General features: G+C 52.8%; 50 protein-coding genes, 1 tRNA gene, 3 other RNA genes and 2 pseudogenes (1 of these 56 cut by a window edge). 22 read left to right on the top strand and 34 right to left on the bottom strand.

The window, feature by feature from the left end:
- On the top strand, positions 1-61 hold the 3' portion of the coding sequence (locus NA389_RS01705; protein WP_001083582.1) for a GnsA/GnsB family addiction module toxin. Its footprint begins 113 nt before the window's first position; only the last 61 of its 174 coding nucleotides appear in the window; its start codon lies beyond the left edge, outside the window; it ends in the stop codon at positions 59-61.
- A gap of 71 nt (positions 62-132) precedes the next feature.
- On the opposite strand, the gene NA389_RS01700 is transcribed toward NA389_RS01705, so the two are convergent.
- The 3 genes from NA389_RS01700 to nhaB form a co-directional block, all read right to left on the bottom strand.
- On the bottom strand, positions 133-474 hold the full coding sequence (locus NA389_RS01700; RefSeq protein ID WP_000018967.1) for a DUF1971 domain-containing protein: 342 nt from the start codon (positions 472-474) through the stop codon (positions 133-135).
- Positions 475-583: 109 nt separating this feature from the next.
- The gene (dsbB, locus tag NA389_RS01695) at positions 584-1,114 is read right to left on the bottom strand and encodes a disulfide bond formation protein DsbB (protein WP_000943470.1); all 531 of its coding nucleotides are present in this window, start codon (positions 1,112-1,114) and stop codon (positions 584-586) included.
- Between the two features lie 141 nt (positions 1,115-1,255).
- Entirely contained in the window at positions 1,256-2,800 is a 1,545-nt protein-coding gene (nhaB, locus tag NA389_RS01690; RefSeq protein ID WP_000406443.1) for a Na(+)/H(+) antiporter NhaB, read from the bottom strand.
- Between the two features lie 219 nt (positions 2,801-3,019).
- Between nhaB and fadR the strand changes: the two genes are divergently transcribed.
- The gene (gene fadR / locus NA389_RS01685) at positions 3,020-3,739 is read left to right on the top strand and encodes a fatty acid metabolism transcriptional regulator FadR (protein ID WP_000234826.1); all 720 of its coding nucleotides are present in this window, start codon (positions 3,020-3,022) and stop codon (positions 3,737-3,739) included.
- Between the two features lie 46 nt (positions 3,740-3,785).
- Here the strand turns inward: fadR and NA389_RS01680 are convergent, their stop codons facing one another.
- Positions 3,786-5,318, bottom strand: coding sequence for a SpoVR family protein (locus NA389_RS01680; protein ID WP_000190831.1), 1,533 nt, complete (start codon positions 5,316-5,318; stop codon positions 3,786-3,788).
- Positions 5,319-5,640: 322 nt separating this feature from the next.
- Between NA389_RS01680 and NA389_RS01675 the strand changes: the two genes are divergently transcribed.
- The 3 genes and pseudogenes from NA389_RS01675 to NA389_RS01665 form a co-directional block, all read left to right on the top strand.
- A complete protein-coding gene (locus tag NA389_RS01675; RefSeq protein WP_001266935.1) occupies positions 5,641-6,939 on the top strand; it encodes a D-amino acid dehydrogenase in 1,299 nt (432 codons plus the stop codon).
- Positions 6,940-6,952: 13 nt separating this feature from the next.
- Positions 6,953-8,023, top strand: coding sequence for a catabolic alanine racemase DadX (dadX, locus tag NA389_RS01670; RefSeq protein ID WP_000197909.1), 1,071 nt, complete (start codon positions 6,953-6,955; stop codon positions 8,021-8,023).
- A gap of 32 nt (positions 8,024-8,055) precedes the next feature.
- A pseudogene (locus NA389_RS01665) lies at positions 8,056-8,148 on the top strand (hypothetical protein); the annotation flags it as partial.
- On the opposite strand, the pseudogene NA389_RS01660 reads toward NA389_RS01665, so the two are convergent.
- Positions 8,104-9,819: pseudogene (locus NA389_RS01660) on the bottom strand (potassium/proton antiporter); the annotation flags it as partial. The pseudogenes NA389_RS01665 and NA389_RS01660 overlap by 45 nt on opposite strands.
- Before the next feature lie 96 nt (positions 9,820-9,915).
- The gene (ldcA, locus tag NA389_RS01655; protein WP_000051608.1) at positions 9,916-10,830 is read right to left on the bottom strand and encodes a muramoyltetrapeptide carboxypeptidase; all 915 of its coding nucleotides are present in this window, start codon (positions 10,828-10,830) and stop codon (positions 9,916-9,918) included.
- A gap of 170 nt (positions 10,831-11,000) precedes the next feature.
- Between ldcA and emtA the strand changes: the two genes are divergently transcribed.
- On the top strand, positions 11,001-11,612 hold the full coding sequence (gene emtA, locus NA389_RS01650; RefSeq protein ID WP_000776967.1) for a membrane-bound lytic murein transglycosylase EmtA: 612 nt from the start codon (positions 11,001-11,003) through the stop codon (positions 11,610-11,612).
- 13 nt (positions 11,613-11,625) lie between these two features.
- Here the strand turns inward: emtA and ycgR are convergent, their stop codons facing one another.
- Complete coding sequence (gene ycgR, locus NA389_RS01645) at positions 11,626-12,360, bottom strand: flagellar brake protein YcgR (RefSeq protein ID WP_000017411.1); 735 nt, start codon at positions 12,358-12,360, stop codon at positions 11,626-11,628.
- Between the two features lie 168 nt (positions 12,361-12,528).
- Here ycgR and NA389_RS01640 point away from each other — a divergent pair, with 168 nt between their 5' ends.
- Positions 12,529-12,783, top strand: coding sequence for a GlsB/YeaQ/YmgE family stress response membrane protein (locus NA389_RS01640; protein ID WP_000511320.1), 255 nt, complete (start codon positions 12,529-12,531; stop codon positions 12,781-12,783).
- Positions 12,784-12,845: 62 nt separating this feature from the next.
- Here NA389_RS01640 and NA389_RS01635 read toward each other — a convergent pair whose 3' ends face one another.
- The 11 genes from NA389_RS01635 to hyaA form a co-directional block, all read right to left on the bottom strand.
- Positions 12,846-14,558: an alpha,alpha-trehalase gene (locus NA389_RS01635; protein WP_000612818.1), complete on the bottom strand. Its 1,713-nt coding sequence runs from the start codon at positions 14,556-14,558 to the stop codon at positions 12,846-12,848.
- A gap of 213 nt (positions 14,559-14,771) precedes the next feature.
- Complete coding sequence (locus NA389_RS01630; RefSeq protein ID WP_001519734.1) at positions 14,772-16,046, bottom strand: Glu/Leu/Phe/Val family dehydrogenase; 1,275 nt, start codon at positions 16,044-16,046, stop codon at positions 14,772-14,774.
- A 394-nt stretch (positions 16,047-16,440) separates the two neighbouring features.
- Positions 16,441-16,530 carry a cytochrome bd-II oxidase subunit CbdX gene (gene cbdX, locus NA389_RS01625; protein WP_000270306.1) on the bottom strand — a complete coding sequence of 30 codons (90 nt, stop codon included), beginning with the start codon at positions 16,528-16,530 and terminating at the stop codon, positions 16,441-16,443.
- A 12-nt stretch (positions 16,531-16,542) separates the two neighbouring features.
- A complete protein-coding gene (gene appB, locus NA389_RS01620; RefSeq protein WP_000888124.1) occupies positions 16,543-17,679 on the bottom strand; it encodes a cytochrome d ubiquinol oxidase subunit II in 1,137 nt (378 codons plus the stop codon).
- A gap of 11 nt (positions 17,680-17,690) precedes the next feature.
- Positions 17,691-19,235 (bottom strand): cytochrome bd-II oxidase subunit 1, encoded by a 1,545-nt coding sequence (appC, locus tag NA389_RS01615; protein WP_000263601.1) that lies wholly within the window; start codon positions 19,233-19,235, stop codon positions 17,691-17,693.
- Between the two features lie 74 nt (positions 19,236-19,309).
- Positions 19,310-20,158 (bottom strand): hydrogenase expression/formation protein, encoded by an 849-nt coding sequence (locus NA389_RS01610; protein ID WP_000063377.1) that lies wholly within the window; start codon positions 20,156-20,158, stop codon positions 19,310-19,312.
- Positions 20,155-20,559, bottom strand: coding sequence for a hydrogenase-1 operon protein HyaE (gene hyaE, locus NA389_RS01605; RefSeq protein WP_001262570.1), 405 nt, complete (start codon positions 20,557-20,559; stop codon positions 20,155-20,157). Before hyaE ends, NA389_RS01610 begins: the two co-directional genes overlap by 4 nt.
- The gene (gene hyaD, locus NA389_RS01600) at positions 20,549-21,145 is read right to left on the bottom strand and encodes a hydrogenase 1 maturation protease (RefSeq protein WP_000993804.1); all 597 of its coding nucleotides are present in this window, start codon (positions 21,143-21,145) and stop codon (positions 20,549-20,551) included. The genes hyaE and hyaD overlap by 11 nt, the downstream gene beginning before the upstream one ends.
- Positions 21,142-21,873, bottom strand: coding sequence for a Ni/Fe-hydrogenase b-type cytochrome subunit (gene hyaC, locus NA389_RS01595; protein ID WP_000147031.1), 732 nt, complete (start codon positions 21,871-21,873; stop codon positions 21,142-21,144). The genes hyaD and hyaC overlap by 4 nt, the downstream gene beginning before the upstream one ends.
- Positions 21,874-21,891: 18 nt before the next feature.
- Entirely contained in the window at positions 21,892-23,685 is a 1,794-nt protein-coding gene (gene hyaB, locus NA389_RS01590) for a Ni/Fe-hydrogenase large subunit (protein ID WP_000070982.1), read from the bottom strand.
- Positions 23,682-24,800, bottom strand: coding sequence for a hydrogenase 1 small subunit (gene hyaA / locus NA389_RS01585; RefSeq protein WP_001058313.1), 1,119 nt, complete (start codon positions 24,798-24,800; stop codon positions 23,682-23,684). The genes hyaB and hyaA overlap by 4 nt, the downstream gene beginning before the upstream one ends.
- 492 nt (positions 24,801-25,292) lie before the next feature.
- On the opposite strand from hyaA, the gene NA389_RS01580 reads away from it, so the two are divergent.
- Positions 25,293-26,558 (top strand): DUF4427 domain-containing protein, encoded by a 1,266-nt coding sequence (locus NA389_RS01580; protein WP_000794373.1) that lies wholly within the window; start codon positions 25,293-25,295, stop codon positions 26,556-26,558.
- Between the two features lie 489 nt (positions 26,559-27,047).
- On the opposite strand, the gene NA389_RS01575 is transcribed toward NA389_RS01580, so the two are convergent.
- The 3 genes from NA389_RS01575 to pth form a co-directional block, all read right to left on the bottom strand.
- Complete coding sequence (locus NA389_RS01575) at positions 27,048-27,815, bottom strand: hypothetical protein (RefSeq protein WP_001137288.1); 768 nt, start codon at positions 27,813-27,815, stop codon at positions 27,048-27,050.
- Positions 27,816-28,701: 886 nt separating this feature from the next.
- Positions 28,702-29,793, bottom strand: a complete 1,092-nt coding sequence (ychF, locus tag NA389_RS01570) for a redox-regulated ATPase YchF (protein WP_000505850.1) — start codon at positions 29,791-29,793, stop codon at positions 28,702-28,704.
- A 116-nt stretch (positions 29,794-29,909) separates the two neighbouring features.
- On the bottom strand, positions 29,910-30,494 hold the full coding sequence (gene pth / locus NA389_RS01565) for an aminoacyl-tRNA hydrolase (protein ID WP_000985595.1): 585 nt from the start codon (positions 30,492-30,494) through the stop codon (positions 29,910-29,912).
- Between the two features lie 275 nt (positions 30,495-30,769).
- Here pth and ychH point away from each other — a divergent pair, with 275 nt between their 5' ends.
- Positions 30,770-31,048, top strand: a complete 279-nt coding sequence (gene ychH, locus NA389_RS01560) for a stress-induced protein YchH (RefSeq protein ID WP_000823878.1) — start codon at positions 30,770-30,772, stop codon at positions 31,046-31,048.
- A 44-nt stretch (positions 31,049-31,092) separates the two neighbouring features.
- On the opposite strand, the gene dauA is transcribed toward ychH, so the two are convergent.
- The 4 genes from dauA to lolB form a co-directional block, all read right to left on the bottom strand.
- Positions 31,093-32,778 (bottom strand): C4-dicarboxylic acid transporter DauA, encoded by a 1,686-nt coding sequence (gene dauA, locus NA389_RS01555; RefSeq protein WP_001037188.1) that lies wholly within the window; start codon positions 32,776-32,778, stop codon positions 31,093-31,095.
- A 124-nt stretch (positions 32,779-32,902) separates the two neighbouring features.
- Complete coding sequence (prs, locus tag NA389_RS01550; protein WP_001518537.1) at positions 32,903-33,850, bottom strand: ribose-phosphate diphosphokinase; 948 nt, start codon at positions 33,848-33,850, stop codon at positions 32,903-32,905.
- Positions 33,851-34,115: 265 nt separating this feature from the next.
- A complete protein-coding gene (gene ispE, locus NA389_RS01545) occupies positions 34,116-34,967 on the bottom strand; it encodes a 4-(cytidine 5'-diphospho)-2-C-methyl-D-erythritol kinase (RefSeq protein WP_000988253.1) in 852 nt (283 codons plus the stop codon).
- Positions 34,964-35,587: a lipoprotein insertase outer membrane protein LolB gene (lolB, locus tag NA389_RS01540; protein ID WP_000174484.1), complete on the bottom strand. Its 624-nt coding sequence runs from the start codon at positions 35,585-35,587 to the stop codon at positions 34,964-34,966. The genes ispE and lolB overlap by 4 nt, the downstream gene beginning before the upstream one ends.
- A 313-nt stretch (positions 35,588-35,900) precedes the next feature.
- On the opposite strand from lolB, the gene hemA reads away from it, so the two are divergent.
- From hemA to kdsA, 6 genes are read left to right on the top strand one after another with little or no spacing between them, the layout of a single operon-like run.
- The gene (gene hemA, locus NA389_RS01535; RefSeq protein ID WP_000173208.1) at positions 35,901-37,157 is read left to right on the top strand and encodes a glutamyl-tRNA reductase; all 1,257 of its coding nucleotides are present in this window, start codon (positions 35,901-35,903) and stop codon (positions 37,155-37,157) included.
- Positions 37,158-37,197: 40 nt separating this feature from the next.
- A complete protein-coding gene (prfA, locus tag NA389_RS01530) occupies positions 37,198-38,280 on the top strand; it encodes a peptide chain release factor 1 (protein ID WP_000804708.1) in 1,083 nt (360 codons plus the stop codon).
- A complete protein-coding gene (gene prmC, locus NA389_RS01525) occupies positions 38,280-39,113 on the top strand; it encodes a peptide chain release factor N(5)-glutamine methyltransferase (RefSeq protein WP_000347309.1) in 834 nt (277 codons plus the stop codon). Before prfA ends, prmC begins: the two co-directional genes overlap by 1 nt.
- Positions 39,110-39,499 carry an invasion regulator SirB2 gene (gene sirB2, locus NA389_RS01520; protein ID WP_000205401.1) on the top strand — a complete coding sequence of 130 codons (390 nt, stop codon included), beginning with the start codon at positions 39,110-39,112 and terminating at the stop codon, positions 39,497-39,499. Before prmC ends, sirB2 begins: the two co-directional genes overlap by 4 nt.
- 3 nt (positions 39,500-39,502) lie before the next feature.
- Entirely contained in the window at positions 39,503-40,312 is an 810-nt protein-coding gene (sirB1, locus tag NA389_RS01515) for an invasion regulator SirB1 (protein WP_001257065.1), read from the top strand.
- A 37-nt stretch (positions 40,313-40,349) separates the two neighbouring features.
- The gene (kdsA, locus tag NA389_RS01510; RefSeq protein ID WP_000811046.1) at positions 40,350-41,204 is read left to right on the top strand and encodes a 3-deoxy-8-phosphooctulonate synthase; all 855 of its coding nucleotides are present in this window, start codon (positions 40,350-40,352) and stop codon (positions 41,202-41,204) included.
- A gap of 53 nt (positions 41,205-41,257) precedes the next feature.
- Here kdsA and chaA read toward each other — a convergent pair whose 3' ends face one another.
- A complete protein-coding gene (gene chaA, locus NA389_RS01505) occupies positions 41,258-42,358 on the bottom strand; it encodes a sodium-potassium/proton antiporter ChaA (protein WP_000148418.1) in 1,101 nt (366 codons plus the stop codon).
- Positions 42,359-42,624: 266 nt separating this feature from the next.
- On the opposite strand from chaA, the gene chaB reads away from it, so the two are divergent.
- Positions 42,625-42,855 carry a putative cation transport regulator ChaB gene (gene chaB / locus NA389_RS01500; protein WP_001146392.1) on the top strand — a complete coding sequence of 77 codons (231 nt, stop codon included), beginning with the start codon at positions 42,625-42,627 and terminating at the stop codon, positions 42,853-42,855.
- 79 nt (positions 42,856-42,934) lie between these two features.
- Here chaB and NA389_RS01495 read toward each other — a convergent pair whose 3' ends face one another.
- Positions 42,935-43,288, bottom strand: a complete 354-nt coding sequence (locus NA389_RS01495) for a DsrE/DsrF/TusD sulfur relay family protein (RefSeq protein ID WP_001179794.1) — start codon at positions 43,286-43,288, stop codon at positions 42,935-42,937.
- A 176-nt stretch (positions 43,289-43,464) separates the two neighbouring features.
- Between NA389_RS01495 and NA389_RS01490 the strand changes: the two genes are divergently transcribed.
- Positions 43,465-44,889, top strand: a complete 1,425-nt coding sequence (locus tag NA389_RS01490) for a YchO/YchP family invasin (protein ID WP_001116355.1) — start codon at positions 43,465-43,467, stop codon at positions 44,887-44,889.
- Here NA389_RS01490 and narL read toward each other — a convergent pair whose 3' ends face one another.
- Positions 44,890-45,540: a two-component system response regulator NarL gene (narL, locus tag NA389_RS01485; RefSeq protein ID WP_001064598.1), complete on the bottom strand. Its 651-nt coding sequence runs from the start codon at positions 45,538-45,540 to the stop codon at positions 44,890-44,892.
- Entirely contained in the window at positions 45,533-47,329 is a 1,797-nt protein-coding gene (narX, locus tag NA389_RS01480) for a nitrate/nitrite two-component system sensor histidine kinase NarX (RefSeq protein WP_000476244.1), read from the bottom strand. The genes narL and narX overlap by 8 nt, the downstream gene beginning before the upstream one ends.
- Positions 47,330-47,668: 339 nt before the next feature.
- On the opposite strand from narX, the gene narK reads away from it, so the two are divergent.
- The 5 genes from narK (at position 47,669) to narI (ending at position 56,116) form a co-directional block, all read left to right on the top strand.
- Positions 47,669-49,066, top strand: coding sequence for a nitrate transporter NarK (gene narK, locus NA389_RS01475; protein WP_000019848.1), 1,398 nt, complete (start codon positions 47,669-47,671; stop codon positions 49,064-49,066).
- Between the two features lie 387 nt (positions 49,067-49,453).
- Positions 49,454-53,197 carry a nitrate reductase subunit alpha gene (locus NA389_RS01470; RefSeq protein WP_000032892.1) on the top strand — a complete coding sequence of 1,248 codons (3,744 nt, stop codon included), beginning with the start codon at positions 49,454-49,456 and terminating at the stop codon, positions 53,195-53,197.
- Positions 53,194-54,732 carry a nitrate reductase subunit beta gene (gene narH, locus NA389_RS01465; RefSeq protein ID WP_000702614.1) on the top strand — a complete coding sequence of 513 codons (1,539 nt, stop codon included), beginning with the start codon at positions 53,194-53,196 and terminating at the stop codon, positions 54,730-54,732. The genes NA389_RS01470 and narH overlap by 4 nt, the downstream gene beginning before the upstream one ends.
- Positions 54,729-55,439 carry a nitrate reductase molybdenum cofactor assembly chaperone gene (narJ, locus tag NA389_RS01460; RefSeq protein ID WP_000571665.1) on the top strand — a complete coding sequence of 237 codons (711 nt, stop codon included), beginning with the start codon at positions 54,729-54,731 and terminating at the stop codon, positions 55,437-55,439. The genes narH and narJ overlap by 4 nt, the downstream gene beginning before the upstream one ends.
- Positions 55,439-56,116, top strand: coding sequence for a respiratory nitrate reductase subunit gamma (narI, locus tag NA389_RS01455; RefSeq protein ID WP_000545592.1), 678 nt, complete (start codon positions 55,439-55,441; stop codon positions 56,114-56,116). The genes narJ and narI overlap by 1 nt, the downstream gene beginning before the upstream one ends.
- Positions 56,117-56,282: 166 nt before the next feature.
- Here the strand turns inward: narI and NA389_RS01450 are convergent, their stop codons facing one another.
- From NA389_RS01450 to NA389_RS01430, 5 genes are all read right to left on the bottom strand, one after another.
- Positions 56,283-56,837 carry an AAA family ATPase gene (locus NA389_RS01450; RefSeq protein ID WP_001088482.1) on the bottom strand — a complete coding sequence of 185 codons (555 nt, stop codon included), beginning with the start codon at positions 56,835-56,837 and terminating at the stop codon, positions 56,283-56,285.
- Between the two features lie 116 nt (positions 56,838-56,953).
- Positions 56,954-57,084, bottom strand: a non-coding RNA gene (locus tag NA389_RS01445) — RtT sRNA.
- A 44-nt stretch (positions 57,085-57,128) separates the two neighbouring features.
- Positions 57,129-57,260: non-coding RNA, RtT sRNA (locus tag NA389_RS01440), on the bottom strand.
- 43 nt (positions 57,261-57,303) lie between these two features.
- A non-coding RNA gene (locus NA389_RS01435) (RtT sRNA) lies at positions 57,304-57,434 on the bottom strand.
- A 43-nt stretch (positions 57,435-57,477) separates the two neighbouring features.
- A tRNA-Tyr gene (locus tag NA389_RS01430) sits at positions 57,478-57,562 on the bottom strand.
- Between the last annotated feature and the right edge of the window lie 109 nt (positions 57,563-57,671).

The raw sequence follows: 57,671 nt of genomic DNA, 5'->3' as shown, positions 1-57,671 counted from the left end.
CGCGCCGCGAGAAACGATGAAAGGGCTTGAGGGATACCACGTTAAAATTAAACTACTCTAGCGTTTAATTAGCGCCATCAATTACCTGGCTACTGGGCGGGACGCCGCCCAGTGGTGACTGGTTTACCGATGTCAGGCTTTTTTCTGTTGATACATTTCCTCGCCCTGATGGTCTTCCTCTACCCAAAAATGAATGTTGAACCGCGCATCATCGCTCAGCTCTACCCGATGCCAGTATTGCGGCGGACTGGTGGCGAATTGCCCGGCATTAATCACCACTTTCACTTCGGGTTCTGTCGCGGTTTCATTCGCAAAGCCATAGTAGGTCACGGTGCCTTCCATCACGCAGAGTTGTCCGAAAACGCCTGCCGCTGTGTTGTGATGAGAGAGCAGTGCCGCCGGAACATTTTCTTTGGTGAAAAAGGGGGTAGAGCGTTTAACTTTCCAGTTTGCCGGGATGCGTAAGTGGGACATAAGACATCTCCCTGATGTGGTGATTAAAAGATGCATTTAATATACACCTTTTAATCGCTGGCAAACAACGCTTCGGGTAAAAAAAAACGCTCCCGAAGGAGCGTGTGTATCAACGACCGAACAGGTCGCGTTTTTTAGGCTTAAATGCCTGGGCTATGACGACGGCTATCGCCACCACAAGGTAAGCGGCAAAGATCCCCAACAGCCATTGTGGCATCTCCAGCGTTAAAAACGACCACTGGCGTTCGGCGCAATCACCGGATGCCACAAACACCTGCGGCAGCCATTTACCCAACGGCAACCAGTCTGGAAAGCGCGCCATAAAGTCACAGGTCATGAACGGCGAGGGATGCAACTGAATCATCGTATGTTCATACGCCAGTTGTAGACCCCGCCAGGCGCTGTAAATCCAGATAACCATCGCCACGTATCGCAACGGCGTTTTCGGCGCTATAGCGCCGATCAGACCCGCGCCCATCACGCCAAACAGGGCGCAACGTTCGTAAATACATAGCACGCAAGGTTTAAGTAACATGACGTGCTGGAACCACAGCGCCACCATTTCCAGCGCCAGGGCGGTAAACGCCATCAGTAACCATGCGCCCCGACCCCGTGAGCACTGGTTTAAAAATCGCAACATAATAATTTCCCTGCAACATGCGTAGAGACCGCAGTGTAAACCAATTCAATTCGTGCGCCACTAGCGGGAAATGAAATAATGTGTAATTGGATAATTATCAGGCAAAAATCGGAGCCGGGCGGTGTATTGCCCGGCCAAACGTTACGAAAGCGTTGCTAACCATCCTGCCTGAGTCATCCATTCGGTGACCGGCGCAAGAGTGAATTCGACGCACAGTAGCCCTATCAGGGTCAGTACGATAGTGTACGGTAACGCCATCCAGACCATACGGCCATAGGAGAGACGGATTAACGGCGCCAGCGCGGAGGTCAGCAGGAATAAGAATGCTGCCTGACCATTTGGTGTCGCTACCGATGGCAGGTTAGTACCGGTATTGATGGCCACAGCTAGCAGCTCAAACTGTTTTAAGCTGATTGCGCCGTTTTCCATTGCCGCCTTCGCTTCGTTGATATAAATGGTGCCGACAAAGACGTTATCTGAGATGGAAGACAACAGGCCGTTAAAGAGATAGAACAGCGTAAGCTGCGCGTGTTCAGAGGCTTGCAAGACGAACTGAATAATCGGCGCGAAAAGGTGTTGATCGATAATAACCGCCACAATGGAAAAGAAAACGGTTAACAGCGCAGTAAACGGCAGCGACTCGGTAAACGCTTTGCCGATGGCGTGTTCATCGGTGACACCCGTTAACGCGGTGGCCAGAATAATGACCGACAGACCAATCAGCCCCACCTCCGCGAGATGGAGGGCGAGGGCGGTAACCAGCCAGACGCCAATAATTGCCTGGACTATTAGTTTAATTTTATCCTGGCGGGTGCGCTTCTTACGGCTTTGATCGTCGAATTGCTGCAAGACGTCGCGGACTTTTTCGGGCAACGTTTCGCCATAGCCAAACCAGCGCATTTTCTCGACCAGCATACAGGTTAACAGTCCACATATCAGTACCGGGACGGTGACAGGCGACATCCGTAAAAAGAAGTCGCCGAAATGCCAGCCAGCCGCTTTAGCGATGATCAGGTTTTGCGGCTCCCCGACCATGGTCATGACGCCGCCCAGCGCCGTCCCCACGCCCGCATGCATCATCAGGCTACGCAAGAATCCGCGGAATTGCTCCAGCACCGTTTTGTAATGCGGATCGATATGGCTATCGTCCAGCATATCGTTCTCTTCGCCGCGCGATGAGGCCACACGATGGTAAATCCCGTAAAAACCGACGGCGACGCTGATCACCACCGCAACGACGGTAAGCGCGTCAAGAAAAGCCGACAAGAACGCGGCGGCGACGCAAAAGGCCAGCGACAGAACCATCTTCGAGCGGATACTGAGTAACAGACGGGTAAAAATAAACAGCAATAACTGCTTCATAAAGTAGATGCCTGCCACCATAAACATCAGCAGCAGCAAGACTTCCAGGTTGGCGGCAACCTCTTCACGTACATGGGCGGCGCTGGTCATGCCGATGATGACGGCTTCAATGGCCAGTAACCCGCCGGGCAGCAGGGGGTAACACTTTAACGCCATCGCCAGGGTGAAGATAAACTCTGCCACCAGCAGCCAACCGGCAACAAAGGGATTAGCTAAGAAAATGAATGGGTTAACAATTAAAAAGACAAGTAGTGCCAGTTTGTACCAGTCGGGCGACTGGCCTAAAAAGTTGCGCCACATGGCGCGACCCCATGAGATCTCCATGAAATTTTTCCTTACCTAGAAAAATGAAATAGCGTTTTTATGTTTAAACACAGAGAGTAGCGAGCGCGACGAATGCAAGCAAGTCCTTAACGATATTGGCAGGTGATATCAGAAATGGTGCCTTGATCCCCTTTTTCTTCATTGCGTCCGCTATCAGGTGTTACGCCCGTCTGGTATGATGAGTGCAACTATGTTTTGCTGTGTAATGGAAATCTCACTATGGTCATTAAGGCGCAGAGCCCGGCGGGTTTCGCGGAAGAGTATATTATTGAAAGTATCTGGAATAACCGCTTTCCTCCTGGTACTATCTTACCGGCAGAACGAGAACTCTCCGAACTGATCGGCGTGACGCGCACGACATTACGCGAGGTGTTACAGCGGTTGGCGCGAGATGGCTGGCTGACCATTCAGCATGGCAAACCGACAAAGGTTAATAATTTTTGGGAAACGTCAGGGCTGAATATCCTTGAAACGCTGGCCCGCCTTGATCATGAAAGCGTTCCGCAACTGATCGACAATTTGTTGTCGGTGCGTACCAATATTTCTACTATCTTTATTCGTACCGCGTTGCGTCAACACCCGGATAAGGCGCAGGAAGTGCTGGCCACAGCCCACGAAGTGGCCGACCATGCCGATGCATTCGCCGATCTGGACTATAACATCTTTCGTGGTCTGGCATTCGCCTCCGGCAATCCTATTTACGGCTTGATCCTGAACGGCATGAAAGGGTTATACACCCGCATTGGTCGCCACTATTTCGCCAATCCGGAAGCGCGCAGTCTGGCACTGGGTTTCTATCATAAATTATCGTCGTTATGCGAGCAGGGCGCGCACGACCAGGTGTATGAAACGGTGCGGCGTTACGGGCATGACAGCGGCGAGATTTGGCATCGGATGCAGAAAAATCTGCCCGGCGATTTAGCGATTCAGGGACGATAATCCCGCGATGCCCGGTAAGCGCAAACACTACCGGGCAGCATCTCGATTACAGCATGTTCATGCGCGGCGGACAACGCTCCAGCAGTTCTACGCTGCCATCCTCATTTTGTTGCTCCAGCATCACATCAAAGCCCCATAACCGATGCACATGTTTCAGCACCTCTTTGCGGCCTTTATCCAGCGGCGCGCGGTTATGCGGGATATAACGCAACGTTAGCGATCTGTCGCCACGTAAATCCACATTCCAGACCTGAATATTCGGCTCCAGGTTGCTCAGGTTATACTGTGACGACAGTTTTGATCGAATCTCCCGATAACCTTCTTCGTTATGAATGGCGGAGATCTCCAGATAATTATGCCTGTCATCATCAAGTACCGTGAAGAAACGGAAATCACGCATCACTTTTGGCGACAGGAACTGACTGATAAAGCTTTCATCTTTAAAATCGCGCATGGCGAAGTGCAGCGTTTCCAGCCAGTCGGAACCGGCAATATCCGGAAACCAGTATTTATCTTCATCCGTGGGCGACTGACAAATACGTTTGATATCCTGGAACATGGCAAAGCCGAGCGCATAGGGGTTAATTCCGCTATACCAGGGGCTATTATAGGGCGGCTGGAATACGACATTGGTATGGCTGTGTAAAAACTCCAGCATAAAGCGTTCCGTCACTTTGCCTTCATCATAGAGATGGTTCAAGATGGTGTAGTGCCAGAAGGTCGCCCAGCCCTCGTTCATGACCTGCGTCTGTTTCTGCGGATAAAAATACTGGCTGACTTTACGCACGATGCGCAGAATTTCGCGCTGCCACGGCTCGAGCAACGGGGCGTTTTTCTCCATAAAATAGAGCAGGTTTTCCTGCGGTTCAGCGGGAAAGCGGCGTGCTTCGGCGACAGTTTTTTCTTCCTCGCGTTTTGGCAGCGTGCGCCACAGCATATTCACCTGGCTTTGTAGATACTCTTCCCGGCTTTTTTGTCGCGCTTTTTCTTCCTGCAACGAGATTTTCTGCGGGCGCTTATAACGATCGACGCCGTAATTCATCAGCGCGTGGCAGGAGTCGAGCAGTTTTTCTACTTCATCCACTCCGTAGCGTTCTTCACAGCGGGTAATGTAATTTCGGGCGAAAATCAGGTAATCGACGATAGAGCTGGCATCCGTCCAGCTCCGGAAGAGATAATTATTTTTAAAAAAGGAGTTGTGTCCGTAACAGGCGTGCGCCATGACCAGCGCTTGCATGGTGATGGTGTTCTCTTCCATCAGGTAGGCAATGCAGGGATTAGAGTTGATCACAATTTCATAAGCCAGCCCTTGTTGACCATGCTTATACAGACGTTCCGTCTCAATGAACTTTTTGCCAAACGACCAATGCGGATAGTTGATCGGCATCCCGACGCTGGAGTAGGCGTCCATCATCTGTTCGGAAGTGATGACTTCAATTTGGTGCGGGTAAGTATCCAGTTGGTAGAGTTTCGCCACGCGGTCTATCTCTGCCAGATAGACATCCAGCAGATCAAATGTCCAGTCGGGTCCATCGCTCAAACGTGTGGTGTCCTTGTTCATGGAATCAATCGTTGCCATTCGCGCACCCTCATTGTTGGCGACGCTCTCTGTATGGAGCGCCTCCTTTCAAGCATAGAACACCATGTTAAAAAACGACTTGATCGTGAAAACTTTTCTTTGCGATTTCCTCCACTCTGAACGGCAAAAAAACGGGTATTGGCATCATTTTATGCTGTATAGCCATGCCGCGTAGCAGGAGATCCCAAACCAGTGGGATCGCTTGTCTTTAGGGTATATGTGAAGCACGTCACCATAAAAAAGTCATATGTTGAATAATATTTTCATCTGGGTTATCAAGATGTAATCAGAAGATTGTTCTTTTACTATTAACGGAGTGGCTATGCGAGTTGTCATCCTGGGGAGTGGCGTAGTTGGCGTGACCAGCGCCTGGTATTTGAGTCAGGCGGGGCATGATGTCACCGTTATCGATCGCGAATCCGGCCCGGCGCAAGAAACCAGCGCGGCGAATGCCGGACAAATTTCACCGGGATATGCGGCGCCCTGGGCGGCCCCTGGCGTACCGCTGAAGGCGATAAAATGGATGTTCCAGCGCCATGCGCCGCTGGCGGTGCGTCTGGATGGCACCCCGTTTCAACTGAAGTGGATGTGGCAAATGCTGCGTAACTGCGATACCCGGCATTATATGGAAAATAAAGGCCGCATGGTGCGTCTGGCGGAATATAGTCGCGACTGTCTGAAAACGCTACGCGCCGCGACCGGTATCGAATATGAAGGCCGCCAGGGGGGAACGCTACAACTCTTTCGCACCGCGCAACAGTATGAGAACGCCACCCGTGATATCGCCGTGCTGGAAGATGCCGGGGTGCCGTATCAGCTCCTGGAAGCCAGCCGACTGGCGGAAGTTGAACCCGCTCTGGCTGAGGTTGCGCATAAATTAACCGGCGGACTGCGCTTACCGAATGATGAAACCGGGGACTGTCAGCTCTTTACCCAGCGTCTGGCGCGCATGGCGGAGCAGGCGGGCGTAACCTTTCGCTTTAATACTCCCGTGGAAAAATTACTGTACGAAAATGATCAGATTTACGGCGTGAAATGCGCCGATGAGATCATTAAAGCAGATGCGTATGTCATGGCGTTTGGATCGTATTCGACGGCGATGCTTAAAGGCATTGTTGATATCCCGGTGTATCCGCTGAAAGGCTATTCATTAACCATCCCAATCGTCGAGCCAGACGGCGCGCCGGTATCGACGATTCTTGATGAAACCTACAAAATCGCTATTACGCGTTTTGATAAGCGTATTCGCGTGGGGGGAATGGCGGAAATCGTGGGCTTTAATACCGACTTACTGCAACCACGTCGCGAGACGCTGGAGATGGTTGTGCGCGATCTCTTTCCGCGCGGCGGTCATATTGAGCAGGCCACATTCTGGACCGGCCTGCGCCCCATGACGCCGGACGGCACGCCGGTAGTAGGACGTACCCGTTATAAAAATCTGTGGCTTAATACTGGACATGGCACGTTAGGCTGGACGATGGCCTGCGGTTCAGGCCAGTTGTTAAGCGATATCTTGTCGGGTCGTACGCCAGCGATACCCTACGACGATCTGAGCGTGGCGCGATACCGTTCCGATTTTACGCCCACCCGCCCGCAACGTTTGCATAGCGCGCATAACTGATAAAGGAAGTGAAATGACCCGCCCTATACAGGCCAGCCTTGATTTACAGGTAATGAAACAAAATTTGGCTATTGTGCGCCGGGCGGCCCCAGAGGCGCGCGTCTGGTCGGTAGTGAAAGCCAACGCCTACGGCCACGGTATTGAACGCGTCTGGAGCGCGCTGGGCGCCACAGATGGTTTCGCTATGCTCAACCTTGAAGAGGCGATTACCCTGCGTGAGCGCGGGTGGAAAGGGCCGATATTGATGCTGGAGGGGTTTTTCCATGCGCAAGACCTGGAGGCGTATGACACTTATCGGCTGACCACCTGCATCCACAGTAACTGGCAGTTGAAAGCGCTGCAAAATGCGCGGCTTAACGCGCCGCTGGATATCTATGTCAAAGTCAACAGCGGCATGAACCGACTCGGTTTTCAGCCTGAGCGGGCGCAGACCGTCTGGCAGCAATTGCGGGCAATGCGCAATGTCGGTGAAATGACCCTGATGTCACATTTTGCTCAGGCCGATCATCCGGAAGGTATCGGGGAGGCGATGAGACGAATTGCGCTGGCGACGGAAGGCCTTCAATGTTCATACTCGTTATCAAATTCGGCAGCGACGCTGTGGCATCCCCAGGCGCATTATGACTGGGTCAGGCCGGGCATTATTTTGTACGGCGCGTCGCCGTCAGGACAGTGGCGGGATATTGCCGATACCGGGCTAAAACCCGTGATGACGCTGAGTAGCGAAATTATTGGCGTGCAGACGCTGAGCGCGGGTGAAAGGGTAGGCTATGGCGGAGGGTATTCTGTGACTCAGGAACAACGCATTGGCATCGTCGCGGCGGGTTATGCCGATGGCTATCCACGCCATGCGCCGACCGGGACGCCCGTGCTGGTGGACGGTATCCGTACCAGAACAGTAGGCACCGTTTCAATGGATATGCTGGCGGTGGATTTGACGCCGTGTCCGCAGGCGGGAATCGGCACGCCGGTTGAATTATGGGGCAAAGAAATTAAGGTCGATGATGTCGCCTCTGCGGCAGGCACGCTGGGCTATGAGCTACTGTGCGCCGTAGCGCCGCGCGTGCCGTTTGTGACAACGTAACCTAATTCAGGCTAAGGCGTCGACCGGTCCACTTGGGGGCGGGTCGACGTTGTCCGGCGACCTTATTCTGCTTCGTCTTCGGCGACGCGTACCCCAATCTTGCGTACCACGTTATCTTCTTTTTCAGCTACCGTCCAAATCATGCCGCCAAACTCCACCTGATCGCCGACGACCGGCGCAGCGCCCAGCAGTTGCTGTATGATTTCACCCAGGGTTTGTTGTTTATCCCGGTATTCCGTTCCTTCTTCCAGCCCGTAGATAAGCGCCACGTCGGCGAATTTCGCATTCGCTTCGAGGATAAAATCGCCAAAGAAACGCTGATCTAACGAAACCGGCGGCGACTGGCTAAACAATTTGCCCAGCGCTGGCAGATCGCGCTCCCGGCCAATCACGCAGAGTACGTCGCCTTCCTGCAGGCGAGTGCTACCCGTGGGGTGAAACAGTTCATTATTGCGAAATAGCGCGGCAATGCGGGTTTCGTTCGGCATATGCAGGTCGCGCAACGCCGCGCCGACGCACCATTTGTCGGCGCTCAACTGATAGATGAATTGTTCCCACGGATTATCAGGATGGATGTCAAGCCCCACGCGCGATACTGGCCAGCCAACCGGAGGCACGACCACTTTGGCTCTTTTCGCCGCCCATGACAGCGATGTTCCCTGCAGGAGCAGCGACACCAGTACCACAAAGAAAGCGACATTAAAGAACAGGCGAGCGTTTTCAAGCCCGGCCATCATCGGGAAAACGGCGAGAATAATCGGCACCGCGCCGCGCAGTCCGACCCAACTGATGAAAATGCGCTCCCGAAGATTGAAGCCGCGAAATGGCAGCAGGCCGGTGAACACCGACAGTGGGCGGGCGAAGAAAATCATCCAGATGGAGAGAATAAGCGCAGGGACGGCAATCGGCCACAGATCGGAAGGCGTCACCAGCAGCCCCAGGACCAGGAACATGGCGATCTGCGCCAGCCAGGCCAGTCCGTCAAAGTTTTGCAGGATGCCGTAACGGTTGCGAATCGGGCGGTTTCCTAACAGGAATCCGCACAGATAGACCGCGAGAATACCGCTGCCTTCAAGCGCGGTCGTCAAAGCAAAAATCAGAATACCGCCGCTGAGCGCCAACATCGGATACAGGCCGCTGGGCAGAGAAATACGGTTGATCATCTGCTGTAGCAGGTAACCGCCGCCAAGGCCAAAAACAATACCGAGACCGAACTGCTGGATAATATGGACGGCAAACATCCAGTCCAGGCCGGTTTCATGTTTCTGGATCATCTCAATTAATGTAATGGTCAGAAAAACGGCCATCGGGTCGTTACTTCCCGATTCGATCTCCAGCGTGGAGCCTACACGTTCGTTTAGCCCTTTGCCGCCAAGCAGAGAAAAGACCGCTGCGGCGTCAGTGGAACCGACTATCGCGCCAATGAGCAGACCTTCAATAAGATCCAGATGAAACAGCCAGGCGGCCATCATACCTGTTAACCCCGACGTGATCAGTACGCCGAGCGTCGCCAGCGACAGCGCGGGGCCCAGCGCTACCCGGAAAGAGCTGGCCTGGGTGCGCATGCCGCCATCGAGTAAAATAATCGCCAGCGCCAGGTTACTGACCATATAAGCGAAAGGATAATTATCGAAAGGAATACCGCCAATGCCATCCACACCCGCTAACATCCCAATGGCGAGGAAAATGACCAGAATCGGGATGCCCAGTCGCGATGAGAATGAACTTAACAGGATACTGCTGGTTACAAGGATGGAACCTAAAATAAATAGACTAATAATTGTTGCAGCATCCAACGTTTTATATCTCCTGACTCACACGACTTCGTATTATTTAACATTAACATAATAACGGCCAGGGCAGCGTTTTACTTAGCCTGTCGGGGACTTTTTTTACAATTGCAGCGTAGGATGACCAGATAAAGTGAGTTGAGTCCCCTGGCGCGTATTTTTAAGCGTCGCGTTTGCCCCGATAGGGAGCGTCACCGTACGCTGTTCATGCCCGAAGTCGAGACCGGTAATCAGCGGAACGGACAGACGGGAACGTAAAAACGCGTAGACGCTCTCCAGAGAATAGCCAGCGTCATACTCGTTGGGCGCCGCGCCGCTAAAGCTGCCGAGAACGATGGCGCTCTGACGGTTTAAAATTCCGGCGTACTCCAGTTGCAAAAGCATACGCTCCACCCGGAAAGGATGCTCATTGACATCTTCCAGCACTAAAATTCCTTTATCGATAGTCGGCATCCAGGGCGTATCGATAAGGGAAATCAACATCGCCAGATTTCCGCCCCATAAGGTGCCCTGTGCGTCGCACTGAGGGCCATCGCCTTGCCACTCTACGGTAAATTGCGCCTTGCGTAGCGCCAGCCAGAAATGTTGCTCGGTGAACGTATTCAGCGTTTCGGCGCCAAAATTTGCCGCCAGCATAGGACCGCTAAAGGTGATGACATTGGCCTGCGCCAGGAGTCCAGCCTGAATCGCCGTAAAATCGCTATGACCGCAAATCAGTAAGGGATCGCGCTGTTGCCGGGAGGCGAGCGCCTGCCAGTCGATACGATCCAGCAAGCGGCTGGCGCCATAGCCGCCGCGAACCGGCATGACGATCGTATCCGGCGAAGTTAGCGAGGCCAGCGAATTAACATCGGCCAGCCGTTCCGCGTCCGTACCGGCAAAACGCTGATAGCGGCGACGAATCACCTCGTCATTCTCCACCTGATGGCCCGCGTCAGTCAGGCGCTGAACGCCGCGTAACGCGGCCTGTTGGTTAATACAGTAGCCCGAGGGGGCGATTAAATGAAACAGAGACATGGTAATTCCTTGCTGACAATAGAATGCAAATGTATATCATGCCGCATATATTAGGCGATGTCCCTCGTTGTGCGACGTTTCTGGATGCGCACCAGGGAGGCAACCTAAGTACCTGGCCGGGGCGGTATGACCTCTTCGGCAGATAAGTTACGGCTATAAGGATAGATGACGTGAAATTAAGATGGTTTGCTTTTTTGGCAGTAATACTCGCTGGCTGTAGCTCAAAACAGGATTACAGGAATCCGCCGTGGAATGCCGAAGTGCCTGTAAAGCGTGCGATGCAGTGGATGCCCATCAGTGAAAAAGCCGGGGCGGCATGGGGGGTTGATCCGCATTTAATCACCGCGATTATCGCCATTGAATCCGGCGGCAACCCTAACGCGGTCAGTAAGTCCAATGCGATTGGCCTGATGCAGTTAAAGGCGTCGACCTCCGGGCGCGACGTTTACCGTCGCATGGGCTGGCGTGGCGAACCGACCACCAGCGAGCTGAAAAACCCTGAGCGTAACATCTCAATGGGCGCGGCGTATCTGAGCATTCTGGAAAATGGGCCGCTGGCCGGCATCAAAGATCCGCAGGTGATGCAATATGCGCTGGTCGTCTCTTATGCTAACGGCGCAGGCGCGTTATTGCGTACTTTTTCATCCGACAGGAAGAAGGCGATAGAAAAAATTAACGATCTGGATGCGGACGAGTTTTTTGAACATGTTGTTGATAATCATCCCGCGCCGCAGGCGCCGCGCTATATCTGGAAGCTTCAGCAGGCGCTGGACGCCATGTAGTTTAGCATGAAGATTATTCTCGCACTTTATTCGCTCTTTCTCGGGCCTCGCGCTCAAGCGAAAAAATAATCCGCTGCAACTCCCGCTCCACCGCCGGGCTAACGTTAAGGAAACGAAAGCTCAGGCGGGGAGTGGTGATCGTTTCATTTTTCCCATCAATCACCTTACGCTCGCTGATGGCGATAAGCTGGGCGTCAACGTGAAAAATCCCCCATTGCCCCATGTTCAGTTCAACCTGCGAAAAGCGCGCGCCTTCTGTTAGCCCGTCGGGGATGGCGGATTCCAGTAGCGCGCCCATGCCGCCCAGGGAAAGATCAAACAGGCGAAAACGTAACGTATGGGTGTCCGGTAGCGTGGTGACGCCGTAATAAGGCGGATACAGCGGCGCGCCAATGCGAAAATACTCCCGGCGCTGGACAAACCACAGTGACGACGGCAGGGGCGTGATAAAGGCCGGCAGCCGCTGATATTCACCTGTAACGAGTTGCGGCAACGTGAACTCGACTTTTGCGCCCTGCGTTTCTGCGATAATGGCTACCTGCCCGGCACGTAATACGGCGCTATTTTCATATTCCTGGCTGCCGTAATCTACGATGAGTTTTTCCGGGTCTACCGCCAAAATTTTACTGATGAATTGACCATGCGCCCATGAAATACGCAGTGGAACCTGATTTTTATTTAAATCCCGTAGCACGCCTAATATCGCTAATGGATTTTTTTTCAGGAACTGCTCATTGTAACCACTCACACGAAATAACCCCTGATACGCAGACTATCGTTGGGTTATCGGCATCGGTAGAAAGAACTTAATAGCGATAAATAAATTTTTATGTCCGCGAGATAAATCAGTGTTCAGAAATGCGACGCTCGACTTTGCCTATACTTAAAACGTTTTTACTGGAAAGAGGGTTTGCAAATGGGAATTATCGCCTGGATTATTTTTGGTTTGATTGCCGGCGTTATCGCCAAATTGCTTATGCCGGGGCGCGATGGCGGGGGATTTATCCTGACCTGTATTCTCGGTATCGTCGGGGCGGTCGTTGGCGGATGGCTGGCGACGATGTTTGGTATTGGCGGCAGTATCAGCGGCTTTAATCTGCACAGTTTCCTGGTCGCCGTGGTGGGCGCGATCGTGGTGCTGGTGATTTTCCGCCTTCTGCGACGCGGCTAACCGCTGCAAAACGTTTAAGCGTTGACCCGGTCAGCACCGGGTCAACCTACTATAAACACGCGTTACTGCGTCGCTGCAGACGGCGTTTTTGTCGGCGTTGCGCTTAACGATGCCGGACGAGTAGACGGTACGCTATCACACGGTTTTTCCTGCGGACAAATCAGATCGAGCATTTTCAGCGTCACGCCGTTGGTCCAGCCAAAGCCGTCCTGAAGGGGATATTCGCCGCCGCCACCGCCGGTTCCGGTACTGCTGACATCATATTTTTCGACCAGTTTTTTCTCGCGATCGTAGGTGTGCTGCACATTGGTTAAAAAGCGCCAGGTGACTTCCATTGCCACGTCATCCTGCCCATAATTTTGCAATCCTTCGGCAGCGACCCATTGTAACGGCGCCCAGCCGTTTGGCGCATCCCACTGCTGTCCGCTTTTAACCGAGGTGGTAGCCAGCCCGCCAGGCTGTAGCAGATGCGCCTGGGCCGCCGCCGCCACTTTCGCGGCGCGATCTTTCGCGGCGGCGTTTACATAGAGCGGGAACAGCGCGGCAGCGGTGAGTTGGTTGCGGATTTTATTGTTCTGCAGATCGTAGTCGGCATACCAACCCTCTTTGTTATTCCACAGATGCATTTCAATGGCTTTTTGCCGCGCGTTGGCCAGCGCGTCATATTGCGAGGCTTTGGCCCGATCGCCCGCCGCAGCGCTGGCGCGGGCGAGGGTCTTCTCCAGCTGATACAGCAGAGCGTTAAGATCGACAGGGACAATCGTGGTGGTGCGAATGGTACTGAGCTGCTGCGGATTATCCATCCAGCGGGAGCTGAAATCCCAGCCAGAGGCGGCGGCAGAGCGGAGGTCTCGATAGATCTCCGTTGCCGGGCGGTTGGGGTTGCTTTTGGCGGTAGCGATATCTTCAACCCAGGATTCAGGGCGGGGCGTATCCCGATCGTCCCAGTAGCGGTTGAGAACGCTGCCGTCCTCCAGTTTGACGACGCGTTGGTTTTGTTGCCCTGGCTGCAATGTCTCAACGCCCTCCATCCAGTAGGCGTACTCTTTTTGCAGTTGCGGCAGGTATTCTTTCAGCGCATCGTCACCTTCATGTTCCGCCAGTAACTCAACCATAAACGCAAAGAAAGGCGGCTGCGAACGACTCAGGTAGTAGGTACGGTTGCCGTTGGGAATATGCCCCCAGGCGTCAATTTCGTAACCAAAGTTCGCCACCATATCCGCCACCTTATCCCAGTGCCCGCTTTCCGCCAGCCCCAGCATCGTAAAGTAGCTGTCCCAGTAGTAAATCTCTCTGAATCGCCCACCCGGCACGACATAGGATTCAGGCAACGGCAAGAGCGAGTCCCACTTTTCGACGTTTTTAGTTGAACGGGTCAGCACCGGCCACAGGCCATCAATATGTTCACGCAATGACTGCCCGGCAGGCGGGACATATTTTTCACCCGCTTTCGGCAGGGTGAAGTTAACATCAACAAAATGACGCAAATCGAAGCCGGACTGGTTCCGCTGCATACGATAATCCGCAAGAATCATGAGCGGATCGCTATTAGGTATGGCGTCAGCAAAGGTTTTCTGATCGGGGAAGAGTTTTGCATTCTGGACATCATTAAAGAGCGGGCCAAGCAAAATATCCGGCGGCTGCGGAGTTTCAGTGTCGGAAGACGGGTCTGCGGCAGTCGCCGAAAACGATGCAAACGTCAGCAGCGTCCCTGCCAGCGCCAGTTTTATGGCTTTCTGCAGTAGAACAGAACGGCGAATCTCTGGGGGTATCATCAAGTTATCTCCTTAGCGGTGAGCCAAAGCCAACGGCATTTACCATGACAAAACCTTAGTCTACGATGACCAGATACGCGTGATTGAACCGCTATTTTGCGAACAAACAGACATTTTATTGAGACAGAATTTATCGGCGCGCGCGTGGAAAACGGGGTATACAGACAAAAAATCCACGCCGGGACGTGGATTTTAGCGCAATGATTTGTCGCCTTAACCTGGATAGATACCGCGATCTTTACGGGCCAGCAGAATGCGCTCACAGGCGACAATATAGGCTGCGGTGCGCAGAGAACAGGATTTCTCAGTCGCTTTCTCCCAGACATGGACGATAGCGTCGGTCATGATTTTGTCCATGCGCGCGTTGATCTCTTCTTCGCTCCAGAAGAAGCTGGCCATATCTTGTACCCATTCGAAGTAGCTGACGGTTACGCCGCCTGCGTTACAGACCACGTCAGGCACCACAAGGATACCACGGCTGGCCAGAACATCATCAGCATCCGGATAGGTCGGGCCGTTAGCCCCTTCCAGCACCAGCTTACACGTCAGGGCTTCCGCGCGCTGACGAGTTATCTGGCCTTCAAGCGCCGCCGGGATCAGAATATCCATCTCCAGACGCCAGAACGCATCGCTGGCGATAGTTTCCGCGCCCGGGAAACCGGCTATCTGTTTGTGTTCTGTCTGCCATGCCGTGAGCGCCTTCATGTCAATACCGGTGGCGTTAAACAGCGTTGCGGTATGATCCTGAATCGCCACGACACGGGCGCCAGCGCCTGCAAACAGACGCGCGGCTTCGCTGCCGACGTTACCAAAACCCTGAACCGCAACGCGAGCGCCTTCAACGGCGATATTCGCCCGACGCGCGGCTTCCAGCCCGCTGACGAAAACGCCGCGCCCCGTCGCTTTTTCACGGCCCAGCGAACCGCCAAGATGGATAGGCTTACCGGTGACGACGCCAGTGACCGTCGTGCCATGATTCATGGAATACGTATCCATCATCCAGGCCATCACTTTACCGTTGGTGCCGACATCCGGCGCAGGAATATCTTTCTGCGGCCCGATGATAATGCCGATCTCGCTGGTATAGCGGCGGGTCAAACGCTCCAGTTCACCTTCCGACAGCGAGAACGGATCGACGCGGATGCCGCCTTTGGCGCCGCCGTACGGCAGATTCAGCGCGGCACATTTGATGGTCATCCATGCTGACAGGGCCATCACTTCATTGAGATCAACGTCAGGATGGTAGCGAACACCGCCTTTACCCGGACCTCGGGAGAGGTTGTGCTGCACGCGATATCCTTCGAAATGACGAATAGTGCCATCATCCATTTGTACCGGAATATCGACGATCAGAGCGCGTTTTGGGTGGCGCAGAGTATCCACCCAGGGGGATAACTCGCCCAGATAAGGGGCCACACGCTCGATTTGTTGCAGGTAGGTATTCCAGGCAGATGTGCTGCTATCTGAAGCGTAAGATAACTTATCCATGATAAACCTTAGTGATAAAAGTAATATGTTCTTTAATTGACCGTGGTACATAGTAGATCACACCATGTAGCGATAAATTTAACACTTTTTTAAACAATTAACTCAGATCAAAAATGGCAGGCAGTTGGATTTTCGTTATGATTTTGGATGGGAAGTGGTTAACTATCCTATATAAGAGGTGATATATCGCTAATTATGCAATTAATTGCTTAAATATGCGTAATATGTGCAAGGCGGCTATTTGTCATAATTATGACGCACCTCTAAAAGTAAACATTATGATAACGACATGTATCAATGTTATGTCGTCCTGTCGGCGGGGAAACGTCTTCACCAGGCGCGTAAAAAGATAAAAATAACCGGAGTCAGACGGCGCTGACCCCGGTTTACCTCTTTATTGTTGACGCGACTCAAGCCATACCAACACCAGTGTCGACAGTGAGCACATCAGCAGAATGCCGACAAACCACAGTAAATACCACATCGCTTCCGCTCCCTAATAAAGTTCATGATCGTTGCGGCGGAGGGTCTCCAGGTTGATACGCCCCAACATTTTGTAATAGCTCCACAGCGTATAGAGCAGTACGATCGGCAGAAAAATCAGCACAATCACCAGCATGATTTCGAGCGTCATCTGGCTGGAGGTGCTGTCCCACACCGTCAGGCTGGAGAGAGGACTAACACTCGACGGCATCACAAAAGGAAATAGCGTTATGCCGGCGGTAAAGATGACGCAGGCCTGGGTCAGGGAAGCGAACAGAAATCCACGAATAGTCTGACCGCGAAGGCAGGCATAGAAAGCCAGAATCGGCAGGATCATACCGAGCAACGGGATGATGAGCAGTAGCGGCGAGCGTATAAAGTGGTTCATCCATGCGCCAGGGAGTATCGCCACGCCTTTTAAGAGCGGATTGGAAGGGCCGTTGGCATCTTGCGTGAGTAAGACAAAGCCATCAACGCCGGCCCACAGCCAGTAACCGGCCAGCAGGAAGCAGATCACGATCAGCAGCGCGCTGTGGCGGGTGGCCGACAGAGCCCGTTGACGAATAACGCCCTCCGTTTTCAACTGTAACCAGACGCCTCCTTGCATAATCACCAACGACAGACTCAATAATCCACACAGTAGGGCAAAGGGCGAGAGTAACTGCCAGAAGGTGCCAAAATAGTCAACATGAAGCTGCGGCGTGAAGGCAAACGGCACGCCTAAAAACAGGTTGCCGAACGCGATACCGAATACGACTGGGGGAACCAGGCTGCCAATAACCAGACCGGTATCCCACAGCGCGCGCCAGCGGGCATTGGCGATTTTTCCCCGATAATCAAAGGCCAGCGGGCGAAAGAAGAGGGCACACAGCACCAGGATCATCGCCACATAAAAACCGGAAAACGCGGCGGCATAGACCCGTGGCCAGGCGGCGAATAATGCCCCGCCCGCGAGAATCAACCATACCTGGTTTCCTTCCCAGTGGGCGCCGACGCTATTGATCAACACCCGGCGTTCGTCATTGTTGCGCGCTATCAGCGGGAGCAGGCAACCGACACCCATATCAAACCCGTCAGTTACCATAAATGCCACCAGGATAACGCCGATCAGCAGCCACCAAATGAACCGCAACGTTTCATAATCCAACATGATTGTCTCCTTTATCCCTGTTGTTGCGCTTGTTGTTGATGTTGCATGGCGCTTGGCCCAAGACGCGCGTACTTCTGCATCAGATAGACTTCCGCGATTAAAAACAGGGTGTAAAGTCCGAGGATAAGTCCCATTGAGAAGGCCAACTGGCCCGGCGTCAGCGCGGAGTGAGCGTACCAGGTCGGCAGAATGTCCTGAATCGCCCAGGGCTGACGGCCAAACTCCGTCATAAACCAACCGGCTTCAATGGCAATCCACGGTAACGGCAGGCTCCAGAGCGTCATACGCAATACCCAGCGATGCTGGTCGATACGCATTCGCAGCGTCTGTATCAACGCAATCAACATCACCACTAACAGCAGCGAACCGCAGCCGACCATAATACGGAAACTCCAGAACACCGGCGCCACCTGAGGAATAGCGCCACGCTGGGCCGCACGATACTGCTCCGGCGTCACATGGTTCATATCCGGGGCATATTTCGCCAGCAGAATGCCGTACCCCAGATCGCCCTCAACGGCGTGAAACGCATTCAGTACCTGCGGCGAGCGATTGCCTTGCGCTATCTCCTGCATGAGTAGCCAGGCCTCCCGGCCACGCTTCAGGCGCGGCAGAGTGTCGTCCATCAGGTTTTTTAACCCCGGAACCGGCGTATCCAGCGAATGGGTGGCCAGAATACCCAGCAGAGCGGGGATCTTCACGGCAAACGCATTACGCTCCTGTTCCTGCTGCGGCCAGGCAATCAGATGAAACGGCGCGGGCGCGGGTTCGGTTTGCCATTCGCCTTCCATCGCCGCCAGTTTCACCGGCTGAATTTGGGCGACCTCGTAGGCCGAACTGTCCCCCAGTTGCAGGGTTCCCAGAATGGCCAGGGTGCCGAATACTGAGCCGATAGCAAACGAGCGCAAGGCCACTTCACGCTCGCGGCCACGTAGCAGATACCAGGCGCTGATGGACATAATAAACATGGCGCCGGTGACATAACCGGACATGACGGTATGGACGAATTTCACCTGGCTCACCGGGTTAAAGACCAGATCGCTGAAGCTGCTCATTTCCATCCGTAACGTATCGATGTTGAAATGAGCGCCGGTAGGATGCTGCATCCAGCCATTGGCATTCAGAATCCATAATGCTGAAATATTGGAGCCGAAGGCCACCAGCCAGGTGACCAGCAGGTGTTGGTATTTATTCAGCCGCTGCCAGCCGAAAAAGAACAGGCCGACAAAAGTGGATTCGAGAAAGAAGGCCAGTAACGCTTCCATCGCCAGCGGCGCGCCGAAAATATCGCCCACATAGTTGGAATAGAGCGACCAGTTAGTCCCGAACTGAAACTCCATGGTCAGGCCGGTAGCCACACCGAGAGCAAAATTGATCCCGAAGAGCTTGCCCCAGAAACGCGTCATATCGCGGTAGACGGTTTTCCCCGTCACCACATAGATCGTCTCCATGACGGCCAGCAAAAAAATCAGCCCAAGCGTAAGAGGAACAAATAAAAAGTGATACAGCGCGGTCAGCGCAAACTGCCAGCGCGATAAGTCAATGACATCCCACATGCTAACTCCTGTAGGCAGAAAGAGAGTAAAAAGCTAATCAGTACCGGACACCGGTGACGTTCCTGTTGAGAGCGTTAGCGCGTCTCCAGCCATCGGCAGACTTCATCCAGGCGCTGGCGCGAATCGGCCAGATCTTCCGGGGCCGCCAGTACCAGCTCCGGCAAAGGACAAATCTCATAGCTATCGAGCAACGGCCCTTTAAGGGCGTCCAGACAGCGCACATGCCAGAGATGGCGCAATGCTGTGGCGTTGATTTGGCTTTCGCCATACCCGGAGATGCGAATCTGGATGTTCCCGTGTCCGCATAAACGCGCCAGAAAAAGACGATCGGCCTCGCTGAGCGGCAGTTGGGTCAAATTGATGCTGTGAGGTTGCAACGCCGGATCGCGTACGTGCGCCAATAATTCATGGGCCAGCGGCAGTCCATTCATCAGGCCAGCGACAGGCGGAGGCAGTAGAGAGTCGTCAGGCAGCGTATCGGCGGTAGCCGCTTGCCATAATGTCAGGGGCGCGCTACCTGCTTCCAGACGATCCGTCAGCAGACGTCGGTTATGCAGATGGCGTACCCGCCACAGGCCGCAGAAGATGGTCTCCTGGATCTCGCTTTCACTCCCGTCCGGATGCTGAATGCGTACCGAGACTTCGCCTTCGCCCAATAGCGTATTGAGGAATGAGAGATCATCGGCATTCAGGGGAGATAACTCCCATCCCAGCACGTCGCCGACTTCCGGAATGCGCCGGGCAAGCTGACCTCGCAGATCGGTCAACAATGCCATTACCGCCGGGCTGTGAGCGCAGCGCTCCAGCGCCGCCATACTTGGGTCGCCATTGACCTGACAGGTGAGCGGTAAGGGATTCATCGAGAAACTGGCGTCATCAGGCTGCGTACCTGGCCCCAGCAGATGAAAAAAGGCGTTGCTCATTGTGCTGTCTCCTGCGCTGCGGGAGTGTCAACCATCGAACGCATCAGCGTGAGCAGTTCAGCCCAGGGATGAATGCCGCTGAGCGCGCCGCGTAACTCGCCGTCTGTAAAAACCAACGTCGCCGGAAACCGACGAACATTAAAGCGATCGCCGATAGCTTCGCTTTGTTCAAGGTCGGCCACCGCCACCTGCCAGTCAAACTGCGGGAACTCACGCAGGAGTTCGGCAATCATCACCGGGTTATCGCTGACTTCCGGCGTACGCCGCGGATCGCTACTTAACAGGATGACGCCATCTCCAACCAGTTTGATCCAGTCGTCTACCGTGGAAGCCTCTACCGGTTGCCATCCCCGGGTTAACAGGCGTTGCCATAGCGCAGAGAACGGGGTGTCATTCGCCACTTCTTTTGCCCTCCAGACGTGTCTGATACTGACGTATGCGCACTCCCTCATAATTTTCCATCGACAGGCATTTATAGTTCAGGCAGCGTGCGACCTCGTTTGCCTGCGGTACGATCCCCCAGGCGGCCAGTTGCTCCAGGGCGGCCTGTTCCGCCGCCGGTAGCTGGCTGCGAGCTATTTCGCTCAGGCTACCGCCGTAGTCGTCCAGTAGCGCCGGTTGCAGGCCGACCAGCGCAATGTGACAGGGCAGATGCCCGCGGATGTCGGCCAGCGCCAGAACTTCGGAAAAACTGTTTTGATGCAGGCTCATTTTTTTGGCGCTGAGATACGCGGGGATTTTCTCGCCGGCATAGGTTCGCAGGCTGCCCGGCGCCAGGCCATAATCGATCGCGTCAAGGAGCAGGAGATGGCTGGCTTGCTCTACATAACCTAACAGGTTTAGCCCTTGCGTACCGCCGTCCACAATTTCTACCTCTTCAGGCCAGTGATATCGGGCATACAAACGCTCCGCGACCCGGATACCGAATCCTTCATCGGCCCACAGCAGGTTTCCTAACCCCATCACCACTACGCGTTGCGCATTCATGAGGGCTCCTTGTCGTGCGGTTTGGGGAATTTGTGGCTGCGATAGCCATTGATCATGGTGGAGATCACCGTATCGTCGGACATAATGTCTTCCCGGATAGCGAGGTAAACGTGCCCGACGATGAAGGCGGCGATCAGCCACATGCCCAGTCGGTGCCAACTGTGAATATCGATGGAGTTGCCGCCGGTCCAGTAGAAAAATTCAACTACATAGCGGAACGGCGCAAAGATGGCGTACTGGCTATGCTCGCCAAACAGAGCGAAACCGGTGAGGATCATAAATACCGATAACAGGAAATAGCCGAACATCGCGGCCTGCGCGACAGGGTTATGTCCGATGTCGCTCCCCGGTTTTTTCTCCAGAAACAGATACCAGCGGACCACGGAGAAAGCGCCTTGCCACCAACTGCGACGCCAGACCGGGACGATAAACAGCTCTCGCGAATAGCGGTTGCCGACACAGGCCCAATAAATTCGCCCCAGCAGTAACACGGTAAAGATCATCGCGGCGGCAAAGTGGATCAGCCGGATATAGCCCATGTAAAACAGATAGGTCGCCTCGCCACTCACCGACGGCAGCGGTCGGCCAATGAAGTAGCCTGTTACCATCAGTACCAACATGCAGGCCACCGTTAGCCAGTGCCACAGGCGTACCGGCGCTTCAAACACATAGTGGCTGACGGCAGTATCACGCGCCTCCCCGACGCGTGGAGATAGCTTTCCAGTCATCGTTCTTTTCCTTAACGCTTAGCGTACCTGGACGGCAATCAGTTCGCTGCCGTCGTCGCCGAGCACGTGGGTTGAACAGGCGAGGCAGGGGTCGAAGCTGTGCAGCGTCCTCAGGATTTCTAACGGTTGGTCGGGAATCGCCATTTGCGTTCCCATCAATGCCGCTTCATAGGCGCCGATCTGTTTTTTAGGATCGCGCGGGCTGGCGTTCCAGGTGGTGGGAACCACGCACTGATAGAGTTCAATCTTCTGATCGCGTATTGACGCCCAGTGTCCCAACGCTCCGCGAGGCGCCTCGGTAAAACCGATGCCGCGGCAGTGCTGCGGCCAACTGGCCGGTTCCCATTTCTCGGTATTGGCGGTGGCCAGGTCGCCGTTTTTCAGGTTGGTCATAAGCCTGTCGAAAAAATACTGCAGCTTACCGACGGCCCATTGCGCTTCGTGCGCGCGGCATAAAATACGACCAAGCGTAGACTGGATACCGGAGAGCGGCAGTTTAAGGGCGGACATCATGCGATCTACCGACTCTATGGTGGCGGCATCCCCTTTGTGGTACGCGATAAGCGTTCGGGCAAGCGGGCCGACTTCCATGGCATGACCCCGCCAGCGCGGCGCTTTAATCCAGGAGTAACGTTCCTGCTCATTGAGCTGCTGGATATGCGTATCGCTGCCTTTGACATCACCCGGGTTGTACCAGGGATCGGTAATGCCGTCAAAAGGATGACGACCCAGCCGATCGTCCGGATAGCGGTACCAGGCGTGATCCACAAACTCCTGTATCTGCTGCGGATCGGCCAAATCTACCGGCATGACATTTTTAAAATCGCCATTGACCACCGCGCCGCCCGGCATTAACAGGCTTTGCTGGCTGAAGTCGTTGGCAATGTCCGGAAATGCGCCGTAACTCAGCACGCATTTATCCGACAGACCGGTGCCAATTTGACTCCATGCTTTATTGAACTGGCCGATAGCCAGCGCGTCCGGAACCATCACGTTGTTAATGAAGTCGGCGGTGCGGGTGATGATCGACTGCACCAGGTTGAGGCGCTCCATATTGATAGCCCCGACCGCACCGCTTTGATCGAGATTGATCGCGCACGGCATCCCGCCGACGATCCAGTTAGGATGGGGGTTCTTACCGCCAAATATGGTATGGATTTTGACGATCTCGCGCTGGAAGTCGAGGGCTTCAAGATAGTGGGCAAAACCCATCAGATTAGCCTCTGGCGACAGTTTGTACTGTGGATGTCCCCAATAGCCGTTACGGAATATCCCAAGCTGACCGCCATCGACAAATTTCTTTAATCGATTTTGTACGTCAAAGAAGTAGCCCGGCGATGACATCGGCCAGGCGGAAAGGCTTTGCGCCAACTGCGAGGTGGCGCGCGGATCGGCTTTCAGCGCATTCAGAACATCAATCCAGTCCATACCGGCTAACTGATAAAAATGGACCAGATGATCGTGACACCACAACGTAGCCAGCATGATGTTACGTATAATATTGGCGTTATCCGGCACCTGGATACCAATCGCATCTTCGATAGCGTACACCGATGCCAGAGCATGTACCCCGGTACAGACACCACAAATACGTTCAACAAACGCCCAGGCGTCACGCGGGTCACGGCCTTGCAGAATGATCTCCAGCCCGCGGAACATTGTGCCGCAGGAAACGGCATTGGTAATGACGTTTTGCTCATCAATGTTCACTTCGCAGCGCATATGCCCTTCGATGCGGGTAATCGGGTCCACGATCAGACGACGGCCGGCGTCGTTAACGGTATAACCCTGGGTTTGATACTGGTTACTCATGCCTGTTTATCCTCATTGTCCGGCTGTTGTTCGGCTTGCGCTAACTGTTGTTTGTGGCGTTTACGTTGGTTGAGCGCGCTGGCGACAGCGTGACCGCTAACGCCCGCCGCGACCACGCCCAGCGCGGTCAGCCCCACCGTATCGGCGGTTGAATGGGTACCCATCTGGGGAATATCCACCACGCGGCTATAAAACGAGCCGCGATCCCAGAAACCATTTTCTGAACATCCCAGACATCCGTGACCGGACTGGATAGGAAAGGAGACGCCGTCATTCCAGCGTGTGGAGGAGCAGGCGTTATAGGTGGTTGGTCCTTTACAGCCCATCTTGTACAGGCAGTATCCCTTGCGGGCGGCGTCATCATCCCAGCTCTCGACAAATTCACCGGCGTCAAAATGGGCGCGGCGGTAGCATTTATCGTGGATACGCTGACCGTAGAACATTAGTGGACGGCCCATGCGATCGAGTTCCGGCAGACGATCAAACGTCACCATATAGGTGATAATGGCGCTCATGACATCCGGGATTGGCGGACATCCAGGGACCTTCACGATCGGCTTGTCGGTGATCACTTTATCGATAGGCGTTGCCTGGGTCGGATTGGGGCGGGCGGCCTGGACGCAACCCCAGGAAGCGCAGTTTCCCCAGGCAATAATAGCGCTGGCGCCCGCGGCGGCTTTCTTCAGTTTTTCAATAAACGGGCGACCGCCGCTGATACAGAACATCCCTTGTTCTCCTAACGGTGGATTGCCTTCCACCGCCAGAATGTATTTCCCAGCGTAGCGAGTGGTAATATCGTCAAAGACTTCTTCGGCCTGTGCGCCGGCGGCGGCCATCAGGGTGTCGTCATAATCGAGGGAAATCAGCGAGAGGATCACATCTTTGGCTAGCGGGTGCGAGGAACGGATAAAGGATTCGGTACAGCAGGTGCATTCCAGTCCATGAATCCAGACCACCGGAATCCGCGGTTTATTCTCCAGCGCCCAGGCGATCTTTGGCGTCATTCCGGCGCCCAGTCCCAGCGATGTGGCGGCAAGGCTACAGAATTTGAGAAAGCTGCGTCGGGTCACTCCCTTACGACGCATGGCTTGATAAAAGGTCTCCTCGTTATTCATAACGCGTATTTTTTCTCCTTTTTGCACCACGCTCCGCCAGGGGCATAAGGCGCTTTTGCGGGTCCGTTGACGTTCCGCCAGCAAGGCAAATCATTGTGTTACGCGCGAGCGCGGAAACGAGCCCGATTCACTTTGCACCGGCGTATATCGCCAGAAATAATGTGAAAAAAGCGTATCGGATTAACGATAAGAAACAATGTGAAGTGTGTGGGTATAGCTTATAGCGGTATATTTATACCCATTATCGGTTTTTCGGCGAAAGGGCCGTGGCGGGGAAGGACGGTTGAGCTTGTTCCAGGATGAGGTTTCAGCGAGTGACCTCGGGTAGATTTAGCCTGGTCTCGCCATTTCAGGATACGTAAGTTGACGCAAAAGGAGGGAGGATTTGATGTCATCGTTAAAAGAAGCATACTTCGTGAAGATTTTTATATAAAATAGTGATGCTGGTTTTAAAGGAATGCAAAAAAGAGACCGTTTGAAAGAGGGCGTCCCATGAAAAATAACATCAGATTTGACTTGTCCGATTATTTGATTCATTTTTTTCGGGACGTTGATTTAGAGACCGGTAGCCATATTTATTTGCCTGAACACTGTGGTTTTAATAATCAGCACCACGCATGTTTCATTGATGCTAAATATTTACTTCGATTATCTTTACGCAGTCATAAAATTTTCTCGTCCTGGTCATACCGAAATGGGCAACGAACCGTATATGGTGACTCCCCGGTGGTATGCTTTACAGATATGCCGATTGCAGCTTATTTAGAAACTGGTGTTCGCCGATTAGAACGAAAAGAAAAAATCGGTTTATATGCAATCGTTTTACCTAAAGAGCAAATGTTTAATTATGGGGCAAGGCCAGTCATATATGGGTTGGATGAGCATAACAATGCTCGATGCTCGCAAGGCAGAAACGGGGAACGTATTCTTGATGAAACGGCTCTTCCTTTGATTGAACAATATAGATATGTTACTTATGTTCCAGGTAAGATTGACTGGACACATGAACGCGAATGGCGATGGCCATATCGTGGCGATATTAAAAATTTCCTTAATCATATTAAAGAGTATGGTATTCCGGAAAACATTGAAAGCACCCCAGGGTTTGATTTTAAATCAAGCGAAATAAGTGGTGCGGGAATAATCGTCCCATTTGTAGAAGATATTCCTACCGTAGCTCACGATATTTTAACTTTAATTGACCGGGGTATCATTGGAAGAAATACTTTCAAATTCATTATAGCTGTAGAGAGTTTACAATCATGGACCCAGCTCTCGGAACCGGGCGCGTTACTGACTTGTATTAATGATAATACTTTCGGATTTGAAGCTTTTTTTGATTTATCTGCATCTAAAGTAAAAAATTATGCTGACTCTATCAATGATTATGTAAGTGAATTATATTCAAAAAAAGATTTTCTAAATGATAGCTATGCAATGGAATTTGGAAATGCCTGGGTCTGGATTCATGATAACCAATCCCAGGTGGTACGGGCGTTACTGCAGGCTGGAATGATCAAGGTTAATAAAGAAGGGCAGTACTTATTAGATGTTAATTTGGCTTCTGTTGATTGGCCATTAAGAAGGAAACAAGCTTTCGCAAGTCATGTTGCGGGATGGCTCAAACATCGTTTTGATATCGAAGCGGGAGGGTATTCCGTTCAGGGAAAAGATCATTATGATGCGATCCCAAGTTATGAGACGCCGCTAAAGGATCAGCATCCTTTTTATAATCATACAGTGAATGTCGACTGGTAATTAAGAAAAGAACTTACCCTGTTAGCTCCGCGTTAATTTAACGCATTGATTTTACAGATGAATGAAAGACATTAGAGGCTATTATAAAATAGACTGTAATTAAAATTGCACATCTGTCTGTTTTTGATATGTGTATTCCAACAACAGAGTCAGGCAGCTTGTGGATGAATTAAAATTCTGCGGCTCGCTACGAAAGTTGCTAAAGCCCTTAAAAGCTATAGGCGCTGTCGAATCGCTATGGACAGCCTTTGAGAAACGCAAAGTATTTCTGACGGAGGCTAGATTATTTATCCGGCGATCAAGGATGCGTCGAAAAATGGAGTATGTTGCTCTGGAGTGCTGGCGAAGAACCATTTTATTATCGGAGTTTGGTGACCGTCTGAACGATCACCTTCAAGAAAGCAGGCAGTTACAGAGAATTACTAGTAACCTCTGATAACAGGCACTTTTCATACTCTTTTATGCATCATAAAATGCTGTCTGAACTTGTTAAGCTCTTTCCATAGCATTTGTAAAATAACTATTTTCAAGATATTGATACCAGTGCTCGAAAGATTCATCCTCACCTTTTGGCGCATAGCAATTACCATTCTTATAGAGTTGACCACCAATTAGATAGTGAGATACTCTTAATGTCAATATGCCATTTTTAATAGAAAGACTATTTAGTTTTGATTTTTTGTTTCCTTCATCTATAAAATAAAAATAAACGTGGTGATTTGTTTTTGAAAGCTCAAGGAGTTTCTGAAAGGTATCCCTTTCTGGGTAGTGAGTACGAATTACTTCAATGATAATGTTTGGATAGGCTGAGCGGGGGAAAAATTTGTTTCTATCCCTTCCTCCAATATCGGGTTGAATATAAGAATCCTCATGAAATGCAATACGTGCGTCCTTTTCTTTATACCACCCAAAATCACTATCTTTCAGCGGACTAAAAATTACTTGCTCTTCATATGTTCGATCCTCTGCAAAAACATATGTAGAGAACTTAACAGCTTCAATATTTTTATCATTTAACTCATCATATAAATAATTTACGCAATTATCGTGAGTTGGATTATCTTCGGCTCTACCTAACCTCTTGCCGAAAGATGGATTTCCTACTCTTCTGAAATGGGGAGTAATCTCATTTCTTACAGGGACAACAATACAGTCATCTTCATTAAGAAGAGGTTCCTCCTTCATTCTTGGATATAAAGTATGGTCAAAGATATCGCATTCCGAATAGTCTCGGCCTGAGATTAGTCCTCTTGGCATATGTGCTCCTTAAGCTTAGATGTTTAAACCTTGTAGTAAAATTTAGCTGAAAAATGAAATGTTCTTTTATGATACATTATAATGAACATATGCAGTTTACCACAGGATATTACTGTAGCTTGATAATAATCAATATAATTATCGTTAATCTGCACTCAGTGGTGATTAGATTGCTTGAATTAATCTATTCTCAGCTTGCATAAAATTGATGAATAATATCAATCTGAATAGTTATAAATGATATGTTTAAAATACTTTATGGTTTCGCAACGCTGTGATAGCTATTATGGTTGGTTGTTAAATTCGTGACCAAATATTAATATTTACCAATGCTGATATACGAAAATCGAATGAAATTTCCCTTTCAACGGACAGTAAATTCTTCGGGGCCCTAAAGAATGCAGGGGCGGACACCGTTTTGAAGCCTGTTAGAAGGTGCTTTTAGAAATCTACCGATACTGAAGTTCCTAATATTTATAATATGGGTGATAATGGTGGTAAAAATTCACCTCATAGATATTCCATTGATAGAAAATATCGTATCTTTTTGGTGTAGATATACAATTCGTGAATATTGTTTCCTAAATTATGTAGTCGTTGGTGACGAGTCTATCTGTTCTGGAACCAGTCATTCAGACAATTCACTGCCATTTTGAAAACGTTAACTGTAGTGAGCTTCTGGATGCTCAGCTAATTTGAGTGGGCGGACTTATCACGCGTGAAAATAGCTGCTTATTGTATTCACCGGAATGCTCATTTTTAGCCGCGTTTCTACGCTCTCATCTGAGATACTATGAAATGAAAAATCCACGCAATTGCGTGGATTTTATAGAGTTTTACCGTTGTTATGAGATTCAGTGAAACCTCATGAGACAACAAATTTTATTTAGACGTTGAACAGGAAGTTCATTATATCGCCATCTTTAACGATGTAATCTTTGCCTTCCGCTCGCATCTTACCGGCTTCTTTCGCGCCTTGTTCACCTTTATAGGTAATAAAGTCGTCAAAGGCGATAGTTTGGGCGCGGATAAAGCCTTTTTCGAAGTCGGTATGGATTTTACCTGCCGCCTGCGGCGCGGTTGCGCCAACCGGAATGGTCCATGCGCGAACTTCTTTCACCCCGGCGGTAAAGTAGGTCTGGAGGTTCAGCAGGCGATAACCTGCGCGAATAACGCGGTTCAGCCCCGGTTCTTCCAGACCCAGTTCAGCCATAAATTCGTCGCGCTCGTCATCATCCAGCTCAGCAATATCAGCTTCGACGGCGGCACACACCGGAACCACGACCGAACCTTCTTTGGCGGCGATTTCGCGAACCTGGTCGAGATACGGGTTATTTTCAAAACCGTCTTCATTGACGTTAGCGATATACATCGTCGGCTTCAGCGTCAGGAAGCTTAAATAACGGATAGCCGCTTTATCTTCGTCCGTCAGGTCCAGCGAACGCAGCATCCCCGCTTCGGCCAGGTGCGGCAGGCATTTTTCCAGCGCGGCCAGTTCCGCTTTGGCGTCTTTATCGCCGCCTTTGGCTTTCTTCTGTACGCGATGAATAGCGCGCTCGCAGGTATCGAGGTCAGCCAGCGCCAGTTCGGTATTGATAACATCAATATCTTCTGCCGGATTTACTTTACCCGCCACGTGGATGATATTGTCGTTCTCAAAGCAACGAACCACGTGACCGATAGCTTCGGTTTCACGGATATTGGTCAGGAACTGGTTACCCAACCCTTCGCCTTTGGACGCGCCTTTCACCAGACCGGCGATATCCACGAACTCCATCGTGGTTGGTAGAATGCGTTGCGGTTTAACAATCTCAGCCAACTGGTCCAGACGCGGATCGGGCATCGGCACGACACCGGTATTCGGTTCGATAGTGCAGAACGGAAAGTTTGCCGCTTCAATACCGGCTTTTGTCAGCGCGTTGAACAGGGTGGATTTCCCGACGTTGGGCAGACCGACGATACCGCATTTGAATCCCATGATTTAACTCACCTTAATATCTTAATAATCAACCTGTTACAGAAAACAGATTGCAGAAATGGAAATAACTTCGCCTATTATACACGGCGTGCGGCAAAAATGCCGCACATCACTGGTTATTGCGCCTTAAAGGTATGCAAACGGCTTGTTGCTTTGGCCAGACCCTCTTTGAACCACAATTCCGTACAGCGTGCCGCTTCGTCAATGGCCTCATCAATTAATTTTTGTTCAGAAACAGGGGGTTTACCCAGCACGAAACCAACAACTTTATTTTTATCGCCTGGATGACCAATTCCAACGCGCAAGCGGTGAAAGTTGGGATTATTGCCCAGCTTGCTGATGATGTCTTTCAGACCATTGTGGCCGCCGTGGCCGCCGCCAAGTTTAAATTTCGCGACGCCCGGAGGGAGATCCAACTCGTCGTGAGCGACCAGAATTTCGTCCGGCTGAATACGGTAAAAACTGGCCATTGCGCCAACTGCTTTACCACTGAGGTTCATGAACGTGGTGGGTACCAGCAGGCGAACATCTTCCCCTTCCAGCGTGATGCGTGAGGTATAGCCAAAGAATTTAGGCTCTTCACGCAATGGCGCACGCAGGCGCTCCGCCAGTAAATCGACGTACCATGCGCCTGCATTGTGTCGCGTCGCGGCATATTCCGCGCCGGGATTCGCCAGACCAACAATCAATTTAATTGCCACGTTTTTTGTCCTGAGTAGATCCATAACTGGCGCGTAGTTTACTGTCTGTCTGCCCGCTTGACAAAACACAGCGACACTCTGAAGTAAATTAAATAATTGCCAGCATTGATTATTAAAAATGTAAACTGTTCAGTGTGTTATTTGTAAAGTTTTGTTAAATGAAACTTTACATTTGTGATCACAGCCGCACTTACAAACGAAAGTGTTGTCTATACTTTACACATAAAGTTTAGGGGGATTTCCTAAAAACAACCCAAAAGTTCCGGAGGTGACATATGAAACGCAAAAACGCTTCGTTATTCGGTAACGTGCTGATGGGGTTGGGGCTGGTCGTGATGGTTGTCGGCGTGGGTTACTCTATTTTAAACCAACTGCCGCAGTTTAATTTGCCGCAATTTTTTGCGCATGGCGCAATACTGAGTATTTTTGTCGGGGCAGTTCTTTGGCTGGCGGGGGCTCGTGTAGGGGGGCATGAGCAGGTGAGCGACAAATATTGGTGGGTACGTCACTATGACAAACGTTGCCGCCGTAACGACAATCGTCGTCATAGCTAACCGGTTCAGGCCCGGTAAGCGTTATCGCCACCGGGCATTGCCCATTAACTGAGTAAATCCGCTAACGCCTCCGTCCTGTTCGGGAAGAAGGTCAGACGCCCAGGAATAGGTTTGATACCGGCACGCGCCATTGTGCGCAGCGGTTGGAACTCCAGATTACTGATACGCAATTCGCAACCCTCCGGCAGACGCTTCACAAAACGCTGAAAAGCATCAAGCCCGCCTGCATCCAGCACTGGTACTGCGTCCCATTTCAGAACGACGATACGTTTGCCCTTAATACGTGACTCAAGGTCGGTAAACAGCCCTTCCGCCGCAGCGAAAAAGAGCGGCCCGATAACACGCAGCACCAGCACATCTTCAGGCACATCGACATTGACCGGCGCAAGTCGAGTCATTCGCGCAATACGGCGCATAAACAGCAGGGAAGCAAGGACAATCCCCACGCTGATGGCGATGACCATATCAAACAGAACCGTTAATGACATGCACAGCAGCATAACGATAATGTCGTCTTTCGGTGCATGGCGTAACAGATCCACCACTTTATGGGCTTCACTCATATTCCATGCCACCATCAGCAGTAGCGCCGCCATCGCGGAAAGCGGCAGCCAGGAGAGTAGCGGGGCTAAGACCAGTAGCGCCAGAATAACCAGGATAGCGTGAATTACCGCTGAGACGGGAGAGGTCGCGCCAGCGCGGACGTTGGCGGCAGAGCGGGCAATCGCGGCGGTGGCGGTGATGCCGCCAAAGAACGGCGCGACCATATTCCCCAGCCCCTGGCCGATAAGTTCGCTGTTAGCTTTATGTTTGGTGCCGGTCATGCCGTCCAGCACGACGGCGCAGAGCAATGATTCGATTGCCCCCAGCATTGCCATCGAGAAGGCCGCTGGCAGCAGCGCGCGCAGTGAATCCCAGCTTAGCGTGAAATCGGAGCCAGGAAGACTCCACGGCAGCATCAGTTGCGGCAGGAGCTGCGGGATGCCGTTGCCCTGAGTGCCGTCAGCCAGAACGTAATGGAACTGTGAGCCGATAGTCGCCACATTGCCGCCCAGCAGATTAACAATCCCCATTACGGCGCAACCGGCCAGCAGCGCGGGAAGATGTCCTGGCAGACGAATACCGAGACGCGGCCAGAAAATCAACGTTCCCAGCGTTACCACGCCAATGGCGGCATCGCCAATATTGACGGTGGGCAACGCCATAAACAGCGCGCCGACTTTCTGCAAATAGTGCTCTGGCACATGGGCCATCTGCAGACCAAGAAAATCTTTAATCTGCATGGTACCGATGGTAATACCAATCCCTGAGGTAAAACCCAACGTGACCGACACCGGGATATATTCAATCAATCGCCCCAGTCTCGCCAGGCCGAAAAGGATCAGGAAGAAGCCCGACATCAGCGTGGCGACCAGTAGGCCCGCCAGACCAAACTGTTGCGATACCGGATACAAAATCACCACAAACGCGGCGGTAGGGCCGGAAACGCTAAAGCGCGAGCCGCCGGTTAGCGCGATCACGATCCCGGCGACAGCGGAGGTATAGAGGCCATACTGCGGCGCAACGCCACTGCCAATTGCCAGCGCCATCGCCAGCGGGATAGCAATAATCCCGACGGTGATCCCGGCTATCACATCGCGGGTGAACCGGGAGGCGGTATATTTTTCTTTCCAGCAAGCATCGATGAGAGCGCGGAAAGGCATCACATGTGAGGAAAATAATTTGTTCACAATAATGTTTCATCCATGAGCGCATCATCTGTCAACTAAATGGCAGGTGAAGGAGGCATAAGTCATACAAAAGGGTGTTACAGACAAAAAAACCCGCCGCAGCGGGTTTCAGATCCGGGTTCGATCAATGCTCGAACATGGCGGAAATCGATTCTTCGTTGCTGATACGGCGAATCGCTTCGGCCAGCATACCTGACAGGGTCAAGGTACGCACGTTCGGCAGCGCTTTGATTTCGTCGGTCAGCGGAATGGTGTCGCAGACAACGACTTCATCAATGACGGAGTTGCGCAGGTTGTTTGCCGCATTGCCTGAGAAGATCGGGTGCGTCGCGTAGGCAAACACGCGTTTAGCGCCACGTTCTTTCAATGCTTCTGCTGCTTTGCACAGAGTACCGCCGGTATCGATCATATCATCAACCAGCACGCAGTCACGGCCAGCGACGTCGCCGATGATGTGCATCACCTGAGAAACGTTCGCGCGCGGACGACGTTTATCAATGATAGCCATATCGGTATCGTTCAGCAGCTTAGCGATAGCGCGGGCACGAACCACGCCGCCAATATCCGGAGAAACCACGATCGGGTTATCCAGATTCAGTTGCAGCATATCTTCGAGCAGGATTGGGCTACCGAACACGTTATCAACCGGAACGTCAAAGAAGCCCTGGATCTGTTCAGCATGCAGATCTACGGTGAGAACGCGGTCAACGCCGACGCTGGACAGGAAGTCAGCGACAACTTTTGCGGTAATCGGCACACGGGCGGAACGTACGCGACGGTCCTGACGTGCATAGCCAAAGTAGGGGATAACGGCGGTGATACGACCTGCGGAAGCACGACGCAGGGCATCAACCATAACGACCAATTCCATCAGGTTGTCGTTGGTTGGGGCACAAGTGGACTGGATGATGAAAATATCACCACCGCGTACATTTTCGTTGATTTGTACGCTGACTTCGCCGTCGCTAAAGCGACCTACGGCGGCGTCGCCGAGAGAAGTGTACAGGCGGTTGGCAATACGTTGTGCTAGTTCCGGGGTGGCGTTACCAGCAAAAAGCTTCATATCAGGCACGAGAAGAACCTCAGGCATGCGTCCATTGGTGGAAAAGATTTGCCGAAAACTGTGCGGGCCAGGCAAAATCCTATCCAGGCGGTGTATTAAAGAGCGCGATGCAACGTCTGGAACAAGGTGACGTTGTCACCGAAGCTCAGCTTGCCCGGCTTACTCGTCTTCATTCACGTTTCATGTGCGCTGGCATCGATGCCTCACACCGGTCAAATACGACATATATGACCGGCGACTCGTCATTTCGCCATCTTCCTGAAACCCGAATGCGTTAGAGTAACTCTCGATGCAATGGGGAGAGGTTGACACCCTTCGCCACAAAAGCATTGAGCCATTCCGGGGCTTGCTCAAGCACCTGGCGAGCACAAGACTCTGTATCGAATTCAGCAAAGACACAGGCCCCTGTCCCAGTCAGGCGCGACGGCGCGTATTCTAACAGCCAGGAAAGCGCCGCATCAACCTCGCGAAAACGTTTTCTTGCGATAACCTCGCAATCATTGCTGAATTCACATTTTAGTAACGTATCTATTGACCTTTTTGGCGTATTGCGCGGCAATTGAGGATCTTTAAAGATAACCGGTGTCGGAATGCTTACGCCAGGGTGCGCGACCAGATACCATTTTTCCGGCGGATTCACCGGCGTTAATATTTCGCCTACGCCTTCGGCAAACGCGGCGTGGCCACGAACAAAGACCGGGACGTCGGCGCCGAGCGTCAGGCCGAGCGTCGCCAGTTCATCAATGGAAAGCCCGCATTGCCAAAGATGATTGAGCGCCACCAGAACGGTCGCGGCGTTAGACGAGCCGCCGCCCAGACCGCCGCCCATGGGAAGGCGCTTCTCAATGCTGATATCCGCGCCGCTTCCGGCGGGCAGGCGCCCACTCTCCGAGGCGACTTTCATCAACAGCCGCGCGGCGCGGACGATCAGGTTGTCTTCATTTTCAACGCCGGTAACCGGCGTTAATAAATGGATCTCGCCATCGTGACGCGGTTCGATGTGGAGTGTGTCGCCATAATCCAGAAACTGAAACAGCGTCTGCAGCGTGTGGTAGCCGTCTGCACGCTGTCCGGTGATATATAAAAACAGATTTAATTTTGCCGGAGAGGGCCAATGGGTCATCATTTCACAATCCAGTTATCCATTTTCAGCTTAATGCGCTGACTGCCGTCTGAAAGCTCCATATTGGCAGGCATGGCAGGCTGCGTTTTGCTGTCATAGCCACCGTAAACCACTTTCCAGTTTTTACCATCCTGGCGATAGTTCACTTCGCTCAGGCGGTACTGGTCGTCCAGTTTGTAGTCGGTGGCATCGCCAGGCAGGCCGAGGATCCACTGCCGCAGGCTGTTTAACGGAATCGGCATCCCGGTGAGTTTGCCGATCATCTCTTCGGCGTCATCGGCGGTATAACGCTGGCCTTTGTTATCCACCAACTGGACGTTGCCCGGCTGGGCGTTAAGCTCCAGCTCGGTGCTGCCCAGCGGGTTGGTAAGCAGCAGGCGGTAGCGATCCTGTCCGGTCTGTTGCCAGAAGAAGCGCGCATAGACTTTCTGATCATCTGAGATGTAAGCAAAGGCGCCGCGCGTCTGGTATTGATTCAGATGACGCACCTCTTGCTGATGCTGGCGCCACTGAGGGGAATCCGGGCTCTTGCCCGGGCCTTTATGCCCAGGAAGCGTACAGGCGGTGAGAACCAGGCTTGCTAACGGCAGTAGACGAATCAGGCGAAAATCGGGCAGGGTCATAGTGATGACGAATCCTTGTGATACGGTGCAATAATTGCCTGATGGCGTTACGCTTATCAGGCCTGAAAACTGAACCTGCAGGCTGTAAAAACGTTCGCGCCGCGATTCGGCAAATTTTTGCTATCGGTTACAGTTATAGCCTTTAATGCTAGCGCCGCCTGGTGACATCGTCTACTTTCAAGTTGTCTTAAATCATCAAATTAGCGAGCGCTGCCAATTACTCCAAAAGGGGGCTCTCTCTTTTATTGACCACGCGCATCCTGTATGATGCAAGCAGACTAACCATATCAACGCTGGTACTACTCCCGCAGACATGACCCTTTTAGCGCTCGGTATTAACCATAAAACGGCACCTGTATCGCTGCGAGAACGCGTAACGTTTTCGCCGGACACGCTTGATCAGGCGCTGGACAGCCTGCTTGCGCAGCCAATGGTGCAGGGCGGGGTCGTGCTGTCAACCTGTAACCGTACAGAGCTGTATCTGAGCGTGGAAGAGCAGGATAACCTGCAGGAAGCGCTGATCCGCTGGTTATGCGATTACCATAACCTGAACGAGGACGATCTGCGCAACAGTCTGTACTGGCATCAGGACAATGACGCCGTCAGCCACCTGATGCGCGTCGCCAGCGGTCTGGATTCACTGGTGCTGGGCGAACCGCAAATCCTCGGTCAGGTGAAAAAAGCGTTTGCGGATTCGCAAAAAGGCCACCTTAACGCCAGCGCGCTGGAGCGAATGTTTCAGAAGTCGTTTTCCGTCGCCAAGCGAGTGCGGACTGAAACCGATATCGGCGCCAGCGCCGTCTCCGTCGCGTTTGCCGCCTGTACGCTCGCTCGCCAAATCTTTGAATCGCTCTCGACGGTCACTGTACTGTTAGTTGGCGCGGGCGAAACTATTGAACTAGTGGCGCGTCACCTGCGCGAGCATAAAGTACAAAAGATGATTATCGCCAACCGAACCCGCGAGCGCGCGCAAGCCCTGGCGGATGAAGTAGGCGCTGAGGTTATCTCGCTCAGCGATATCGACGCCCGTTTGCAGGATGCCGATATTATCATCAGTTCGACCGCCAGCCCGCTGCCGATTATCGGTAAAGGCATGGTGGAGCGCGCATTAAAAAGCCGTCGCAACCAGCCGATGCTGCTGGTGGATATCGCCGTACCGCGCGACGTTGAGCCGGAAGTCGGCAAACTGGCGAACGCTTATCTTTATAGCGTCGATGATTTACAGAGCATCATTTCGCATAATCTGGCGCAGCGTCAGGCTGCGGCGGTAGAAGCGGAAACGATTGTTGAGCAGGAAGCCAGCGAGTTTATGGCCTGGCTACGCGCCCAGGGGGCCAGCGAGACCATTCGGGAATACCGTAGTCAGTCGGAGCAGATTCGTGACGAACTGACTACCAAAGCGCTGTCGGCCCTTCAACAGGGCGGTGATGCGCAAGCCATCTTGCAGGATCTGGCATGGAAACTGACCAACCGCCTGATTCATGCGCCAACGAAATCACTTCAACAGGCTGCCCGTGACGGGGATGACGAACGCCTGAATATTCTGCGCGACAGCCTCGGGCTGGAGTAGCAGCACACACCACACTTTTTTACAGGGTGAATTTACGCCTATGAAGCCTTCTATCGTTGCCAAACTGGAAGCCCTGCACGAACGCCATGAGGAAGTTCAGGCGTTGCTGGGCGATGCGGGAATTATCGCCGACCAGGACCGCTTTCGCGCATTGTCGCGCGAATATGCGCAATTAAGCGACGTTTCTCGCTGTTTTACGGACTGGCAACAGGTTCAGGACGATATCGAGACGGCTCAGATGATGCTCGACGATCCTGAAATGCGAGAAATGGCGCAGGAAGAACTGCGCGAAGCGAAAGAAAAAAGCGAACAACTGGAGCAACAGTTACAGGTACTGCTGCTGCCGAAAGATCCGGACGATGAACGAAACGCGTTCCTTGAGGTTCGCGCCGGCACCGGCGGCGATGAAGCCGCGCTGTTTGCCGGCGATCTGTTCCGCATGTACAGCCGTTATGCCGAATCGCGCCGCTGGCGCGTGGAGATCATGAGCATGAGCGAAGGCGAGCATGGCGGTTATAAAGAGATCATCGCCAAAATCAGCGGCGACGGCGTGTATGGCCGACTGAAATTTGAGTCCGGCGGACACCGCGTACAGCGTGTTCCGGCGACCGAGTCGCAGGGGCGTATCCATACCTCCGCCTGTACCGTCGCCGTGATGCCGGAGCTGCCGGAAGCCGAGCTGCCGGATATTAACCCGGCGGATCTGCGCATTGATACGTTTCGTTCTTCCGGCGCGGGCGGTCAGCACGTTAACACCACCGACTCCGCTATCCGTATTACCCACTTGCCGACCGGCATCGTGGTGGAATGCCAGGACGAGCGTTCGCAGCATAAAAACAAAGCGAAAGCGCTCTCGGTGCTCGGGGCGCGTATTCACGCCGCCGAAACGGCAAAACGCCAGCAGGCCGAGGCGTCAACGCGCCGCAACCTGCTTGGCAGCGGCGATCGCAGCGATCGTAACCGGACCTATAATTTCCCGCAGGGGCGCGTGACCGATCATCGTATTAATCTGACGTTATATCGCCTTGATGAAACGATGGAAGGTAAGTTGGATATGCTGATTGAGCCGATTGTTCAGGAACATCAGGCTGACCTGTTAGCCGCGTTGTCCGAGCAGGAATAATGGATTTTCAGCACTGGCTGCATGAGGCGGTAAACCAGCTCCGGGACAGCGACAGCCCCCGGCGCGACGCCGAGATCCTGCTTGAGTACGTTACGGGCAAGGGGCGGACGTATATCATGGCCTTTGGCGAAACGCCGCTTACTGACGTCCAGCAACAACAGCTCGCGGATCTGCTGCAGCGGCGTAAACAGGGCGAACCCATTGCGTACCTGACGGGCTTACGCGAATTCTGGTCGCTGCCGCTCTTCGTTTCTCCCGCCACGCTAATCCCGCGCCCGGATACCGAATGTCTGGTGGAACAGGCGTTGGCGCGATTGCCGGTCAAAACCTGTCGTATTCTGGATTTAGGCACCGGAACTGGCGCGATTGCGCTGGCGCTGGCCTGCGAGCGACCGGATTGTGAGGTGACTGCGGTCGATCGTATGCCTGATGCGGTTGCGCTGGCGATACGCAACGCGGAACATTTGGCTATCCGGAATGTGCGTATACTGCAAAGTTGTTGGTTCAGCGCGCTATCGGGGCAGCAGTTCGACATGATTGTCAGCAATCCGCCCTACATTGACGCGCAGGACCCGCACCTTAGCGAAGGCGATGTACGCTTTGAACCGCGCTCGGCGTTGGTGGCGGACGAAAACGGTATGGCGGATCTGACGCATATTATCGATAACGCCCGTCAGATGTTAACGCCCGGCGGCTTCCTGCTGCTGGAACACGGCTGGCAGCAGGGCGAAGCGGTAAGAGCGGTTTTCAGGCGGTCTGGTTACTCGGATGTAGAAACGTGTCGTGATTATGGTGGTAATGAACGCTTGACCTGCGGACGTTTTACGCCATGACAACTGCAATGTTGCTCACGCTTCATCTTATCTGTGTTGCGCTCTCCGTCAGTTTGTTTGTCGCTCGTTACTGGTGGCGCTATTGCGGCCATGCGTTGGCCGCCGCGCGCTGGACACGAATCGTGCCTCCCGTCATAGATACCCTGTTACTGCTTAGCGGTATCGGGTTAATCGTTAAAACGCACATCCTGCCATTCACGGAGTCGGGCTCATGGCTGACTGAAAAACTGTTTGGCGTTATCATCTACATCGTTTTGGGTTTTATTGCGCTTGATTATCGTCAGGCGCGCAGCCAGCAGGCGCGTTTTATCGCTTTCCCGCTGGCGCTGGTGGTGCTGTACATCATCATTAAACTCGCCACCACAAAAATACCGTTACTGGGGTAAGTCATGAGGTCGTTAGCTGATTTCGAATTTAACAATGCGCCGCTGTGTGATGGCATGATCCTGGCATCAGAGATGATTCGCCTGGATTTTCCCACGCAGTTTGTCTACGACGAACTGGAACGTCTGGTCAGTCTGGCGCAGGAAGAAATTAGCCAGCTCCTGTCTCAGGATGAGCAACTGGAAAAATTGCTGGCACTTTTTTACGGCGAGTGGGGGTTCACGGATTCCCGCGGCGTCTACCGTCTTTCTGATGCTTTATGGCTCGATAAAGTCCTGAAAAAACGCCAGGGTAGCGCGGTATCGTTGGGCGCTATTTTATTATGGATAGCAAACCGTCTTGATTTGCCGTTGGTGCCCGTTATCTTCCCAACGCAGTTGATTTTGCGTATTGAATCGCTGGAAGGGGAAATGTGGCTGATTAACCCGTTCAACGGTGAAACGCTTGATGAACATACTCTGGAAGTCTGGTTAAAAGGCAATATTAGTCCGGTCGCCGAGTTGTTTAATGAAGATTTGGACGAAGCGGATAACGCCGAAGTGATTCGTAAGCTACTGGATACGCTGAAATCCTCGCTGATGGAGGAACGGCAAATGGAGCTGGCGCTGCGCGTTAGCGAAGCATTGTTGCAATTTAACCCGGAAGATCCTTACGAAATCCGTGACCGCGGGTTGATCTACGCGCAGCTTGAGTGTGAACACGTTGCGCTGACTGATTTAAGCTACTTCGTTGAACAGTGTCCGGAAGACCCGATCAGCGAAATGATTCGTGCGCAGATCAACACCATTGCGCACAAGCAAATTGTTCTACATTAATTAACCGACATTTTACCTATAAGTGTAAGGCGATCCTATGAAACAAAAAGTGGTTAACATTGGCGACATTAAGGTGGCAAATGACCTGCCGTTTGTGCTGTTTGGCGGTATGAACGTGTTGGAGTCACGCGATCTGGCAATGCGCATTTGTGAGCACTACGTAACCGTTACCCAGAAGCTGGGTATTCCTTACGTGTTCAAGGCCTCTTTTGATAAAGCCAACCGTTCCTCTATTCACTCTTACCGTGGGCCGGGTCTGGAAGAAGGGATGAAAATCTTCCAGGAACTCAAGCAGACATTTGGCGTAAAAGTGATCACTGACGTCCACGAAGCCAGCCAGGCGCAGCCTGTGGCTGATGTGGTTGACGTGATTCAGCTCCCGGCGTTTCTGGCGCGCCAGACCGACCTGGTGGAAGCGATGGCGAAAACCGGCGCTGTGATTAACGTGAAAAAGCCGCAGTTCGTAAGCCCAGGTCAGATGGGCAATATCGTGGATAAGTTCCATGAGGGCGGCAACGATAAGGTGATTCTGTGCGACCGCGGCGCGAACTTCGGTTATGACAACCTGGTGGTAGATATGCTGGGCTTTAGCGTGATGAAAAAGGTCTCCGGCAACTCGCCGGTGATTTTCGACGTTACCCACGCGCTGCAATGCCGCGACCCATTTGGCGCCGCCTCTGGCGGTCGTCGTGGTCAGGTGACCGAGCTGGCGCGCGCCGGTATGGCTGTCGGTCTGGCGGGCCTGTTCCTGGAGTCGCATCCGGACCCGGCTAACGCGAAGTGCGACGGTCCTTCCGCGCTGCCGCTGGCGAAACTGGAGCAGTTCCTGACCCAGATAAAAGCGATTGATGATTTGGTGAAAAGCTTCGACGAGCTGGATACCGAGAACTGATTGCGGTTTTTAGCTTGTGTAGGCCGGATAAGATACTATCCGGCTTTTTTATATCAGGCAAAAATCGTCATCAGATAGGCGGCAAATAAAGCCAGATGCGCCGCGCCGTTTAGCACGTTGGTGCGTCCGGTAGAGAACGAAATATGGCACAGCACTAACGAGGCCACCATCACTACCATTTCCGGCGCGCCTAAACCAAACACCAGATCATTACCTGTCGCCCAGGCGATGAGCGTGACGACTGGCACGGTTAATGAAATCGTCGCCAACACCGATCCGAAGAACAGATTCATTGCCCGCTGAACCTGATTATTCAGTACCGCCTTCAGCGCGCCCAGTCCTTCCGGCGAGAGAATTAACAGCGCGACCAGGAAACCGGTAAAGGCGACCGGGGCGTTCATGCTGGTCAACAACGCCTCCAGCGGGCTGGCATTCATTTTGGTAACGGCAATGACCGCAATTAAATGAATGAGTAACCAGACCGTATGCCAGCCGCTACTGTGCGCGGAGGGTTTACCGTGGTGTGGATTGTCATCATCGCCTTCATCTTCATGTTCATAGATAAATAAGCTCTGGTGCGTTTTGGTTTGAATCAACAAAAATACGCCGTACATCGCGGCGGAAATTAACGCGACCAATAATGCCTGACCGGTAGAGAAATTGGCTTGTGGCAATGCCATTGGAAAAACCAGCACAATAATCGCCAGCGGAAACAGCGCGATAAGGTACTGCTTAATCCCGAATAAATTCATATATTGCGTTGCGAATTTACGCCCGCCCAACAACAACGAGAAACCGACCAGTCCCCCGGTGACAATCATAATAATAGAGTAGAGCGTATCACGCATAAGCGTTGGCGCAGCATCGCCGGTGGCCATCAGCGCTGAAATTAAACTCACTTCAAGAATAACGACGGACAGGCTTAAAATAAGCGATCCGTAGGGTTCGCCGAGTCGGTGCGCTAATACATCGGCATGACGGACCACGCTAAATGCGCTGCTTAAAATACCAATAAGTGCAAGGATATTGATGCCAATAACCACTGGTAGTGACTGGCTGCTTCCCCAAAGGAACAGCACTACCAGCGCAAGAACCGGGAAAATAAGCGAAGTCTCCTTATGGCGGGTTTTCACCGCCTCACAGGCATGTGTCATGAGGGTCTCCCTTGTGCAGGTGTTAATATTTTGGAAAGAGTAAAGAAGGTAAAAATAGCAGAAATTTGTATTTTTTTAGTGGTTTTTTACGTAGTTTTACGGCGTAGACGATTTTTTTCTTTCAAGGTCAGTAAAACAAGCATCTTGTTTTAACAGTGTTTAAATAACAAAAAGTTAATTTCCGTAAAAAGCAAAAATCCTCCTCGACTGGCGTAATAACGCATTGTTTACCACACTTAATGTTTTCCCTGAAGACGGAGGTGCGGATGCCGTATAAAGCCAAAAGTGATTTACCCGATAATGTGCGGAATGTTCTTCCAGCCCATGCCCAGGACATTTACAAAGAAGCGTTTAATAGCGCCTGGGAGCAATATAAAGATAAAGCCGATCGTCGTGATGACGCCAGTCGCGAGGAAACCGCACACAAAGTCGCCTGGGCGGCGGTTAAAAACGATTATGAAAAAGGCGAGGATGATAAATGGCATAAGAAAAAATAAACGCGGTATTACTCACGTGTTAGCCTGATTTTCTTGCCGGAAGTCTATCCTGACGCGGGAGCTTTTCCCGCGTACAGATTCAAAATGTCAGCACTTTGTCCGCTGCCAGCGTCCATTGCGCCAGCTCGACCAGCGTTCCGATTTCCACACCGTCAATCAGCGGCAGGGGAGTGATACCACGTCCGTCCGCACAGGTTTTGCATAATTTTACCGGTACGTTTTGCGCGGTCAGAATTTCCAGCATTTGCTGAATATTGTAGCCCTCGGCTGGTTTTTGACCGCGTAACCCTGCGGTTACGGCATCTGACATCAAAAACAGGCGTAAATCGAGATGGCTTTCCTGCTCGCGCAGCGCAATGGCCAGACGCAGGCTATTAAATAATGATTCGCTGCCGTAGGCGGCGCCGTTAGCGATAATGACGATATTTTGCATGGATAACCCTTCTCCTTGAGAAATTTTGTCGGTAATGGCGTTATGTTACCTCGGGAACCGGGTGCCGCCAAATGCGTGGATAAAATCCCGGGACGCTCTGCGGAAAAAATAAGGATATTCCTGGAAGCACGAGAAAAGGCTGCAAAACCTGTCCGGACACGTTATGGTTTACTCTGATGCCATTCCTCTTATCTTTTGTTGTAGAAGTTGCCGACACGTTGAGCCGTATTGTTTTTCGTTCATTCTCACTCTCGCTTCTCTTGCTGACTGCCAGCGGTACGATCTGTGCGCAGGCGCAAGACCCTTTCACGCAAAACCGTCTGCCGGATTTAGGCATGATGCCGGAATCCCACGAAGGGGAAAAGCATTTTGCCGAGATGGCCAAAGCGTTTGGCGAAGCCAGCATGAAAAATAACGATCTGGATACCGGTGAACAGGCGCGGCAATTCGCTTTCGGACAGGTACGCGATGTGGTCAGCGAGCAGGTTAACCAGCAGCTTGAAAGCTGGCTATCAGCCTGGGGCAGCGCCAGCGTTGATATTAACGTCGATAACGAAGGTCATTTTAACGGCAGTCGCGGAAGCTGGTTTATCCCTTTACAGGATAAACAGCGCTATCTGACCTGGAGCCAGCTTGGCCTTACGCAACAGACTGACGGACTGGTAAGCAATATTGGCGTAGGACAGCGCTGGGCGCAGGATGGCTGGCTTCTTGGCTATAATACCTTTTACGATAATCTGCTGGATGAACATTTGCAGCGCGCCGGCTTTGGCGCGGAGGCGTGGGGAGAATATTTGCGTTTATCCGCCAACTATTATCAGCCTTTTGCCGACTGGCAGACGCATACGGCGACCTTAGAACAGCGAATGGCGCGCGGATATGATATCAACGCGCAAATGCGGCTGCCGTTTTACCAGCATATCAATACCAGCGTTAGTCTGGAGCAGTACTTTGGCGATAGCGTGGATCTGTTTGACTCCGGAATGGGGTATCACAATCCTGTCGCGTTAAAACTGGGTCTCAACTATACGCCAGTACCTTTGCTTACCGTGACCGCCCAGCACAAACAGGGCGAGAGCGGGGTCAGTCAGAATAACCTGGGACTGACGCTTAACTACCGCTTCGGCATGTCGCTCAAAAAGCAGCTTGCCGCCAGTGAAGTGGCGCAAAGCCAGTCATTACGCGGTAGCCGCTATGATACGCCGCAACGTAACTCGCTGCCGACAATGGAGTATCGGCAGCGTAAAACGCTAACGGTTTTTCTGGCGACGCCGCCTTGGGATCTTACGCCTGGTGAGACGGTTGCGTTAAAATTGCAGGTGCGCAGCGTGCACGGTATTCGTCATTTGAGCTGGCAGGGCGATACACAGGCATTAAGTTTGACGGCAGGAACGGACACCCGCAGTACCGAGGGCTGGACAATCATTATGCCGGCCTGGGATCACCGCGAAGGCGCGGCAAATTGCTGGCGTTTATCGGTGGTGGTTGAGGATGAAAAAGGTCAGCGTGTCTCTTCCAATGAGATCACGCTCGCGCTGACTGAACCGTTTATCACGATGCCGGACGATAATCCGCATTGGCAACCGTTCCAGGAGCAATAATTAAAAGATGCGTTCCTGATGCACCCAGACGGCGGCCTCCACGCGCGATTTCAGCTTCATTTTCTTGAGCATATGTTTCACGTGCACTTTGACCGTACTTTCGGTGATATCCAGACGCCGGGCAATCATCTTATTTGGCAATCCCTGCGCGATGAGCTTCAGAATATCGCGCTCACGCGGGGTGAGTTGCGTTACATCGCGATCGGTGGTAGCGCGGTTGGCCCGCAGGCTGGCCGCCAGTACCGGCGTTAACGCTTCACTTAATACCATTTCGCCGGCGGCGGCCTGTTGTAACGCTTTGAGCAAGTCCTCAGGCTCCATGTCTTTCAACAGATAACCGTCCGCGCCGCGCTTTAGTGCCGTGACGACATCTTCTTCATGGTTGGATACGCTGAAAACGACAATACGTCCTGACAGCGCTTTTTCGCGTAATTTATCCAGCGTTTCGAGACCATTCATTCCCGGCATATTCAAATCAAGGAGGATCAGATCGGGATCGAGCGATTCCGCCAGGTCAATACCCTGCTCACCGTTGCTGGCTTCTCCGACCACGCTGATATCGGGCGCCATACTCACAAGCTGCTTTACACCCGTGCGTAGCATCGGATGGTCGTCAATTAACAGGATGGTTGCCGGTTCCTGATTATTCATGGGTATCTCCCTGGGTTTCTGTGAAGTTTGTTTCTGGAATAAAAGTAACAGTGACCTCTGTTCCGCCAGTCTCGCGTCGGCGTACCTGGCAATCGCCGCGCAAACTTTGCGCCCGATCGCGCATGATGATCATGCCGTAGTGATTACTGCGTTCGGCGTTTTCCGGGACGCCGCAGCCATTATCCTGCACTTTTAGTTTGACCTGTTTGCCACATTGCGTCACTGTCACCACCACATCGTCGGCATGAGAGTGTTTAAGGGCGTTGCTGAGGGCTTCCCTGGCAATTTGCAACAGGTGTATCGCCTGGTGTGAAGGCACCAGGCGGGGGGGAAGCTGATAATCCAGTTTTACCGTAAAGCCAAACCGGGCGCTGAACTCCTGGCAGCTTGCTTCCAGCGCCGGACGTAGCCCGGGTTCCGTCAACTGTAACCGGAAAGTGGTTAACAGTTCGCGCAGTTGCGCCCAGGAGCAGTTTAGCTCATTGCGAATTTGGCTGAGTAACTCACGGCTGCTTTCCGGTAACACGTCGCCCTGCATTTGCAGGCAGCTCACCTGCATCTTCATACAAGAGAGCGACTGGGCAATAGAATCATGCAGTTCGCGGGCAATGGTGGCACGCTCTTCCATGACAATCAACTGCTGCTGGCGCTCCTGATGCCTGTCGAGCGCCAGAGTCGCGGTAAGCTGTTCAACCAGCGTGTCCACCAACTGTTGCTGATCGTGGCTGAGATGGCGTCCATAGGGCAGCGTCGCCAGCAAAATACCGTATTGGGTGTGAGAGTCGGTGAGCCGCCATTTTAAGGTGGTGCCGCCGTTAATCATCGGCAGGGCGCTACGTGGGCAAAGGTGGCAGCCTTTATCATCGCAACTGATGTCCGACTGACAGGTAAATTCCTGGTGATTATCTTCATCTTCCAGGTCATAGACCCGCAGCTCAATATCATGCAACTGGGTTAAATTTTGCAGGCCATTCAGTACCGGTGAAAGACGCTCACATAGCGGAGCCTGTGAATGCAGTCGGCGGTTGGCTTGCCACAAAAACGAGAGAATCTGGTTTTTATGTTCCAGACCGGCTGTTTTTTCCTGTACGCGCTGTTCCAGTACCGCATAACTTTCGGCCAGTTCTTCAGACATATTATTGAGCGCAGAACCCAACGCGGCCATCTCATTGCGTCCACTGATATTGGCACGTTGGGTAAAGTCGCGCTGACTGACGGCGCGCGCCATTGATAATAACTGTTTCCAGGGCTGCAAAAGGCGAACACGTAGCCAGATAATCGTAAATACCAGCAATAGCGCCATAAAGATCGCCATTACCCGGTGAACTAATACCACGCGTTCGATACGCAATTCAGTAGTATGGTCGAACGACGTCACCAGGCGATCCAGGCCCGCCACAAAGCGCGTGACATCTTCTGCGACCGCGTGCGCGTTTTGCGCGTGCTGTAGTCCTGGCGAGAGTTCGTTATGCCAGTAATCCTGCAACGCTTTAAGCTGCTTTTGCTGCCCGTCTCGCTCAGCGGCGCGGGTCAGTTCCGGGCTGAATGCCGTTTGCTCCATCTCATCCAGCAGCTTTTGATCTTTAGCATCCAGCGGGACAGCGGCCAGTAGTCGATAGCTTTGCATACGCAATGAGCCCGCTTTATTAATCGCATGAGCGCTACCCTGTACGCCCTGAACCAGCCAGCCGGAAACCGCCATCCCCGCCACGCCGATAGCGGTAGAGAGCATGACAATCAGCGCCAGTTGGTTAACCAGCGTAAGAGGAGAGAAACACCGTTTAAACATGTTACCTTCTTTCTTCGGGGTAATGTCGCCGAAAAAACGTAGCAAAAAGAGGGGCGTCAATCGGCTGTGCCGCTATTCTCAACGATACAGCGGAGTATACCCATACCTATAACGAGTTACTCCTTAATTGCCGCCGTAGAGAGGTATCTGCGACGGGAAGGAGTAGACAGACACAGCATGGTGAAAAACCACAGCTTTTTTACCAAAATAGCCTACTCATTAAGGGTAATAACGCTTTTTAGTCGCCGGTGATGACGACTTTTCCTTTGATTTATATCAACTTACCTTCGGCAGTAAACCCTAATGTGGCAGACATCAAATCAAGAATCAGAGGTGTCTATGAGTCACTCATCCGCCCCGGAAAGGGCAACTGGCGCTGTTATCACGGAATGGCGTCCGGAAGATCCGGCGTTCTGGCAGCAGCGCGGCCATCGTGTCGCCAGCCGTAATTTGTGGATTTCTGTCCCGTGTTTACTGCTGGCGTTTTGCGTCTGGATGCTATTCAGCGCAGTGGCGGTGAACCTGCCGAAAGTGGGATTTAATTTTACGACCGATCAGCTCTTTATGTTGACTGCGCTGCCATCTGTTTCCGGCGCGCTGCTACGGGTGCCTTACTCCTTTATGGTGCCGCTATTTGGCGGACGTCGCTGGACAGCGTTCAGTACCGGTATCCTCATCGTGCCTTGCGTATGGTTAGGCTTTGCCGTTCAGGATACCAGTACGCCTTTTAGCACTTTCATTATTATTTCCTTGCTGTGTGGTTTTGCCGGCGCGAACTTTGCCTCCAGTATGGCGAACATCAGCTTTTTCTTTCCTAAACAAAAGCAGGGCGGCGCGCTGGGTCTGAACGGTGGTCTGGGCAATATGGGCGTGAGCGTGATGCAGCTGGTTGCGCCGCTGGTGGTTTCGCTCTCTATCTTTGCCGCCTTTGGCAGCCACGGTGTAGAGCAGCCGGACGGTTCTCAGCTCTATCTGGCGAACGCGGCCTGGATTTGGGTGCCTTTCCTGGCCATTTTTACGCTGGCGGCGTGGTTCGGCATGAACGAACTGGCGACGTCTAAGGCCTCGCTAAAAGAGCAACTGCCGGTGCTCAAACGTGGTCATCTGTGGATCATGAGTCTGCTGTATCTGGCGACCTTCGGATCGTTTATCGGTTTCTCCGCGGGGTTCGCTATGCTGTCTAAAACGCAATTCCCGGATGTGCAGATCCTGCATTATGCGTTTTTCGGTCCGTTTATCGGCGCGCTGGCGCGTTCGGCAGGCGGCGCAATTTCTGACCGTCTGGGGGGGACTCGCGTCACGCTTATCAACTTTGTCCTGATGGCGATTTTCAGCGGTCTGCTGTTCCTGACATTACCTACTGGCGGCGTTGGCGGTAGCTTTATCGCGTTCTACGGGGTATTTCTGGCGCTCTTCCTGACGGCTGGGTTGGGGAGTGGTTCTACCTTCCAGATGATCTCCGTTATCTTCCGTAAACTGACGATGGACCGGGTAAAAGCGGAAGGCGGGTCGGACGAAAGAGCCATGCGTGAAGCGGCGACCGATACGGCGGCGGCGCTGGGCTTTATTTCCGCGATTGGCGCGATTGGCGGCTTTTTTATTCCGAAAGCGTTTGGTTCATCTTTAGCCTTAACCGGTTCGCCAGTCGGCGCGATGAAAGTCTTTCTTATTTTCTATATCGCCTGCGTCGTTATTACTTGGGCGGTATATGGACGTCATTCTAAAAATAAAAAGTAACTTTTGATTATCCTTTGCGCGGCGTTAGACCGCGCTTTTTTTTATCTGCATTTAGTTACAACATACTTATAGTCAAAAAGATAGACGCGACAGGGCTAACCACGCACATCTTTATCGGTCATCCAGGGGGATACCCCTTAATACCCACTTGTTGAAAATTTAACATTCATGTCGTGCGTAAATTTAATTTTATACATTTAAATCAATAAGATATATAAATAAAATTCCTCCTCCAAAAGGAGTATGTAGAAGGTTTGCGCGCCATTTGCATCCCTGTCCGCCTTGATCGTTATCAATTCTCACGCCCATTCAGCGCGTTACCTTCGCCCTTAGTTAAGCAATGTCGATTTATCAGAGAGCCGTAAGGTTCCACACAGGAGAAACCCGATGAGTAAATTCCTGGACCGGTTTCGCTACTTCAAGCAGAAGGGCGAAACCTTTGCCGATGGGCACGGCCAGCTTCTCGAAACAAACCGGGACTGGGAGGACGGATACCGCCAACGTTGGCAGCATGACAAAATTGTGCGCTCAACCCATGGGGTGAACTGCACCGGTTCTTGTAGCTGGAAAATTTATGTCAAAAATGGTCTGGTGACCTGGGAAACACAGCAAACCGATTACCCGCGCACCCGTCCTGATATGCCAAACCATGAACCTCGCGGCTGCCCGCGCGGGGCAAGTTACTCCTGGTATCTCTACAGCGCTAACCGACTGAAATATCCGCTAATGCGCAAACGTCTGATGAAGATGTGGCGCGAGGCGAAAAAACTGCATCGCGATCCGGTAGAGGCATGGGCCTCCATCATTGAAGATGCCGATAAAGCCAAAAGCTTCAAACAGGCGCGTGGTCGTGGCGGCTTTGTTCGCTCCTCATGGCAGGAAGTGAACGAGCTGATCGCCGCCTCCAACGTGTACACCGTGAAAACCTATGGCCCTGACCGCGTCGCGGGCTTCTCACCCATTCCGGCGATGTCGATGGTTTCCTACGCTTCCGGCGCACGTTATCTTTCGCTGATTGGCGGTACCTGCCTGAGCTTTTACGACTGGTACTGCGACCTGCCGCCAGCCTCCCCGCAGACCTGGGGCGAGCAGACCGACGTGCCGGAATCCGCTGACTGGTACAACTCCAGCTATATTATCGCCTGGGGCTCTAACGTGCCGCAAACCCGTACGCCGGATGCCCACTTCTTTACCGAAGTACGTTACAAAGGCACTAAAACCGTCGCGGTGACGCCGGACTATGCTGAAATCGCCAAACTGTGCGATCTGTGGCTGGCGCCGAAGCAGGGGACCGATGCGGCGATGGCGCTGGCGATGGGCCACGTCATGCTGCGCGAGTTCCACCTCGACAACCCGCGCCAGTACTTCACCGATTATGTCCGTCGCTATACCGACATGCCAATGCTGGTGATGCTTGAAGAGCGTGATGGTTATTATGCCGCAGGTCGTATGCTGCGCGCTGCCGATCTCGTTGATTCGCTGGGGCAGGAAAATAACCCGGAATGGAAAACCGTCGCCATTAACAGCAACGGTGAAATGGTGGCGCCAAACGGTTCAATTGGTTTCCGCTGGGGCGAAAAAGGCAAATGGAACCTCGAACAGCGCGACGGGACTACCGGTGCAGAAACTGAATTGCAGCTCAGCTTGCTGGGCAGCCAGGATGAGATTGCTGACGTGGGCTTCCCGTATTTCGGCGGCGAAGGTTCAGAGTACTTTAATCATGTGGCGCTGGATAACGTCCTGCTGCATAAATTGCCGGTTAAACGTCTGCAACTGGCCGATGGTTCTTCAGCGTTAGTCACCACCGTGTATGACCTGACTATGGCGAACTATGGTCTGGAACGCGGCCTGAACGATGAAAATTGTGCTGCCAGTTATGACGATACCAAAGCGTATACGCCAGCATGGGCCGAGCAGATCACTGGCGTGCCGCGGGCGCAGATCATCCGTATCGCACGGGAGTTCGCCGATAACGCGGACAAAACGCACGGGCGTTCAATGATTATCGTTGGCGCCGGTCTGAACCACTGGTATCACCTCGATATGAACTATCGCGGGCTGATCAATATGTTGGTGTTCTGTGGTTGCGTTGGTCAGAGTGGTGGCGGCTGGGCGCACTACGTCGGCCAGGAAAAACTGCGTCCGCAGACCGGCTGGCAGCCGCTGGCGTTTGCCCTTGACTGGCAGCGTCCGGCGCGTCACATGAACAGCACCTCTTACTTCTATAACCACTCCAGCCAGTGGCGCTACGAGACGGTGACCGCCGAGGAGTTACTGTCGCCGATGGCGGACAAATCCCGCTATAGCGGTCATCTGATTGACTTCAATGTGCGCGCCGAGCGTATGGGCTGGTTGCCGTCGGCACCGCAGTTAGGCACCAACCCGCTGTATATTGCGCGTGAAGCGGAAAAAGCCGGTATGACGCCGGTAGATTATACCGTCAAATCCCTGAAAGAGGGTTCGATTCGCTTTGCCGCCGAGCAGCCGGAAAACGGTAAAAACCACCCGCGTAACCTGTTCATCTGGCGTTCTAACCTGCTTGGGTCTTCCGGTAAGGGCCATGAGTACATGCTGAAATATCTGCTGGGTACTGAGCATGGTATTCAGGGGCTGGATCTGGGTAAACAGGGCGGTGTGAAGCCGGAAGAAGTGGAGTGGCGTGACAATGGCCTGGACGGCAAACTGGATCTGGTGGTGACGCTGGACTTCCGCCTGTCGAGCACCTGCCTGTACTCCGATATCGTACTGCCGACCGCCACCTGGTATGAAAAAGACGATATGAATACCTCGGATATGCATCCGTTTATTCATCCGCTGTCTGCCGCCGTAGATCCGGCCTGGGAATCGAAAAGCGACTGGGAAATCTACAAAGGCATTGCGAAGAAATTCTCCGAAGTCTGTGTAGGCCACCTGGGTAAAGAGACTGACGTCGTGACGCTGCCGATCCAGCACGATTCTGCCGCTGAACTGGCGCAGCCGCTGGACGTGAAAGACTGGAAAAAAGGTGAATGCGACCTGATTCCAGGGAAAACCGCGCCGCACATCATGACCGTCGAGCGCGATTACCCAGCGACTTACGAACGCTTTACCTCTATCGGCCCGCTGATGGAGAAAATCGGCAACGGCGGGAAAGGGATTGCCTGGAACACGCAGAGCGAAATGGACTTGCTGCGTAAGCTCAATTACACCAAAGCGGACGGTCCGGCGAAAGGCCAGCCGATGCTCAACACGGCGATTGACGCGGCAGAGATGATCCTGACGTTAGCGCCGGAAACCAACGGTCAGGTGGCGGTGAAAGCCTGGGCGGCGCTGAGCGAGTTTACCGGTCGCGACCATACGTATCTGGCAACCAATAAAGAAGAAGAGAAAATCCGCTTCCGCGATATTCAGGCCCAGCCGCGCAAAATTATATCCAGCCCGACCTGGTCTGGTCTGGAAGATGAGCACGTTTCTTATAACGCCGGTTATACCAACGTTCACGAGTTGATTCCATGGCGTACGCTGTCTGGCCGCCAACAGTTGTATCAGGATCACCAGTGGATGCGCGACTTCGGCGAAAGTTTGCTGGTGTATCGTCCACCGATCGACACCCGCTCGGTGAAAGAGGTGATGGGGCGTAAATCCAACGGTAATCCGGAGAAGGCGCTCAACTTCCTGACGCCGCACCAGAAATGGGGTATCCACTCGACCTACAGCGATAACCTGTTGATGCTGACCTTGTCGCGTGGCGGCCCGATTGTGTGGATGAGCGAAACCGACGCCAAAGATCTGGGCATTGAAGATAACGACTGGATCGAAGTCTTCAACAGCAACGGCGCATTGACCGCACGCGCAGTGGTCAGCCAGCGTGTACCGGCGGGCATGACCATGATGTACCACGCGCAGGAACGTATCGTAAACCTGCCGGGGTCGGAAATTACCCAGCAGCGCGGCGGTATTCATAACTCGGTGACGCGCATTACGCCGAAACCGACCCATATGATCGGCGGCTATGCGCAGTTAGCCTACGGCTTTAACTACTACGGTACCGTCGGCTCCAACCGCGATGAGTTTGTGGTGGTACGTAAGATGAAGAACATTAACTGGCTGGATGGCGAAGGCAATGACCAGGTACAGGAGAGCGTAAAATGAAAATTCGTTCACAAGTCGGCATGGTGCTGAATCTCGATAAGTGCATCGGCTGTCATACCTGTTCAGTCACCTGTAAAAACGTCTGGACCAGTCGTGAAGGTATGGAATACGCGTGGTTCAACAACGTAGAAAGTAAGCCTGGCGTTGGTTTTCCGAATGACTGGGAAAATCAGGAAAAATGGAAAGGCGGCTGGATCCGCAAAATCAACGGCAAACTACAGCCGCGCATGGGCAACCGGGCGCTGCTGCTGGGTAAAATCTTCGCTAACCCGCATCTGCCAGGCATCGACGACTACTACGAGCCGTTTGATTTCGACTATCAGAATCTGCACACCGCGCCGGAAGGCAGCAAAGCGCAGCCGATTGCCCGTCCGCGCTCGCTGATTACCGGCCAGCGGATGGACAAAATTACCAGCGGGCCAAACTGGGAAGAGATTCTGGGCGGCGAGTTCGAAAAGCGCGCCAAAGATCAGAATTTCGAAAACATGCAGAAGGCGATGTACGGCCAGTTCGAAAACACCTTCATGATGTATCTGCCGCGCCTGTGCGAGCACTGTCTCAACCCGGCGTGCGTGGCGACCTGCCCGAGCGGTGCTATCTACAAGCGTGAAGAAGATGGCATCGTGCTGATCGACCAGGACAAGTGCCGCGGCTGGCGGATGTGCATCACCGGTTGCCCGTACAAGAAGATTTATTTCAACTGGAAGAGCGGCAAGTCCGAGAAGTGCATCTTCTGCTACCCGCGTATCGAAGCTGGCCAGCCGACCGTTTGCTCCGAAACCTGCGTGGGCCGTATCCGTTATCTTGGCGTACTGTTGTATGACGCAGATGCCATTGAAAGCGCCGCCAGTACGGAAAACGAAAAAGATCTGTACCAGCGTCAACTGGACGTGTTCCTCGATCCGAACGATCCGGCTGTCATTGAACAGGCGCTGAAGGACGGCGTGCCGCAGAGCGTGATCGATGCGGCGCAGCAATCGCCAGTGTACAAAATGGCGATGGACTGGAAGCTGGCGCTGCCGCTGCATCCGGAATACCGCACGCTGCCGATGGTCTGGTACGTGCCGCCTTTGTCACCGATTCAGTCTGCCGCCGACGCGGGTGAACTGGGCAGCAACGGTATTCTGCCGGATGTAGACAGTTTGCGTATCCCGGTGCAGTACCTGGCGAACCTGTTGACCGCTGGCGACACTCAGCCGGTACTGTTGGCGCTGAAACGCATGCTGGCGATGCGTCACTACAAACGTGCGGAAACCGTAGACGGTAAAGTGGATACCCGCGCGCTGGAAGAGGTGGGTTTAAGCGAAGCCCAGGCGCAGGAAATGTATCGTTACCTGGCAATTGCTAATTATGAAGATCGCTTTGTGGTGCCGAGCAGCCATCGTGAACTGGCGCGTGACGCATTCCCGGAGAAAAGCGGTTGTGGCTTTACCTTCGGCGATGGTTGCCACGGGTCTGATACCAAATTCAATCTGTTCAACAGCCGCCGCATCGACGCTGTTGATGTGACCAGCAAAACGGAGCCGCACGCATGATTGAACTCGTCATTGTTTCGCGTCTGCTCGAGTACCCGGATGCTGCCCTGTGGCAGCATCAGCAGGAGTTGTTCGATGCGCTCGCGTCATCTGAGAACCTGGATAAAGAGGATGCCCAGACTCTGGGCATTTTCCTGCGCGATTTAACCGCGCAGGACATGCTGGATGTACAGGCCGCTTATAGCGAACTGTTTGACCGTGGCCGTGCCACATCGCTGCTGCTGTTTGAACATGTACACGGGGAATCCCGCGATCGCGGTCAGGCGATGGTTGACCTGATGGCACAGTATGAGCAGCACGGTTTGCAGCTCGACAGCCGCGAACTTCCCGATCATCTGCCGCTGTATCTGGAATACCTTGCGCAGTTGCCGAAAAGCGAAGCGTTAGGGGGTTTACAGGATATCGCGCCGATTCTGGCGCTGCTAAGCGCACGTTTGCAACAGCGTGACAGCCGTTATGCGGTGCTGTTCGATCTGCTGTTAAAACTGGCGAATACCGTTATCGACAGCGATAAAGTGGCTGAAAAAATTGCGAATGAAGCACGTGATGATACCCCACAAGCGTTGGATGCGGTCTGGGAAGAAGAGCAGGTGAAATTCTTCGCCGATCAGGGGTGTGGCGAGTCGGAGATCTCCGCTCACCAGCGTCGTTTTGCCGGTGCCGTGGCGCCGCAATATCTGAATATCACCATCGGAGGACAGCACTAATGCACTTCCTGAATATGTTCTTCTTTGATATCTACCCGTACATTGCCGGATCGGTATTTCTGATCGGTAGCTGGTTACGTTACGACTACGGCCAGTACACCTGGCGGGCGGCTTCCAGTCAGATGCTGGATCGCAAAGGAATGAACCTGGCGTCAAACCTGTTCCACATTGGGATTTTGGGTATTTTCGCCGGTCACTTCCTGGGCATGTTAACGCCGCACTGGATGTATGAAGCTTTTCTGCCGGTCGACGTGAAACAGAAGATGGCGATGATTGCCGGCGGCGCCTGCGGCGTGCTGACGCTGGTTGGCGGTATTTTACTGCTCAAGCGTCGCCTGTTTAGCCCACGTGTCCGCGCCACTACTACCGCCGCAGATATTTTGATTCTCTCATTGCTGGTGATTCAGTGCGCGCTGGGTCTGCTGACCATTCCGTTCTCCGCCCAGCATATGGACGGGAGTGAAATGATGAAGCTGGTCGGGTGGGCGCAGTCAGTTGTGACCTTCCACGGTGGCGCATCCGCACATCTGGACGGTGTAGCCTTTATCTTCCGTATGCACCTGGTACTGGGGATGACGCTGTTCCTGTTATTCCCATTCTCGCGCCTGGTGCATATCTGGAGCGTGCCGGTCGAGTACCTGACCCGCAAGTATCAGATTGTACGTGCGCGTCACTGATTGTGCATTGACAAGCTTAAGTCACTGTAATACTGAGATGTATTCAGCAATATAGCAGAAAAAATAGCACGGGCATGGAGGCTGACTTCCTGCCCGTTTTTTCGCACTTCTTGCCCATTTTTCCCTGCGTGAGCGGGGATAAGCACACGTTGAACCGCTCGGTGCCTTATTTTCGGCTGGGTAATATGACATTAATAAGCCCCAGAAGCCGATTTACGCGCTCCTGAATTGATGCAGGCATCAACAAGTGGAGCCGATAACCATAACGTGGATATATTTCTCTCATTGCCTCATATGTCCGTACCGCTTCCTCCCACGATTGTGTTCGTTCGTTATCCTGCTTATATATCGCTTTCCATGGCGGGAGAATAATAACGTCAGTGGCATAGCGAAATTGGTTAATAGCACGATGTAACCGGTTGGGTATTGGTTCGCCCACCAGCGTGAGATAGCCTGCAATATCCGGCAGCGCACGGTCGTAGAAGAGGGGACGATCGGACTGTTCGGCCTGATACCAGGCATTAATATCCATTGCCTGCATGGCTTCTGCAAATCGCGCCGGAGAACGCCACGGCAGCGCATCGCCGTTTATGTCCATTTGTTGTTTGATAACAGCACGCCCGGATTCGGGCTGACAGTGGAAACCACTTTTTTCCAGAGCCGTAATCAGCGTAGTTTTACCCGCGCTGGGCCCGCCAGTAATGATAATGCGTGAATTCATAGCAATAGCCTTTATGCATTTGTAGTGAGGAAATTGGGGGTAGGTGTTGAAAAAGATCTGAAGGCAGCGGTTTTCGGATGTGAATGACGTGATTTGGAATAGATGTGTTCAGCAGCGGATGACGGGGGAAGGATTACTCAGCGCTGCGCGCTTCGCCCTTCGGGTCGTTGCCTACGGCAACGCTTTCTCGCTGCGCTCGAATCGAACCTTAGTCGAAGCTTCTCATCCTTCCCCGTACGGAGAGATATGAGACAGTGTGCTTAACGGGGATAAGATACGCGACGAGAGTGATGGTGGTGGGGGAAGGATTACTCAGCGCTGCGCGCTTCGCCCTTCGGGTCGTTGCCTGCGGCAACGCTTTCTCGCTTTCGCTCGAATCGAACCTTAGTCGAAGCTTCTCATCCTTCCCGTACAGAGAGATATAAGGCACTGTGCTTAGCGGGGATAAGATACGCGACGGGAGTGATGGTGGTGGGGGAAGGATGACTCAGCGCTGCGCGCTTCGCCCTTCGGGTCGTTGCCTACGGCAACGCTTTCTCGCTGCGCTCGAATCGAACCTTAGTCGAAGCTTCTCATCCTTCCCCGTACGGAGAGATATGAGCACTGTGCTTAACGGGGATAAGATACGCGACGGAAGTGATGGTGGTGGGGGAAGGATTCGAACCTTCGAAGTCGATGACGGCAGATTTACAGTCTGCTCCCTTTGGCCGCTCGGGAACCCCACCAGGGGTAATTCAAATTGTAGGTAAAGCTTGAAGATGGTGGTGGGGGAAGGATTCGAACCTTCGAAGTCGATGACGGCAGATTTACAGTCTGCTCCCTTTGGCCGCTCGG

Source organism: Salmonella sp. NW645 (assembly GCF_051703725.1).
Lineage (GTDB): Bacteria > Pseudomonadota > Gammaproteobacteria > Enterobacterales > Enterobacteriaceae > Salmonella > Salmonella enterica.
Note: the sequence above shows the minus strand (reverse complement) of the source record. Positions and strands in the feature narration are given on the sequence as shown.

Coding starts and splice junctions, on each gene's coding strand:
- nhaB (WP_000406443.1), bottom strand. CDS start 2,800: ATGGAGATCTCATGGGGTCGCGCCATGTGGCGCAACTTTTTAGGCCAG.
- NA389_RS01635 (WP_000612818.1), bottom strand. CDS start 14,558: ATGATACCCCCAGAGATTCGCCGTTCTGTTCTACTGCAGAAAGCCATA.
- ispE (WP_000988253.1), bottom strand. CDS start 34,967: ATGATGACCCATTGGCCCTCTCCGGCAAAATTAAATCTGTTTTTATAT.
- NA389_RS01610 (WP_000063377.1), bottom strand. CDS start 20,158: ATGAGCAACGCCTTTTTTCATCTGCTGGGGCCAGGTACGCAGCCTGAT.
- hyaA (WP_001058313.1), bottom strand. CDS start 24,800: ATGAATAACGAGGAGACCTTTTATCAAGCCATGCGTCGTAAGGGAGTG.
- dsbB (WP_000943470.1), bottom strand. CDS start 1,114: ATGTTGCGATTTTTAAACCAGTGCTCACGGGGTCGGGGCGCATGGTTA.
- NA389_RS01470 (WP_000032892.1), top strand. CDS start 49,454: ATGAGTAAATTCCTGGACCGGTTTCGCTACTTCAAGCAGAAGGGCGAA.
- ychF (WP_000505850.1), bottom strand. CDS start 29,793: ATGGGATTCAAATGCGGTATCGTCGGTCTGCCCAACGTCGGGAAATCC.
- appB (WP_000888124.1), bottom strand. CDS start 17,679: ATGTTGGATTATGAAACGTTGCGGTTCATTTGGTGGCTGCTGATCGGC.
- NA389_RS01490 (WP_001116355.1), top strand. CDS start 43,465: ATGCCATTCCTCTTATCTTTTGTTGTAGAAGTTGCCGACACGTTGAGC.
- ychH (WP_000823878.1), top strand. CDS start 30,770: ATGAAACGCAAAAACGCTTCGTTATTCGGTAACGTGCTGATGGGGTTG.
- NA389_RS01675 (WP_001266935.1), top strand. CDS start 5,641: ATGCGAGTTGTCATCCTGGGGAGTGGCGTAGTTGGCGTGACCAGCGCC.
- NA389_RS01630 (WP_001519734.1), bottom strand. CDS start 16,046: ATGGATAAGTTATCTTACGCTTCAGATAGCAGCACATCTGCCTGGAAT.
- hemA (WP_000173208.1), top strand. CDS start 35,901: ATGACCCTTTTAGCGCTCGGTATTAACCATAAAACGGCACCTGTATCG.
- sirB2 (WP_000205401.1), top strand. CDS start 39,110: ATGACAACTGCAATGTTGCTCACGCTTCATCTTATCTGTGTTGCGCTC.
- hyaD (WP_000993804.1), bottom strand. CDS start 21,145: ATGAATGCGCAACGCGTAGTGGTGATGGGGTTAGGAAACCTGCTGTGG.
- lolB (WP_000174484.1), bottom strand. CDS start 35,587: ATGACCCTGCCCGATTTTCGCCTGATTCGTCTACTGCCGTTAGCAAGC.
- NA389_RS01640 (WP_000511320.1), top strand. CDS start 12,529: ATGGGAATTATCGCCTGGATTATTTTTGGTTTGATTGCCGGCGTTATC.
- prfA (WP_000804708.1), top strand. CDS start 37,198: ATGAAGCCTTCTATCGTTGCCAAACTGGAAGCCCTGCACGAACGCCAT.
- narK (WP_000019848.1), top strand. CDS start 47,669: ATGAGTCACTCATCCGCCCCGGAAAGGGCAACTGGCGCTGTTATCACG.
- NA389_RS01680 (WP_000190831.1), bottom strand. CDS start 5,318: ATGGCAACGATTGATTCCATGAACAAGGACACCACACGTTTGAGCGAT.
- narI (WP_000545592.1), top strand. CDS start 55,439: ATGCACTTCCTGAATATGTTCTTCTTTGATATCTACCCGTACATTGCC.
- narH (WP_000702614.1), top strand. CDS start 53,194: ATGAAAATTCGTTCACAAGTCGGCATGGTGCTGAATCTCGATAAGTGC.
- sirB1 (WP_001257065.1), top strand. CDS start 39,503: ATGAGGTCGTTAGCTGATTTCGAATTTAACAATGCGCCGCTGTGTGAT.
- dadX (WP_000197909.1), top strand. CDS start 6,953: ATGACCCGCCCTATACAGGCCAGCCTTGATTTACAGGTAATGAAACAA.
- narX (WP_000476244.1), bottom strand. CDS start 47,329: ATGTTTAAACGGTGTTTCTCTCCTCTTACGCTGGTTAACCAACTGGCG.
- chaA (WP_000148418.1), bottom strand. CDS start 42,358: ATGACACATGCCTGTGAGGCGGTGAAAACCCGCCATAAGGAGACTTCG.
- prmC (WP_000347309.1), top strand. CDS start 38,280: ATGGATTTTCAGCACTGGCTGCATGAGGCGGTAAACCAGCTCCGGGAC.
- NA389_RS01495 (WP_001179794.1), bottom strand. CDS start 43,288: ATGCAAAATATCGTCATTATCGCTAACGGCGCCGCCTACGGCAGCGAA.
- narJ (WP_000571665.1), top strand. CDS start 54,729: ATGATTGAACTCGTCATTGTTTCGCGTCTGCTCGAGTACCCGGATGCT.
- fadR (WP_000234826.1), top strand. CDS start 3,020: ATGGTCATTAAGGCGCAGAGCCCGGCGGGTTTCGCGGAAGAGTATATT.
- appC (WP_000263601.1), bottom strand. CDS start 19,235: ATGTGGGATGTCATTGACTTATCGCGCTGGCAGTTTGCGCTGACCGCG.
- hyaB (WP_000070982.1), bottom strand. CDS start 23,685: ATGAGTAACCAGTATCAAACCCAGGGTTATACCGTTAACGACGCCGGC.
- chaB (WP_001146392.1), top strand. CDS start 42,625: ATGCCGTATAAAGCCAAAAGTGATTTACCCGATAATGTGCGGAATGTT.
- NA389_RS01575 (WP_001137288.1), bottom strand. CDS start 27,815: ATGCCAAGAGGACTAATCTCAGGCCGAGACTATTCGGAATGCGATATC.
- NA389_RS01450 (WP_001088482.1), bottom strand. CDS start 56,837: ATGAATTCACGCATTATCATTACTGGCGGGCCCAGCGCGGGTAAAACT.
- NA389_RS01580 (WP_000794373.1), top strand. CDS start 25,293: ATGAAAAATAACATCAGATTTGACTTGTCCGATTATTTGATTCATTTT.
- hyaC (WP_000147031.1), bottom strand. CDS start 21,873: ATGACTGGAAAGCTATCTCCACGCGTCGGGGAGGCGCGTGATACTGCC.
- cbdX (WP_000270306.1), bottom strand. CDS start 16,530: ATGTGGTATTTACTGTGGTTTGTCGGCATTCTGCTGATGTGCTCACTG.
- kdsA (WP_000811046.1), top strand. CDS start 40,350: ATGAAACAAAAAGTGGTTAACATTGGCGACATTAAGGTGGCAAATGAC.
- ldcA (WP_000051608.1), bottom strand. CDS start 10,830: ATGTCTCTGTTTCATTTAATCGCCCCCTCGGGCTACTGTATTAACCAA.
- narL (WP_001064598.1), bottom strand. CDS start 45,540: ATGAATAATCAGGAACCGGCAACCATCCTGTTAATTGACGACCATCCG.
- NA389_RS01700 (WP_000018967.1), bottom strand. CDS start 474: ATGTCCCACTTACGCATCCCGGCAAACTGGAAAGTTAAACGCTCTACC.